This window comes from Mariprofundus erugo (assembly GCF_005818865.1).
Lineage (GTDB): Bacteria > Pseudomonadota > Zetaproteobacteria > Mariprofundales > Mariprofundaceae > Mariprofundus > Mariprofundus erugo.
Window position 1 is genome coordinate 1 of sequence record NZ_VBRY01000014.1, and the last position, 50,419, is coordinate 50,419.

The window sequence follows — 50,419 nt, forward strand, 5'->3', positions numbered from 1 at the left end:
GACTCAGCGGACTCAGCGGACTCAGCGGACTCAGCGGACTCAGCGGACTCAGCGGACTCAGCGGACTCAGCGGACTCAGCGGACTCAGCGGACTCAGCGGACTCAGCGGACTCAGCGGACTCAGCGGGCTCGGCGGGCTCGGCGGGCTCGGCGGGGGGGAGCTCTGCGGCAGCCGGCTGTGCCGGTATCTCCAGCTCGTGGTGACAGCGATAGCAGGTGAATGCAGCCGTTACACAGTCATCCGGAAAGGTGTAGTCAGCCTGACAATGGGGGCAAACAAGGCGCATGTCGCTATATTGAGCGCTCGGGCGTGAGTTGCAAGTCTGCCGGTTGTAACGCTTTGCTGTTCTGCCATCGAATTGCCCTGGGCGGCATTGCCGGCGGTACATGTACCTCCTCTCCCGGGGTGACATTGGCCGGTGTCATGGCTACCGTTGCCGTCATGTCACATGAACAGCCCCTGATCCAGATGCAACACCTGATGCTCCGCTATCCGACGGGTAAAATAGCGCTTTCCGGTATTACGCTCGAGATCCCGCAGGGGCAGTTTGTCTATATGATCGGTGAAAGTGGTGCCGGCAAATCATCGCTGATGCGCATGTTTTATGGGGGCATACGCCCGACCTCCGGCACGCTGATTGTGCAGGGGCTGGATATGCGTGATGCCAATGACGCAAAAGTGCGCGATATCCGGCGCCGCACGGGCATTATTTTTCAGGATCACCGGCTTCTCTTTTCACGTACAGTCTTTGAGAACGTGGCGCTGCCGTTGCGCGTACAGGGGTGGCAGACTGAGCGGCTGATTCCGCGTGTACGCAAAGTGCTCACCTATGTGGGGCTGGCAGATCGTTTATGGTCCTATCCTGAGGCGCTCTCCGGCGGTGAGCAGCAGCGTGTTGCCATTGCCCGTGCGATGACGGCCAATCCGCCCCTGATTCTGGCTGATGAGCCGACCGGTAACCTTGATGCCGATACAGCCAGGCGGGTTCTGGATTATCTGATGGATCTGAATCGCCATGGTGCTACGGTGATTATGGCTACACATGACCTGCATCTGCTGGAGTCCCATCCCGGGCGGGTGATACAACTGCACGGTGGCATGCTGGCGGGAGATAACTGGTGAGTATGGATCCGATGAACCGACAGGTGATTGATACCCATGGTGTGAGTGCGCAGCCGCATGTGCCTGATCAGGTGCACCCGCGTTTGCCGGGAGGCTTCAATCTGCCGCCATTTGGTATTCACCAGGTTCTGGCGGTGGTCATTGTCTGCATCGCCTTGTGGGCGGTCGGTGCAATATGGCTGGGATTACAGGCGGCCAATCAATGGGTGGGCAGCTGGCAACAGGATATCCATATTCATGTTTATCTGTCAGATGATCACGGCAGTGCTGCAGGTTCGGCCGACAAGTTGCAGGAAGCGTTACAGACGATTAGTCAGGTTGCATCGGTGCGCCGTATTTCAGCCGAGGAGGCGGCAGCCTGGATGCAGGGGTGGTTGCATGATGCCGATCTTGAAACAGGAGAGCTGGTGAAACGTCTGCCTCTGACCTTTGAGTTGTCCCTGACCGATGAAAATGCTCCCTTTTTATTCGATGATATACGGGATGCGGCCAGTCGTTTCGGGGCCCGGGTGAATGAGGACGAGGTGAATCTGGCGCGTGCCCACTACTGGTTGTCCAAGGCATCATGGCTGGTCTGGTTTGCCTCTCTGGTGCTGGCACTGGCGATGGCGCTGATTATCTCCAACACATTGCGGATGACGTTGCTGGCGCGGGCTGATGAGATTCATCTGATGCGACTGCTGGGGGCAAAGGAGTGGTTTGTCCGTATGCCGTTTATTCTTGAGGGTATGGTGCTTGGTGTAGCTGCCGGTGTGGCTGCATGGATCCTGCTGTGGCCGATTGATCTGTTCAGCCGAGAGTGGCTGCTGACCATGCAGGTGGAGCTGAGTCTGTGGCTGTTGCTGCCGGCGTTGTTGATCGGCGGCGGAGTGGTCGGCACGGTTGGTGCACTGATTGCCACCGCCCGGGTGGTTTCTGCCGAAACCGCAGCATAATCGTGCTTGCCGGAGGCAACATCCGCGCCTAATATGCCGCCCGCTCACAGCCTAGTCGGGGTGTGGCGCAGCCTGGTAGCGCGTACCGTTCGGGACGGTAAGGCCGGAGGTTCGAATCCTCTCACCCCGACCATTTTTTATCTCAAATGTAACTTCTGAACATCCTCAACATTTCACATTCAAATTGATTCGCTTTGCTATAGCGGCGTTGACTGCTCAGGCGCCGTTTGCCATGTCGCTCATGGACTGCAACCGAGGCACATCAGAGCACCCTTGAACATGATTGCCCCTGTGCGACCTGCGTCACAGATAACCATGGTATCACTGTCAGAGTTCTTCGCCTGAAGGGGAGCGGTGTTCGCACCGTTTCCGGGCGCCATCAAGATTGGCGCGATCCAGATCACACCGGGGAGGGAGAATGAGTGCAGTACGTAAACAGGAAAACAGTGATGAGGCATTGCGGGTTGTACCGATCAAAAAGCAGGCAGCCAAAGTGACAGCGGAGTCAGCAGCGACCAAAAAGCAATCGACCTCTGTCGCGGTTGTGGTCGACGAGGCGGTTGTACTGCCGCAACTGGCGGCATCGGCAGCGGCCAGTCGTGTCGAGGCACAGGTGATTGACCTGGATCGTATCATCGGCGAGGTGACGAATGTCATTGCCACCACGAAAGATCACTATAAATGCATTATGTTTACGGATCTCGAGAGTTCAACCGAATACAAGCGTTCGATGGGGCATACCAAGGGGTATATGCGCAACCGCCTGTTCTGCGATATCTGTGAAGATGCTGTGCGTCAGCAGAATGGCCAGGTGGTCAAGCGCCTGGGTGATGGTGTGATGGTGGTGTTCGAGCATGCGATTGATGCGGTCATGGCATCGCTGTTGATCAAGCGGGGGATTGCCAGTCACAGAAAAAAGCTGAAGAAAGTGGTGGGTTCGATGAATTACCGGATCGGTATCACCTGTGGCTATGTCAAGGAGATCCCGGGCAAGCCGAAGGATTATATCGGTCATGCGATGGATAAAGGGGCACGTATCCAGACCCATGCCCGTCGTAACCAGATTCTGATTGATGAGATTGTTTACGGCCTGATTCATACAAAAATTCGTGACTATTCCGATGACATTCTTATTGGCGCTCCGAAAAATGTCAGTCTGAAAGGGGTGGGGGTGAGTACGCTGTATGAGGTGTCGCCCAAGCAGCTGGGGCTTGAGTCAAGTTTGTCGGCGCGTATGCGCAATATGTTTCGCTCATAGAGTGAGGTGACTTTGGCCTTTCGCCAACAACAGGATGTTTCACACACGGTTGATGCATGCAGACCGGAAGGAGAGAGTATGATGAAGTGGCTTGTTTCGATGGGAGTGCTGGTGATGATGTCAGCATGTGTCAGTGATTATCAGCAGCGTACAACCGCACAGGGAGCCGTGGTGGGTGCTGCGGCAGGTGCTGCGGCAGGTGCTGCGGCAGGTGCTGCTGTCGGCGCTGCCAATCACAGGCCGGTGGAGGGGGCGCTGATTGGCGGTGCACTCGGTTCGCTGGCAGGGGCCATGATCGGAGCCGATCGTGCGCCACAGACGGCTCATGCTTCCGGTGATCAGTCCGGGCGCGGTTCTGATGAGGGGCATGCCGAAGAGTCCCGCTATCGCGAGGAGCAGCGCTCTTCCTATCGCTCAGAGCATGATCGTGGTCGCGATGGCGGCTATGACCACCACCGCGAGCGCGACTGACGATCTGCTTTATTCCGGCTGAATGAGTTCCATCAGTGCATCCGCAGTGGTGACCTTGAATTCGCCCGCTTGCAGCGCCGTTGCCAGCAGTGACAATTGACCTATGTGGCTGCGCTCAAGTGTGACCACATGATTGCCGGTGGCGGCGAACATCCGGCGAACCTGATGGTAGCGCCCCTCATGCAGGGTTAGTGATACCTCGGTTGCTGAATGAACGACCAGTTCTGCCGGCATGCAGGGGCGATCATCGTTGTCGAGCAGCAGGGTACCGGCGGCAAACAGCGCCACTTCACCGCCATTCAGTGGTTCGGCAAGAGTCACGGCATAGGTTTTGGATATGTGTTGTTTCGGGCTTGTCAGGCGGTGATTGAGCATGCCGTCATCGGTGACGATCAATAGTCCTGTGGTTTCCTTGTCGAGCCTGCCAACCGGGGATAACGGAGGCTTGCGGTCAATCCAGCGGGCGGGAAAATCTTCATAGATCAGGCGGCCATTTTCCTTGCGTGAGCAGACTGTTCCCAGCGGTTTATGATAGATGATGGTCAGTCCGTCCGGATGATCGAGCGGTTCATCCTCGAGGCGCACCTCGGATGCGTACACTTTTTGCGCCGGTGATGTGGCCGGCTCTCCGGCCACAGAAATCCAGCCGGCCTTGATCCAGTGGCGGACATCGTTGCGTGCACCATATCCGAGGTTGGACAGCAGCTTGTCAAGGCGTTCTTGTTTTTCCTGGCGGCTCATCTGTGATCTCCTGCCGCTAAAGTCGGCCCGGTAATTGCTAACGGCAGTGATCTTCGGCGTCCAGTGGGTGATGATCATCACGTGAGATTTTCACAGTCTCGAATGTGTCTGGCCGGATGCTGTACGGGTTAAAGGTTGGCGGCTGGAGATATCGGCAGTCATCTGATATTTTTTCCCGGGATGAGGCTTGCTGACGGACAGGAGTGGTGGATGCAGGATGCACAGGCGTTAAATGGTGATTGCCGAATCGCCGAAAATGAACATGCACTGATCGAGCTGTTCGGTATCGTATCCGGTCATCAGCCGCTTGAGCAGATGCTCGCAAGCTGTCTGGATCGTCTGTTGTCATTAAGCTGGTTGTCGCTGCTGCCGAAGGCGGGAATTTTCCTGACCGGGAAAGGCGTGAATGGCGCTTCTGTATTGCAGCTGGTGGCTGAGCGCAATCTGGGCGAAGAGGTCCGTCAGCGCTGCGGCACGGTTCGCTTCGGCGAGTGCCTGTGTGGTCGGGCGGCGCAGACAGGGGAGCCGATTCACGCGGCCTGTATCGATACCGCCCATGAGATTATTTACCCCGGCATGCAGCCCCATGGTCACTATAATATTCCGATTCTTGCCGAAGGGCAGGTGCTTGGTGTGCTGGTGTTTTATCTGCCGCATGGTACGGCGCGTGATGAGGCGCAGTTTGCGTTTCTTTGTCGTTGTGCCGGGGTGTTGTCGATGGCGATTGAACTGCGCTCGAAAGAGCAGCAGTTAAAGGCGATGAACAGGGAATTGATGTTTCAGAAGGAGACACTCGATCACCACGCCATTGTCAGTGTGGCCGATGTGAACGGGAATATCACCTATGCCAACCGCAAATTTTGCGATATCAGCGGTTATTCGCAGGCGGAGTTGCTGGGGCAGAATCACAGGATATTAAAATCTGACGAGCACGCGAATGCATTTTATGATGATATGTGGCAAACCATTACATCGGGTCAGGTATGGCATGGTGAAATCAAAAACAAAAAAAGAAATGGTGACCATTACTGGGTCAGTGCAACGATTGTTCCCTGCCTGAATGAGCAGGGGGAGCCATTCCAGTATATTGCGATTCGAACGGATATTACCGAGCGCAAGAGTATTGAAAGCGCGCTGCAGCAGGCCCAGAAGATTGCCGGTATCGGTAGCTGGAGTCTGGATTTATTGACGGACAAGCTGCTCTGGTCGGATGAGATTTATAATATTTTTGGTATGCCGGTCGATCAGTTCAGGGCCAGCTTTTCCGCCTTTCTCGATGCGGTGCATCCGGATGACCTGGAATATGTCAAAGAGCAGTACCAGGGATCGCTGGAGGGCCGTTTTCCGTACAATATCGAGCACAGGATTGTGCGCCGGGATACCGGCGAGGTTCGCTGGGTGCATGAAATGTGTGCGCATCAGTATAGTGCCGATGGCCAGGTGATTCGTTCCGATGGTACGGTGCAGGATATCACCGGGCGAAAAGAGGCCCAGGATGCGATACACCGCCTGGCCATGACCGACCAGCTGACCGGCCTTGCCAATCGTAACCAGTTTCACCAGCGTTTTGAGGAGGCGCTCAAGCTGGCAAAACGCGAGCATAAGGAGCTGGCACTGATACTGCTGGATCTCGATATGTTCAAGCCGGTGAATGATCTCTACGGCCATCAGGTCGGGGACAAGGTGTTAAAAGCCGTGGCCGGGCTGTTTACCCGTTACAGTCGCGAGACGGATGTGGTGGCCCGTTTCGGTGGAGATGAGTTTGCTGTATTGCTGGTGCATCCGGATAGTCGCAGCAGTGCGCAGCAGTATGCGCAGCGCATTATCGAAAAGATCATCGAGCCGATCATCATTGATGCACACGAGATCCGTATTGGTACCAGTATTGGTATTGCGACCTACCCGGCGGATGCTGCGGGTGCTGATGAGCTGATTCTTTATGCCGATAAGGCACTTTATGAAGCAAAACGGCAGGGGCGTAATACCTATTGTATGTTCAGGCCGTCGTTGCTCAATCCATAACGATTCACTCCGGCCGCGTTACGCTTGCCATCAGGCATGTTTGGACCCGCTCTTGCTTGTCATTGGCAGCGGGCTTGTTGTGCGAGGTGAAGCAATGCGGATGCTGTCTGATCGTGGTGGTGTAGAGGGGCCCTGCGGCCATGAGTACCGGGCCGTTAAGCAGCCAGCATTTCGCTGCGATGACAGCTGCCATGGCCGCTGATCGGGTGCGCTTGCTATATGCAGGATTGCCACTGGCCATTCTCAGCCATTTCCTGATTGCGGCTGCATTGATTCCCGTTCTGGCCGGTCACACGACCGATCATCGCGCCTGGTTGTGGGGTGGTTTGCTGATGGCTGCCCTATGCTATCGCGCACTGATTTCACTGCAGGAGAGGCGTACTCCGCTTGATGAGGCGAACAGCCACATCTGGCTATACCGGTTTCGCTTCGGTGCCATGGCCACAGGGTGTGTGTGGGGGCTGGCAAGTCTGCTGCTTTTTCCGGATGGTGATATTGAAAAGCAGCTGCTGCTTTGTTTCGCCCTGACAGGATTGATGGCCGGAGCCATGGCATCGCTATCGGTGGATGACCTGTCGCTCTACGGCTTTACCGTACCGATGCTGGTGCCGTTGTTTTATCAGTTGGGCACGGCCGATAATGGCGTGGCACTTTCGACGCTGGCGGCAGTGCTGGCATTTCTGGCTTTTATGGCAGTCAGTGCCCGGCGGTTTTCTGTGTCCGAACACAACAATATTCGTTTGCGTCATGAGATGCAGTGGCGGGAGAGCGAACTCCGGCGTTACGAGTTTATAGCCAACACCGTATCCGACCTGATGGGGGTGATCAGCCATGATCGTCGTTATGAGGCGGTGAATGACAGCTGGTGCCGGATGATGGGGAAGGCACGTGAATCGGTGGTCGGTGAGCGGGTGGAGTCGGTCTGGCAGGCTCCTCTGGAGGTGACTGAGGCGCTGACGCGCTGTTTTTCTGCCGGCACGCAGGAGTCATTGCAGACGACGATTGATTTTCCCTCTATCGGGGGGCGCGAATGTTTTATCGCCTGCTATCCATACCGCCAACAATCCGGTGAGGTGACCCATGTGGTGATTGTCACACGTGATATCACCGATCTTGCCCGCTCGCGCCGTGAACTCGAAGAGGCGCGCGATGTGGCGGAAAGAGCCAGTCGGGCCAAGAGCGAGTTTCTGGCCAGCATGAGCCATGAATTGCGCACGCCTTTGAATGCCATTCTCGGCTTTTCACAGCTGTTTGTGATGGATGAAACACTGTCCGAAGATACGCGTAACTGTGCCGGTGAAATCGAGCGGGCCGGCCATCACCTGCTTGCCCTGGTCAATGATCTGATCGACCTGGCTCGCATTGAGTCCGGTAACATGGATTTGACTCTGGAGCCGGTGGAGGTGAAGTCGGTCATTGATCATAGCCTTGCCCTGATTGCGCCGATTGCAAAAAAACAGCAGATCCGGCTCCTCAGTGCATTCGCGGGGGTGGAGGCTGTAAGGATTCATGTCGATGCAGTGCGCTTGAATCAGACACTGATCAATCTGCTCTCCAATGCGGTGAAATATAATATGCCATCGGGTACGGTGACCCTTGCCGCCCGGGTTGAGCATGGACGCATTCGAATCAGCGTCACCGATACGGGCAAAGGCATTGATGCTGCTGCTCAAAGCCGTATTTTTAACGCATTTGACCGTCTGGGGGCCGAGCGAGGGACGGTGGAGGGAACCGGCATCGGTCTTGTGATTACCCGCCGCATCGTTGAGGCGATGGGAGGCAGTATCGGTTTCTCCAGTACGGTTGGCAGAGGCAGTACCTTCTGGGTCGAGTTTCCTGTCTGTGCCGATCGTGATGTCGCTATGATCGATGCGTTGGCTACGACGGAGCTGCCGGCAACTGAGGCAACACTGCTGTATATTGAGGATAATGAGGTGAACCGTTGGGTGATGCGACGCCTGGTGGCCAGTCGTACCTCGCTTCATCTGCTTGAGGCCGCCAGTGCGGAAGAGGGTATTGCTCTGGCCCGCAATGCATTGCCGGATCTGATTCTGATGGATATTAATCTGCCGGGGATGGATGGTTACCAGGCCCTGTCGGTATTGAAAAATATGCCTGAAACCCGTGATATTCCGGTGGTTGCGGCCTCGGCCAATGCGATGAAGGGTGATGGCGATAAAGGGCTTGCCGCCGGTTTCGATGCCTATATCACCAAGCCAGTCGATGCCCGTAAATTGCTGGCTGTCGTCGCTCAGACCATTTGCCGGTAGCTTTCAGTGCATCTGTAATCCCGTGATGGAATGTGCACTGCCCGGATGGCGCGTTTGTCGCGGGTCATCTCTTTGCAGGCAGGTTCAGGAGGCGCATGGTGAAAAAAGTCTATATCTGTTTTGCCGCTGGTTGTCTGGGGGCGCTGGCCAACAGTCTTGTGATCTGGAGTGCCGGTGACTTTGGCCTGACCCACAGGCTCGGGGTGTCGATTGCCCCGGCACTGACTCCGGCCTGGCTCTATCCGCGTCTGGTATGGGGCGGTTTGTGGGGGCTGTTGTTTATGTTGCCGTTTATGGATACAAGAACCCTGCTTAAGGGCAGCCTGCTGAGTTTGCTGCCAACGGCAGCCCAGCTGTTTTATTTTTTTCCGGTCAAATTGCACAAGGGTATGGGCGGGATCGATCTGGGCTTGCTGACGCCTGCGGTGGTGCTGTTTGCCAACTGGATATGGGGTGTGGTGACCGCTTATGCCATCCGCTATGCACGCTAATGTATAGAAGTCATCGACTGTGTCAGATGGTTTTTTGTAAGGAGTGGTAATGAGTGAGTCTGTTATCCGTGTCGAGGGGGCACGGGTCCATAATCTGAAAAATATTTCGCTGCAGATTCCGCGCAACAGCCTGGTGGTGATCACAGGTGTATCCGGTTCGGGTAAATCGAGTCTGGCTTTTGATACCCTGTATGCTGAAGGGCAGCGCCGGTATGTGGAGTCGCTCTCTGCCTATGCGCGCCAGTTCCTTGGTATGATGGAGCGCCCGGATGTGGATGCTATCGAGGGGTTGTCGCCTGCGATTTCGATTGAGCAGAAAACGACCAGCCGAAATCCCCGTTCAACAGTCGGAACGATTACCGAGGTGTATGATTATCTCAGGCTGCTGTTTGCCCGTGTCGGCCAGCCGTTCTGCTATGGCTGTGGCAAGCCGATTGCGGCCCAGTCAGCCAGTATCATTATCGATCAGCTTGAGGCTTTGCCTGAGGGCACAAAGTTGCAGCTGCTGGCGCCGATTGCGCGTGCCCGTAAGGGTGAGTTTCGCAAGGAGCTGGAGAAGGCGGGCAAGGATGGCTTTGTGCGGGTGCGTATCGATGGCGAGGTGATGGCTGTTGAGGATGTGCCGCCACTGGCGAAAAATATCAAACATAACATTGAGCTGGTTGTCGATCGTCTGGTGGTCAGGGAGGGGATACGTACCCGCCTTGCCGATTCGGTTGAAACAGCGCTGCGTTATGGCGAAGGCATGATGCTGGCGCTGATCGATGCGGATGAGCTGGTCTTCTCCGAGCGGTTTGCCTGCGCTGATTGCGGTATTTCATACCCGGAAATTGAACCGCGCCTGTTTTCGTTCAACTCACCTGTCGGTGCCTGCCCCTCCTGTGACGGATTGGGCAGCAGTACGGTATTTGACCCCGAGCTGGTGGTACCTGATGGCCGCCTGACCCTGGCCGAGGGGGCAATTGAACCATGGGGCGGGCGTGAAACAATCATGTATCGTCAAACCCTTGAGGCGGTTGCTGAATCTGTGGGCGTGGATATGGATACGCCTTTCTCTGCACTGCCGGAGGCCGCGCGAAAGGTTTTTCTCTATGGTACGGGTAAAAAGAGTATCCGTTTTGTCTATCAGACGCCGGGACAGGATCGTGTGGTGGAGCGTCCGTTCGAGGGGGTGATTCCGAATCTTGAACGCCGCTACCGGGAAACGACCTCGGATGATGTGCGCGAAGCCCTGGAAAAATACATCAATGCGATCGATTGCCCGGTGTGTGCCGGTTCACGGCTGGGGCGGGCTGCCCGCCATGTGCGGGTGGGTGAGCTGACGTTGCCTGAGGTGGTAGCCATGCCGCTGCGCGAGCTGCATGGCTGGATTGGCTCCCTGCAGCTCTCCGAGCAGCAGCGCGCGATTGCCGACAAGGTGCTGGAGGAGATTGGATCACGCATCGGGTTTATGATTGAGGTCGGGCTCGATTACCTGAGTCTTGCCCGCACCTCCGGTACCCTCTCCGGTGGGGAGGCCCAGCGTATCCGGCTGGCCACCCAGATCGGCTCGGCGCTGGTCGGTGTTCTTTATATCCTTGATGAGCCTTCCATCGGCCTGCATCAGCGCGACAATGATCGTCTGCTGGCCACACTGAAACGCCTGCGTGATCTGGGTAATTCGGTGGTGGTGGTTGAACATGATGAGGATGCGATCCGTCATGCCGACTGGATTATCGATATGGGGCCCGCTGCCGGCAGTCACGGTGGTCATGTGGTGGCGGCAGGGCGGCTGCAAGATATTCTGAAAGCGGAAACCCTGACAGCCGACTATCTGACCGGCCGTCGCCGGATTGGTGTGGCAACGAGGCGGGATGTGCCGAAAAATCATCCGATAATCGGTGTGGACGGGGCTTGCGAACACAACCTGAAAGGAGTGAGGGCGGAGTTTCCGCTGGCAAGACTCTCCTGTGTCACCGGTGTATCCGGCTCGGGCAAATCGACGCTGACCAATGATACGCTGTTTCGGGCCTTCGCCCGTGCACGCGGTCTGAAAACCGAACGGGTCGGAGCCCATGCCGGTTTGATCGGTACCTCCCACATCGACAAGGTGATTGATATTGATCAGAGCCCGATCGGTCGTACCCCCCGTTCCAATCCTGCTACCTATACCGGTATTTTTACCACCATTCGCGAGCTGTTTGCCCAGGTGCCGGAGGCGAGGGCCCGTGGCTACAAGGCCGGCCGTTTTTCGTTTAATGTCAAGGGCGGTCGCTGTGAGGCCTGCCAGGGCGACGGCATTATCAGGGTGGAGATGCACTTTTTGCCTGATGTCTATGTCCATTGCGAGGCCTGTCAGGGGCGGCGCTATAATCGTGAGACGCTGGATATTCGTTATAAGGGTAAAACCATCGATGATGTATTGCAGATGACCGTGGATGATGCGCTGGATTTCTTTGCGGCTATTTCACCGTTGAAGCATAGGCTGGCGACGTTGCAGCAGGTGGGGTTGGGCTATATTCAGCTTGGCCAGTCGGCGACAACCCTTTCCGGTGGTGAGGCGCAGCGCATCAAGCTGTCTCGGGAGCTGGCACGTCGATCCACCGGCGATACCCTTTATATCCTGGATGAGCCGACAACTGGACTGCATTTTCATGATGTGGCCAAGTTGCTGGATGTATTACATGCGCTGGTCGATCGGGGTAACACGATGATTATCATTGAGCATAACCTTGATGTGATTAAAACCGCTGACTGGATTGTCGATATGGGCCCCGAGGGCGGGGACCGGGGCGGCGAAATCGTGGTGGCCGGTACACCGGCCGAGGTGGCAGCCTGCCAGGCGTCGTTCACCGGGCGATATCTTGGACGGATGCTGGAGGCATAAGGAAGCGCTGATTCATTCGGCGCTTCCTTAGCGAGCCATGGACGGGCGCCACAATCCGGCAGGATAGCCGGATTGGACGGCTTTGCCGCCGCCAGGTAAGCTGCAGGATGCAGCGAGTCAAATCAGACGCGTAAGTGCCTGATTTGTAAGCAAAGACAAAATGACTCGGGCATCATGCCCTCGCCCTGCGGGCGGCCCTTGGCCGTCCAAGCGGCTTCCTGCCTCTTTGTCACGCTTTTGTCTTTGCGAACTGGTTTTTGCCAGGATGGCAATAAATCAGCATCTCCATAAGGAATCTCTGTACTCATGCCGCACTTCCGGGCGGAGCTGGAGAGCCGGCCGGATTGTGGTCCGGATGATGTTGCCGTGGTCAGGTGAACGGACTGATGTTTTTAATTGCTTCGATGAAAAAGATTTAACTGCTGCTTCATTCGTTCATCAGGGGGGAATGGCTATCGTTCGTCCTGTCTGACGCCGTTCCTCCCTCCCCTCCCTGGTATTTCGTCAGACATCAGGCCCCGGCATTCGCCGGGGCCTTTTTTATTGCCCGTCGAACTGTCTTCGTTCTGCTGCTACACTCCGGCGGTGATGTTGTGGCGTGTGCATTTTCGATGGTGGTTGGCCCTGCTCCTGGTGGCTGGCCTTGCTCTTTTGCCACGTCCTGTACAGGCAGCAGGGGCAGACAGCATGGAAGTGCATGTCGATCCTCAGGTGATTCACTGTACCGCCCGCATTCAGGTTGAGCGCCAGGCGATCACCATGGCGCTCAAGGATGGGATAGTAGCAACGACAATATGGCATTTTCAGGTGGCGATGCTGCGCGAGTACTGGCCGAACAAGGGGATTGCCGATATCACTGTCAGCCGCCGGGTGGAGCCTGATCTGCTGTCGCGCAGCTGGCTGTTGTTCGATGATGCCAGTGGTATTTCACGTCGTGTCTATATGCTTGATGAGGCCATCTCTTTTCTCACTGATATTGAACAGTTCCCCGTCCTCGACAGCTCACTTCTGGCTGCCGGTGTTCCCTATCGCATGACGATCCGGGTTGAAGTGTATCATGGTGAAATCAAGGAAGCCTGGTGGTCGGGGATATGGCACCCGGCCCAGGCAGTGTTGCAGCAGGATTTTAAGCTGCAGTGAGGCGTTTTGAGGTGATGCGGTTGATGCCACTGATCATGGCCTCGGTACTTATATCTGTCACCGTTCTGGTCTGGCCAACTGCCGGCGATGATGTGGGACTTCTGGGCTGGATTAACGTATCCGTCATGCTGGTGCTGACGCTGCTGTTGCTGCGTTATGGTATTCGCCTGCTTCGCCAGCGGAGTGAGCCTCGCCCCGGCTCACGCTTGCGGGCGAAACTGGTTGTGGGGCTGGTGGGCATGCTGCTGGTACCTGCCATGGTGATTCAGCTGGCAGCCAGTCAGATGGTAGAGCGGGGAATGGATGTCTGGTTTGATGTCCGTGTTGATACCTTGCTGGACCGGGCCCTGAATCTGGCTCAGGGTTTTTATGAGCGCCTGGAAAAGGATATGAAGCGCAGCCTGGTCGGTTATGTCAGCGATGGTGTGCTGGTGGCTGCAGCCAGTGGTAATATGGAGTATCTGGCAACCAGTGCATATCTGGCCGAAGTGCGTGAGAAAGAGGGTTGGCGCAAGGCCGAGCTGTTTGATATCAATGAGCGGCAGATCAGTGGTGTGCAGGTGGGAGAGCTCAGCTCACTGGAGCCCGAGCCTTTGAGTGATGCCGCCCGCCTCTCCATGCGTCTTGGACGGGTGGCGACAGAGATGAAAACCGGAGAGGATGGTGAAGTGGTGGTGGGCTATGCCCCGTTGCTTGCGGCCTCTACCGTGGTTGGTTTATTGCGGGTGGAGATGAAGATGCCTTCGGGCGTGATTCAGGATGCCCGCTCGGTTGAGGCCGATTATCGAAATTATCGCCAGCTGGAGCACAACAGACAGGCGATTGCCCAGACATTTACCCATGCGATGCTGTTTGTGACACTGATTGTGCTGGTGCTGGCCGGCCTTGTCGGGCTGATGTTTGCCCGCCGTCTGACCGCGCCGATTGGTGATCTGGCCCATGCCCTTCGCCGGGTGACCGAAGGCGATCTGGATGTGGCGATTATCGAAGCGCCGCAGGATGAGCTGGGTTCGCTGGTGCGCTCCTTTAACAAAATGACCACGCGTCTGAAGCGTCATGCCGATGAGATTGATCAGGCTCAGCATGAACTGACCAAGGCGCTTGATACGACCCGTCAGCGTCAGTATGTGCTGGAGGCTCTGCTGGCCAACCTGCATACCGGAGTGCTGCTGGTGGACAGTGAAGGGCGGGTGCGTCTGTTGAATCAGGCGGTGCGCGATATTCTTCATCTGCCCGCAAGCTGGACACCCGGTGTCGATCTGTTGCAGGCCAGCCATGGAAATCTGCAGGATATTGGTGATTTTTATGATGAACTCAGGCACCAGCATGAAGAGCATCTACAGCGTGAGTTTGATATCAGTCTGCCCGATAACCGGGAGGTCCATGTGCTGGCACGCGGAGCTCGTCTCAATGCCAGTGGCTCGGGATTTACCGGCTTTCTGCTGGTGATTGACGATATTTCCGAACTTGCCGAGGCGCAGCGCAATCGCGCCTGGGCGGAAGTTGCCCGCCGTCTGGCCCATGAGATCAAGAACCCGTTGACGCCGATCAAGTTGTCGGCGGAGCGATTGCAGCGGCGTTTTCGTGTGCAGGTGGATAATGAGCAGGTGTTTGATGCCTGTACGCAATCCATTATCGGACAGGTGGAGCGCTTGCAGCGGCTGATCGCCGACTTTTCGACGCTGGCGCGGATGCCGCAGCCGAAGTTGCGCATGGTATCGGTGAATCTGCTGTTGAGGGAAATGAATGACCTCTTTCACGGTTATCACCGGGTTTCAGTCCGATTATGTGATGAGCAGTGGCAGAGCATGTGCGACCCGGATCAGGTGCGACAGGTGCTGATCAATCTGATGGATAATGCCGTTTCAGCGACAGAAGAGGGACAGATGATCTGTTTGTATGCCGGGTTGACGGACGAATGGGTGGAGTGGCATGTGACGGATGACGGGGCCGGCATTGATGAGCAGGCCGCAGCTCGTTTGTTTGAAGCTTACTATTCTACCAAGAGTAACGGTTCCGGATTGGGACTGGCGATAGCCAAGCGTATTGCTGAAGACCATAATGGCGATCTGTTACTTGTTTCACTAGCGAAACCGACACATTTCTGTTTGCGATTGCCGAGAGTAGCGGCCGGGGAGGGGGCATGACATCACGGATTATGATTGTTGATGACGAACAACCGATACGTGAGTCATTGCAGGGGTTATTTGAAGACGAAGAGTATCTGGTCGTCTGTGCAGCTTCCGGAGAGGAGGCGATTGCCCGTTTGCGCAAGCAGCCGGTTGATTGTGTGCTGCTGGATATCTGGATGCCGGGCATTGACGGGCTGGAGACACTCAGCCGTATCCGTCAGGTGGATGAAGGCTTGCCGGTGATTATGATGAGCGGCCATGCCACGATCGATACCGCGGTGCGGGCAACGCGCCAGGGTGCATTTGATTTTGTCGAAAAGCCGCTCTCCTTTGATCGACTCTCCATTCTTGTGCGCAATGCCGTGCAGAAGCGAAGGCTTGAGCAGGAGAACAGCGACCTGAAACGGCAGGAGCACCTGCATCAGAGCCGACAGGAGCTGATTGGTAGCAGCAAGGCCATTGCCGAGGTGAAGTCACTGATCGGGCGTGTGGCCCAGAGTGAGTCGCCGGTATTGATTCTAGGTGAGCATGGTACAGGCAAGGCGGTGGCTGCGCGCCTTCTGCATGCCGCATCCAGGCGCAAGGATAAACCGTTTGTCGAGGTCAATACGGCGAGTGTACCCGCCAATCGCATGGACTCCGAGCTTTTCGGACATGAAAAGGGCGCCTTTACCGGTGCATTGCACAGTCAGCGTGGCCGTTTTGAGGCGGCGCATACCGGTACGCTTTTTTTTGATGAGGTGACGGAGCTGAGTTTGAGCGCGCAGGCAAAAGTGCTGCGGGTGATGCAGGAGCGTTCCGTTCAGCGACTTGGTAACCCTGCCCAGCTACCGTGTAATGTACGCCTGATTGCGGCCAGTGCCAGTGATCTGGAGCGGGTTTTGCGTGACGGGCAGTTGCGTGAAGATTTCTATTATCGCCTGAATGTGGTCTCCATTCATATGCCCGCTCTGCGCGAAAGAAAAGAGGATATTCCTTTGCTGGTGGAAACTCTGGCCAGAGAGCAGGCAAGAGAGCTGGGGGGCGAGCCGGTTCGCTTTACACCGGCAGTGCTGGCTGAGCTGGCCGGATATCGCTGGCCGGGTAACGTCAGGGAGTTGCGCAATTATATTGAGCGTTGCCACATCCTGATGCCGGGAGAAGAGATGAATACAGCCAATATGTTGCCGCCTGATCAGGCCGTGACGCAGCCCAGGGGGCATGTGGCTGCAGTGGCCGGAAGTTCGATTGACGCGGAGACCTTTCATGAGGCCCGTGAGGCATTTGAACGTAGTTTTTTGCTGCAAAAGCTTGAGCAGCATGAGTGGAATATCAGTCGTACTGCAGCGGATATCGGCATGGAACGCAGCCAGTTGCATCGCAAGATCAAATCGTTTGCCCTGATGCCGGTACAGAAGGATATGTTATGAATGTGGTAATTCTGGGCGCAGGTGAGGTGGGCTACCACATTGCCAGCCGTCTGGCGACCGAGGGAAACAATGTTTCGGTGGTGGATCAGGATGAAGCACGCCTGCAGGTGATTGCCGAGTCGATGGATGTGCGTACGGTATGCGGCAAGGCTTCCTACCCGGCTGTACTCGAGCAGGCAGGGGCGGCCCATGCCGATCTGTTGATCGCGGTCACGACGAACGATGAGGTCAATATGCTGGCCTGTCAGGTGGCGCACTCCCTGTTCAAGGTGCCGACCAAGCTTGCCCGTGTTCGTGAGCAGGATTACGTCAAACACCCTGAACTGTTCGGACGCGATGATCTGCCGATCGACAAGATGATCTCCCCGGAAGGTGAAGCGGCCAAGGTGGTGATGGGGCGCCTGAATGTGTCGAGTGCACTCGATGCGCGTGAGTTTTTTGATGGTGCCATTGAGCTGGTCGAGTTCACCGTGCGTCCGAAAGGCAAGCTGGCGGGGCTGGCACTGAATGAGTTGCCCGAGGTGATGGGCGATCTTCGTATCTATGTGGTGGCCCATGAGCATAACGGGCGCTGGCGTGTGCCGAAAGGCGATACCGTATTGCTTGCCGGTGACAGTATCTATGTGGCAGTGGCGAAAAAGCATCTGGATATATTGATGCATACCATCGACCTCTCTTACCAGACGCCACAGGGTCGTAACGTGATGATTATCGGCGGCGGGCGCATCGGCTATCTGGTTGCCCGTGAGCTTGAGCTGGCTGGCGCCAAGGTTAAAATCATTGAATACAATGAGGCGAGGGCCGAGTGGCTGTCGGAGCATCTGAATAATGTCGTTGTGATTCATGGTGATGCACTGGATCGTAAACTTCTCGAAGAAGAAAATGTCGACCGCATGGACGACTTCCTCGCGCTGACCAATGATGATGAAAACAACATTCTGGGCAGTCTGATCGCCAAACGTTACGGTGTTGGCCATGTGGTGACACTGGTGAATCGGGCTATTTATACCCAGCTGGTGCGTCAGATCGGTCTTGATGTCACCGTTTCTCCGCGTCTTTCAACGGTGGCGACGATTCTCAGCCACATTCGTAAAGGGCGTATTCATGGTATGGCCTCACTGGCGGACGGGCAGCTTGAGGTGCTTGAAGCCGAGGCTCTTGAAACCAGCAGCATTCTTGATACGCCGTTGCGATCGCTGAAATTGCCTGCCGATACCGTGATCGGTGCGATACTGCGCGGGGGCGAGATTATTATTCCCGATGGTTCGGTATCGGTGCGCGCGCGTGATCATGTCCTGATCGTGACCACGAGTGAGTCTGTGCCGCAGGTGGAAAAGCTGTTCGAAGTACATCTCGAGTTTTTCTGATCAGGGTGATCTGATCTGTATGTTCAATGGCTGGTTAATATACTGATGTGGTTGCAGGCGGGTGCAATGAGGTCAAATCGATGCCGTCGAAATATTTGTGAACAGGCCATAGGATAAGCCGCAGTTTTCAACATGGATAAGGAAGTGCTGACGGGTTCGGCACTCTCTTGCCCGGTTTGGCGGGCCATCCATGGTCCGCACGGAGGCACTGCATGAATCAGTGCTTTCTCAGATGTCAGGCGAGGTTATAAGTTATGCACCCCAAAGGGGTAATCTGGACGGTAGGAATTCTGGTCGTGCTCTACGGATGCAGCATGATGCTGCCCGCGATGGTGGCGCTGTACTATAATGCCGGCCATATTTTTCAGTTTCTTGAGGCCGGATCGATTGTGGTCGTCATCGGCCTTGTCATGATGCGCTATGGCGGGGCTGCGCCGACACAGTTGAGTCATCGCGATGGCTTTTTGATCGTGGCGCTGGCGTGGCTGATGTTATCATTGATCGGGGCTGTTCCTTTCTGGACAACCGGGACATTACCCTCGGTGATCGATGCGATGTTTGAATCCGCCTCCGGCTTGACCACCACCGGAGCAACGGTGCTGACAGGGCTGGATAATCTTCCGCATTCGATACTGTTCTGGCGCTCGATGCAGGAGTGGCTGGGGGGCATGGGGATCATCGTTCTGGCCGTTGCGGTGATGCCGCTGCTGGGTGTGGGGGGCATGCAGCTGTTCAAGGCCGAGACGCCGGGGCCGGTGAAGGACAAACTGACTGCCCGTGTCACCGAAACAGCCAAGCTGTTATGGTATCTCTACCTGAGCATGACGGCGGTATGTGCGCTCGCCTACTGGCTCGGTGGTATGTCTCCGTTTGATGCGGTGAATCATGCCATGTGTACCGTTGCTATCGGCGGATTTTCCACCCACGACGCCAGCTTCGGCTATTTTGACAGCAACTACCTGCGTTTGATGGCTGTTTTTTTCATGCTGTTGGCCGGTATTAACTTTACCCTTCACTTTGCTGCCGCATTGCGCGGATTTTCGGTGCGCACCTATGTCCAGGATGAGGAGTTCAGAGCCTATATTCTGTGGGTGACGCTGCTGGTGCTTGCCGTGTTTATGCTGTTGTCGGTTGATCAGGGGCTGGGCGGCGAAAACGGCTTTGTCGATATTCTCTTTAATGTCGTGTCGGTCGCGACGACAACAGGGTTTGCTGTCAGTGATTACGGGCAATGGCCGCCCGGTGCCACCATGCTGCTGCTGATGACCATGTTTATTGGTGCCTGTGCCGGTTCAACGGGCGGAGGGATGAAGGTGATGCGCATTCTGCTGCTTTTCCGGCAGGGTATGCGTGAAATCCGGCGCCTTGTGCATCCGCATGGCATTATTCATATCAAGGTTGGACGCCATCGTGTTTCATCGGATGTCACGGAAGCCCTTTGGGGTTTTGCGGTTCTCTTTCTCGTTTGCTATATCATCATCGCCATGATGCTGGCCTTTACCGGCGTGGATATGGTGACCGCATTTTCGGCGGCCGCCGCCTGTATCACCAACACAGGCCCCGGTTTCGGTGCGGTGGGGCCGGCTGGTAACTATGCGGCGATGCCTGATATGTCCAAAGGCGTACTGATTTTCGGTATGCTGTTGGGGCGTCTGGAAATATATACATTTTTCGTTATGCTCGTCCCCGAATTCTGGCGCGATTGAAGGCAGGCTGCCGGGCTCAGGTTCGACTGCCGATTGTCTCTTCTGTTGTTCCTTTCATACGAGGTTTCCGATGATCGATATCCATGTAAAAGCCGGGCAGGCCCACAAACAGCGTGACGATGCCGTGGTGCTGCCGTTGCTGGATGGCCGCCGTTTGAGTGAGTCAGGCCGCCTTTTACAGCAGGAGAGCGGTCGGGAGCTGGCCTCTTTTCTGCGTAAATTTGATCTCAGTGGCAAATTCGGCGAATCGCAGGTGCTCTATGATGTGGAGGGTACGCTTTCCGCGCGCATCGTGCTGCTTGGTGTCGGTGATGAAAAACAGCTGACACTGCAAAAATTACGACTGCTCGCTGCCGGTATTGCCAAAAAGATGGATGGCGGCGGTGCCCGTGATATATCGCTTTATCTGTCCGAGCTTGCTGTGCGCGGTGCCACCATTGAGGAGAAGGTACAGGCTGTTGCCGAGGGCGTATGGCTTGGGCTCTATCGTTTTGACAAGTATCAGAGCAAAAAGGAAAACAACAAACGACAGCTGCGCAGCGTGACGATCATGATTGGCTCGCGTAAGGATCTGGCCGGAGCTGAAGCTGCTGTTGTACGGGCCCGTGCTGCTGCTGCCGGTACCATTTTTGCCCGTGACCTCGGCAATGAGCCGGGCAATGTATGTACGCCGCAATTTCTCGGTGAGCAGGCAGCTGCCCTGCAGCATGACAGGCTGAATGTCACCGTCATGGACAAGCAGGCGATTGAGCAGGCCGGATTTAGCGGGCTGTTGGCGGTGAATCAGGGGTCGGCCAAAGAGCCCCGCTTTATTGTGCTGGAGTATCGTGGCGGTCGTGAAGATGAGGCACCGGTGGCTCTGGTTGGCAAGGGATTGACGTTTGACGCCGGTGGCATCTCGATCAAACCGGCTGCCCAGATGGATGAAATGAAGTTTGATATGTGCGGTGCAGCAGCGGTGCTGGGTATTTTCAGGTCGGTAACCGCGCTCGATCTGCCGGTGAATCTGCTGGGGGTGATTCCGGCGACGGAAAACCTGCTTGGCGCTGCCGCCTATAAACCGGGCGATATTATTACCAGCTATAAAGGTATCACCATCGAAGTGCTCAATACCGATGCCGAAGGTCGCATTATTCTTGCCGATGCACTGGCATATGCAGCAGAGCGCAAGCCTGCGCAGATTATCGATTTTGCCACCCTGACCGGTGCCTGTGTGATTGCGCTGGGGGCGCATACAACCGGCTTGATGGGAACCGACAAGGGTATGAAGAGTGCGCTGAGTGCTTCCGGCGAACATACGGCTGACAGGGTCTGGGAGCTGCCACTGTATGAGGAGTATCAGGAGCAGATCAAGTCTGACATCGCCGATATTAAAAACACCGGTGGCCGTGAGGGCGGGGCGATTACCGCTGCCTGCTTCCTCTCCCGTTTTGTCGATGAGTTGCCGTGGGTGCATCTGGATATTGCCGGCACAGCATGGAATATGAAGGGCAGTGACCTGTGTGCGCGTGGTGCAACCGGTGCCGGTGTGCGGCTGGTGCTTGATTACTTGCTCAAACGCAGCTGCGAATGATTGGCATTCAACTTGCGTATATGTTGTCACGGCCATGATCATGATTGGCTGATGCCGGGGAGAACGGATCGGATGGGGGCGTCATGATGACGACAACGTGTAGCGCAACAGGCAGGCAGGGCATATACAGCCTGTTTCGCCTGTTTGATGAAAGATAAAATGGGGCGATACCGCCAGGCTGGATTTCTGGTCACCCTGCTGACGGTTTTTTGTCTTCTGCCGTTGACGGCAGCGGCACTGGGATTCGGTGCTATTTCGCTTAAAAGTCATCTCAATGAGCCCCTTGAGGCCGAGCTTTCGCTGATGCTCGGCAGTGCAGAGGCGATCGATCAGGTTCGCGTGGAGCTGGCGAACGAGATGGAGTATCGTCAGATGGGGTTGTACCGTAACCCGGAACTGGCAAAGGTGCAGGTGGCTCGCCTTGAGCACAGCAGTCACGGCGCTGTGGTACGTCTGTTTACAACCGCACCGGTGCACTCCCCGATTCTTTCGATTGTGCTGAAGGTCAGCAAGGCCGGACGTGGCACCTATTTCCGTCACTACCGTCTGCTTTTTGATGCGGTAGAAACACCGGTGGCGAGATCTCCCCTGGTCGTGCCATTGCAGGACTCCGCTGCGTCGGTTGCAGCAGTCGATCGTAATGAGGGGGATGAATGGGCCAGAGTAAGCCGTTATGGTCCGGTTCAACCCGGTGAAAGTCTTGGTCGTATCGCAACCCGCCTGCGCAAGGATGATCGATTCAATAACAGGCAGGTGATGCTGGCTCTGTATGATAAAAATCTGCAGGAATTTGTCAGCGGCGATATTAATAATCTCAAGCAGGGCAGTTGGCTGAATGTGCCGGATGGTGAAGTGGTGCGCAGCTATGGCGATGAGGCTTCGATGCTGCGCCTGTCATTACTGCTGCAGCATACAACGATTGCAGCAGACAAGCCGGCTGAGGCAGCCGCACAGCCATCGACTGAGTCTGTACCGGAGGATCAGGCACCATTGCACTATAGCGGCCGGATTGCACTCAACGGTGAGCAGCCGGGTGCGAAGCGTGAGGTGGTGGTGGATCAAGCGCTCTCTGCTATTCATGATGAGTTGATGGCCGGTAAACTTCAGATGACGGATCTTGGAAAATCGGTCGCTGTTCTGAACGCTTCGGTGGCAGAGATTCAGGGGGATATCAGGTCTCTCAAGCATGATGTGGCTGCCATCCATGCCCGCCCGCAGGTTGTTGTGAATCAAACGGAGATGAGTTGGCAGGTTGCATTTTATCTGCTGCTGGCCGCGATAGCGGGTGGATTGCTGGGATTTTTAGTGCGGCGGCACACTCACTCCGGGCAGGCGGAAACGGTAGCAGTGACCAGCCCGAAGAACATGGCGGCAGCTGAGCCGGTGAAGAAAACGGCGCCGGTCATGCCGGTGGTACATCATCCTGTGACTGACAAGCCTGCCGATGCAGTGATTCAGCTGATGAACAAGGTTGAGGAGCGGCTGGGTCGTTGTGACTATGAAGAGGCCAGTCGTTTGCTGGATGAGGTGGATGCAAGAGCGACAGGCTCGCTCAAGGCCGCTGCCCTGCGTGCACAGATCTATCATGAAACCGGTCGCAGTGAAGCGTGTCTGGCACTGATCAATCACATCAGCGAGTCATCCGACAAGGATAGCTGGCAGCGTTTTTGCCAGTTATTGCCGGCCCATGTCTGGAGCGCCTGTTTCGGTGAAGAGGATAGCGGAGACACTGAAAAGGCGGATGATGAGGGCAGGCTGAGCTTATGAGTATCAGGGGCGCTGTTCAATGAATAGTTCGCGCTTTCAGAACGTAACGATGAACCTGATGAGTGGCGAAATGCTGGTGGGACAGCTGCTGGGATTCTCGCCGATTATGACCAAGCTCCATTTCATGACGGCCGCCGGTGATGCCCGTAAAATCGACATGCATGATATCGTTTATATCGGCATACATGGTACAGCGGCAACGCATCCATCCCGTATGTCCGATCTGGATGATCTGAAAATCATTACGGTCAACCTTGATACCTTTGATATTTATGCGGCACCGGCCATGTCGAATGCGCCGGGCTTTTATGCATATCTCAAGGATCAGTCATTGCCGTTTGAGCGGATTTTTTTCTATCAGCATGGTATTCGTTATCAGGAAAAGCCGGAGCGCCTGGGTGATTTGCTGATCGATCAGGAAATACTCGGTTATGACGATCTGCAGCGGGCGCTCGATATCCAGATTAAATCCATGCCGCACCTTGGTGATGTGCTCAAGGGGCAGGGGAAGGTTAGCGATGAGGATCTGGATGAGGCGCTGAAAACCCAGCAGTTGCAGCGAATGCGACTGGGCGATTTACTGGTCCATCATGAGCTGGTGACAGAGGATGATGTGCATGAGGCGCTGCAGGAGCAGCGTGCCTCAGTCGATATACCTCTCGGTCAGATTCTGGTCGATAAGGGGAAGGTTGAGCACGGACATATCGACAATGCGCTGAAGATGCAGAGTCGTCGCAAGATGCGCCTTGGTGAGATTCTGCTTGAGGCGAAGCTGATTAACCCGCATGACCTGCAGGTGGCACTCGATGAACAGAAGGCGCATGGTCATCGTCTGGGCGAAATCCTGCTCAGTACCGATGTGATTACCGAGGATCAGTTGCTCGAGGTGCTGGCCAAGAAATTTCGATTGCCGACCGTCGATCTCGACAGTTATCCGGTCAACCCGGAAGCAGCTACGATGATTGATCGGCCTATTATTGAAAAGTACGGCATTCTGCCTATCGATGTGGATAAACACTCGCTGACGATTGCGCTGTCGGATCCGATGGGCCTTGAAGCTTACGATACTATCAGCTTTAAAACCGGCAAGAAGGTGCATGAGGTGATGGTCAAGGCATCACAACTGCAGGAGAAGCTGGCCCGGTTTCTGAAAGAGGATTTTGCTGATGATCAGCTCTCCTGTGAGTTTCTTCACCAGGATGATGATGAGGATGATGAGCCGCTCAATGAGTTGCAGATTACGCAGTCGGCCGAGGATGCGCCGATTGTTCGCCTGGTCAATCGCATTATTCGTGGCGGTTTGCGCAAGCATGCATCGGATATTCATATTCTGCCGCAGGCGAAAAAGCTGGTGCTGGCCTATCGCCTGAACGGACAGCTGCTCAGTGAAAGCTCACTGGAAAAGAATCTCAGTAAACAGATTTCCGCCCGCATCAAAATTTTGTGCGGGATGGATATTGCCGAGCAGCGGCTGCCTCAGGACGGGCGCCTGATTCTTCGGGATGGCAAAAAGAAGCACGAGTTCCGCGTCTCCTGTATTCCTAATACCTTCGGTGAGTCGCTGGTGCTGCGTGTGTTGAACAAGGATGCGGCAGTCGATCTCAAACAACTGGGGTTGCGGGAGTCGGATCTCGGGCAGCTCTCCACGATTGTGCGCAAGCCCTATGGTCTGTTGCTGGTCACCGGCCCGACCGGTTCAGGAAAATCCACCACGCTCTTTTCCCTGCTCAAGTCGATTGCTGATCTGCCAGCCCATATTCTGACGATTGAGGATCCGGTTGAATCCGAGATTGCCGGTGCCAACCAGATTCAGGTGAATCAGAAGATCGGTATGACCTTTGCCCGTATTCTGCGCAATGTGCTTCGTCATGATCCGGATGTGATTATGATCGGTGAAATCCGTGACGGAGAGACGGCTGAAATCGCTATTGAAGCGGCACTGACCGGTCATCTGATGTTTTCTACCCTGCATACCAACTCGGCCGTCGATACCATTATCCGGCTGAATGATCTCGATATCCCCAATTATCTGCTGGCGCCATCCCTGCTGGGGGTGGTGAGTCAGAATTTGCTCAAACAGCTGTGTCCTGACTGTCGTCAGCCGGTTGCTGAGGATGATGAGGTGTTTAGCATCATCCGCGATGCCGGTTATCAGAGGCCGGAAACGCTGTATGCCGCCTGTGGTTGTGAACACTGTAATCGCACCGGCTATATCGGGCGGGTGATGCTTTACGAATTTCTGGCGGTTAATGATGAGGTGCGTCAGGCCATTCATGATGGCAAAACAGGGCATGAGCTGCAGCGGATTGCCATACAGAACGGTATGGTGCCAAAGGCGGAGTATGCCCTGAAAATGGCGGCGGATGGTATCATTGACCATAAGGAATTTATCTACGCATTGATGTAGAAAACAGTGATCGGGCATGGGTGGCCGGAATAACGCCCGCTGTCATGACCAGGTTTGTGTGAAAAGGAAAAAAAGTCGCGCTCATGTTGGGCGGACTGATTGATGGGCGGCTCGCCAAATCAGGCATGACTCTGTTTGGTTGGCGAGCAAACAAAGCGTTTTCTCTGTTGTTGCCTTCCGCTTTTATCCCGTTCTTGCAGCGCATCCGATCATGGCTGTCGTCAGCAGCAGCTTGCGGATGTGTGATGCGCAGTCATATATCAGCGATCGCACTGTACGCCCTGACTAAGGTGCAGATCAGGGCTGAGATGATGGCTCCGCTCGCCCCAGCTCTGCGGCAATGGTCTGGCTTAACTGGGCAATGCTGAAAGGCTTGGCGATCAGTGTAATGCCCTCCATGGCCAGATGTTTCATGGATTGTTTCTGATCATAGCCGCTCATGAATATGACCCTGATGGCCGGATTGATGTCGCAAAGCCGGCGATACGCCTCATCGCCGCTGAGTCTTGGCATGACAATATCCATCAGGACCAGGTCAATACAGGACTGGAACTCACGATACTTTTCGATGGCCTCGATGCCATCTTCAGCGCAGTACATGCGGTAACCCAGCTGGTTCAACACCGTGCAAATAGCGTTGCGAATCGGTGCATCATCATCGACCAGTAAAATCCCCTGATGCAGGGTGCTTGCTACTGTTTCGTGGATTTCCTGCACCGCTTCCTGCTCTCTGGCGGTAAGTGGCAGATAGATATCGAAGCGGCTTCCAAGGCCGGGTTCGCTCTCGACATCAATGATGCCATCCATGGACTCGATGACTTTATAGACCATGGAGAGCCCAAGGCCGGTTCCCTTGCCGATCCCCTTGCTGGTGAAAAACGGATCAAAGATCTGTGGCAGATGTTCACGTGTGATGCCGCAGCCGTTATCGCTGACCTGTAAGTGGGCCCACTCTCCGTGTGCGTGGGTGTGATGGAAATCGCGAAATTCGCTGTCCGGTATGAAGTAATAGAGGCCCACCGAGATGGCGGGGCTTTCGCTTTCTTCAACAGCATCGCGAGCATTATTAAGCAGGTTGATCAGGACCTGCTGAGCCTGTACCAGTGATCCGTATACCAGCATGTCCCGCTCTTCGATATCGAGGTTCAGCGAGATATTTTCCGGCAACAATACACGGTGGTTTTTAATCGCCTCCTTGAGAAAGCTGTTGATGGAAAATACCCTTTTTTCGACATCATCGTTGCGGGAAAATGCCAGCAGTGATTTGATCAATTCGGCAGCCTCAAAACAGAGGGCCTGTGCCATTTGTAGATGTTTTTGTGATTGCTTCTCTTTCTGGGCGAGAAACAGGTGGCCGGTAATGGCGGCGAGTTTATTGTTAAAATCGTGCGCGATACCGCCAACGAGTGTACCGATGGCCTCCATCTTCTGTGCCTGACGCAGCTGGGCTTCCAGTTTTTCAAAATCAGAGATGTCCTGGATGGTGCCATAGATATGTGAGGTATGATGATCATGGTGCTGATCGCAAAAGGTGATCAGCTGTACCGCATTGACCGGGTGTCCCGGACGCATCTCCAGTCGCATTTTGAACGGCTGTGCCGCAGTAATGCCTGATTGCATCTCATCCAGCAGGCGGGCACCGTCCTGTTCGGAAAACTGTGTGATAAAGTCGGCCAGCGGCATTTTGAGCTGTGGCTGGCGCGAGAGCCCCAGTATCAACGCCGCCTCTTTTGACAACGATATCATATGGGTCTCGAGATTCAGCTCCCATCCGCCCAGATGTGAAATATGCTGGGAAAGCTCCAGGTCGGCACGGATATGGTTGAGCTCGTCAATCAGACGGGCGCGTTCCATAGCGTGCCGTAACGCGCGCAGGAAACCGCTGCCATTGACCTGTCCTTTGACAATAAAATCCTGTGCCCCTTTGCTGATAAGCGAGAGTCCGTACTCCTCATCACTGATGCCCGTCATGACGACAACAGGGATGCCATTCGCGATCTGAAGGATGCTATCGAGTGTTTTATCGCCTTCACCGGAGTCCGGCAGGTTCAGGTCCAGTACCACGATCCGGTAGCGTCTCTCAGCCAGAAGACGTTTTCCCTCGGCCAGAGTGGCAGCAAAATCGGCCGTAATCTCAGTGCGACCGGCATCATACAGATACTCGCGAATCAGACGCTGGTCGCCCGGGTTATCCTCGATGACAAGCATTTGAAGCATTTCCACAAGGCCTCCTTTTTGTTGGCAAACAATTCTGATGGATCAGTGTGTTCGTGCGGATTTCCGGCCTCCAGCTACAACTGATGCTCACATCGGGTCGAAAGGTCTGTCATCCTCCCTGCAGGTGGTCACGTGGTGGCAGCTTGACGATGGAGAGCCAGAAATCATTGACGGTGGTAATGACCCGGGTGAACTCCTCGAAGCTGATCGGTTTGGTGATAAAGCAGTTGGCGTGCAGCTTGTACGTATGCGCAATGTCTTCATCGGCAGAGGAGGAGGTGAGAATGATCACCGGTATATGTTTTAATCGCTCATCGGCCTTTATTTCTGCCAGTACCTGACGTCCGTCAAGCCTTGGCAGATTGAGATCGAGAATAATAATGTCCGGTCGGCTTGCATCGGCATACGCGCCCTCCCTGCGCAGAAACTGCAGCGCCTCCACTCCGTCAGACGCGACGGAAAGCTTGTTGTGCAGCTTCATGTCCTTGAACGCTTCCACCGTCAGGCGGACATCGCCGGGGCTGTCCTCCACCAGCAGTATTTCGATCGCTTGTTCACCCGTGCTCATTCAAAGCCTCCTTGTGATCCGGAATGAAAAATATAAATGTGGAACCTTTACCCACTTCAGACTCAACCCGGATATGGCCGCCATGGCGTGTGACGATTCTTTGGCACAGAGCAAGGCCGATGCCGGTTCCGGGGTATTTATCCCTGGTATGCAGGCGCTGGAAGATGACGAAAATTTTATCGAAATAGTCTTTCTCGATACCGATGCCATGGTCGCGGACAGAAAATTGCCAGCCACCCTCAACCCGTTCGGCGGCGACATGAATCTGATGGCTGCCATCGGGGCGGGAAAATTTGATGGCATTTTGCAGCAGGTTGGTCATCAGCTGGCGCATTTGCGTCGGATCCGCCTCGATTTCCGGCAGTGTTTCACAATGAATGGAGGCTTCTGACTCCCGTATCATCAGCTCAAGCGGAAACAGGGACTGTTGAAAAATCTGATTCATATCGACGGGCTGGAACTCGGCACCATGACTTTTGACCCTTGAGTAGAGCAGCAGGTCCTGAATCAGTTGCTGCATGCGTTCGGCACCATCGACGGCATAATGGATAAAATCCTGACCATCCTGATCCAGCTTGTCGCTGTAGCGGCGGGCAATCAGTTGCACATAGCTGGAAACCATGCGCAGGGGTTCCTGAAGATCATGGGAGGCAACATAGGCAAACTGCTGCAGCTCCTGATTTGACTGATCCAGCGATACAATCAGTTTTTCCCGTTCGCTGTCATAGGCGACGTGATCGGTAATATCGCGAACGAAAACGATGATGCCCTGTCGCCCCGGCCAGTAGGAGGCGCTGATCTCCATGTTCAGGATGCGTCCGTCACTGGCTTGGTGGCGTGTTTCAAAACGATCGAAGCCGTTGGTCATGATCCTGTCGATTCTTGCGGCAGTTTCCTCCGGCGACTCGATAATTTCAAACTTCTGGACCGGAGCGCCGATAATCTCATCCATGCTGTAGCCGCTGATACGGGCATAGGCTTCGTTGGCATCGATAATGATGCCCTCCATGTTGACCAGCCAGTATCCATCGCGCGTAGTCGCCTTGATGGTTTCATACTGTTCGGCTTCCAGCCTTAAATCGTCCTGTACCGCTTTTAATTCCCGAATATCGCGTATGATGGTGGAGATAAACATCGGTGCCCCGTTTTCATCCCTGTGCAGCATCATCACCTTGGAAACCGGAATATCATCGCCATGGCGGGGGTGCAACAGGGTTTCTCCACTCCAGATGCCCTGGGCCATCAGGCAGGTCATACCCTCATCAAGAATCAGTGCGGATTGCGCCGGCGGATGCATATCGGCCATGTTCAGGGTGGAGATATCACGTTGCTCATCCAGCCCGATCAGTTTGCGTCCACCGGCATTGAGATACAGAAGGTTGCCGGAGAGGTCGGTCATGGAAACATAATCGGTGGTGGTATTGAGTACCATCTCCAGTCGCATGGCCTCGGCAATACGGGATTGAAGGTTGTGTTCAAGTGTCTGATTGCTGAGATCAAGCTGCAAGCTGAGTTGTTGCTGCAGTCGCAACCGCCGGTTGGCCAGCTGGCTGGCCCGAACCGCCACGACAACGGCAATGCTCATCAGGGTACCGAACAGCAGGATCACGGTGGCAGGATTGAAGCTGCTGTCTGTTTCATGCGCCTGCAGGGTATGGGCCGCCATAGCCCGATATAATTCCAGTGTGATCGACATGGCAATCACAGCAAGTGAGGCAGGCAGCCAGCGCTCGCTGTTGCCATCATGATCCTGTTCAGGCTGTCGGATGCACAGCAGCAGGGTCGCCCCCAGCACAAAAAAGCAGAAGGCCGTGTGAACAGCCATATGGCTCATGCCGTGCCAGCCGTGAGCCGCTTCGAGATCAATGGCATAGCCGATCAGTGAGGACGTGGAAAGACCTGCAATCAGTGCGGCAGCGATGGCCGAGATGGCCAGCCGGTATGGAAATGGCGGTGCGGTGAGCAGGAGCAGGCTTGTCACAGCCAGTATAAATGAAGCAGCCGTATTGGCCGCCATTCTGCCGGGATATGGCGTTTGCGTGGTGATATAGTGCTGCATCAGGAGCTGGTCGATATGGAAATCAGCACCCGTGCCATATTCCAGCAGGGTCAGCAATGCAATCACGCCTGCCAGTACGGCCACTGCTCTGGCTGCGATGAACTGTTGCCTTATCAGCGCAATGCCTGCGATCCCCACAAGCAGAAAACTGAGCGCTGTATTGAACTGCATCGGGACAAAAGAGGGGTTGATCTGAATCAGTGCCGGATCATGTATCGACCAGCCGGTCATCACCAGCAAACCCGCCACCACGATAAAGATGAAGGCAGACAGCTGCAGCGGCTGACTGATCCGGCTATTCAAGGGATACCTTGCTCTCATGCATCGGATGGGCTCCTGTATGTACGTCTGCAACTTACCGGTTGGACCACTGCATCCAGCATGTCGCATGCCATTTTTGCAGGCGGTGCGACCCTGTTGTCTATTCCCTTGCTGATCATCTGCTGTCTGCACGGTCTCTTCAACCATAAAAAAATAAGCGGGTTAGGGGGGGCTCTGAATAAGTCAGCCTATCACTGCAGCGAGTCAAACCAGATGCGTACGTGTCTGGTTTGTAAGCAAGGGTAAATTGTGTTTGCTGTTGCGGGCTGAGGTTGGCCGGGATGGCAGGGGGGCAGTGCTGCCGGATAGAAATAGACGCGGGCTGGCTGCTTTTGCCCGGCGCTTCAAGGTGGAGCTCCGGATATTGAAGCAAACCATTTTGTCATTTAGGATCAATGGCGATGACCGAGCATGCCGATCAACAAACTATCCTTATTGTCGATGATATCGACACTAATATCACTGTGTTGGCCGGTGTGCTGCAGCCGCATTACCAGGTTCTGGCGGCCCGTAATGGTGCTCTGGCGCTGAAGCTTGCCCGCAAGAAGGACCCCAAACCGGATTTGATATTACTGGATATCATGATGCCGGAGATGGATGGGTACGAGGTATGCCGCCAACTCAAAGCCGATCCTGTGACCTCCGATATTCCCTTGATCTTCGTGACTTCGAAGGATTCTGTCGAGGAGGAGCGCGTTGGCCTTGAGCTGGGAGCTGTGGACTACATTACCAAGCCGATCAGTCCGGCCATCGTCCTGGCGCGAGTCCATACCCACCTGGCGTTGTACGATCAGAGACGCGAGCTGGAACGTAAAGTCAGGATACGTACGGAAGAGCTTAACGCGACGCGTTTGAAGATCATCCAGCGACTGGGTCTGGCTGCAGAATACAAGGATAACGAGACCGGTCTGCATGTGATTCGTGTCGGGCACTTTTCCAGGCTGATTGCTCAGGCCTATGGAGGAAATGAGGACTGGGTTGACCTTATTTTCAATGCGGCTCCCATGCATGATATCGGCAAGATCGGGATCCCGGATAAGATACTGAGAAAAGAAGACAAGCTGGATGAGGGGGAGTGGGAGACCATGCGATCTCATACCGAGATCGGAGCCCGTATTATTGGCGATGATGATTCATCACCGTTGCTGCAGATGTCCAGGGATATTGCCCTGACGCACCACGAAAAATGGGATGGCAGTGGTTACCCATACGGGCTGAAGCAGGAGATGATCCCTCTGTCCGGCAGAATTGTTGCGATTGCCGATGTGTTTGATGCGTTAACGTCGGTCCGCCCCTATAAAAAGGCATGGAGTGTTGGCGATGCGATTGATCTGATCAATCGCAGCAGTGGCAGTCAGTTTGATCCGAAACTGGTTGACTGCTTCAATAAGGTCATAGACGAGATGGTTGAGTTCAAGGATCGGCACAAAGATTAATGGGGTATGATGATAGCGCCGGTTGCGTACGTATGGTTGCAATGCAGTACGGGCCATGATGCTTGATCATGCTATCGCGATGTTGATTGATTGCCATCCTGGCAGAAATCAGTTCGCAAAGACAAAAGCGTGACAAAGAGGCAGGAAGCCGATTGGACGGCCAAAGGCCGCTCGCAGGGCGAGGGCATGATGCCCGAGTCATTTTGTCTTTGCTTACAAATCAGGCACTGATGCGTCTGATTTGGCGAGCCGTCCATGGCTCGCCCGGAAGCGCCGAATGAATCAGCGCTTCCTTAAAAAGGACAGGCATGATGAAGCAGGAACTCGTTTGATGAAAGCAGATCATGAGCCGCAGCTGAATATTTCATGGAAGGCCGGTCTGCTGGTGGCGGTGAGCTATGCCATAGTCGGGAAACTGGGCTTGATGCTGGCGTTGCCTCCTGGTTATGCCAGCCCGATATTTCCTCCTGCCGGCCTCGCCGTTGCCCTGACCTATCTGGCCGGCGTGTCCACCTTACCCTGGATTTTTCTTGGATCACTACTGCTCAACCTGATGGTTGGAGATGCACAGTTCACTCAGGTGATCGGACTCAATTCGATGTGGATTGCGCTGGCCTCATCGCTGCAGGCTCTTTGGGGGGGCTGGCTGTTGCGCCGCTATCTGGGTCGTTGTTCCCTGCTGGATAATGGCAGTGATATTTTACGCTTTCTTGTCTCTGCACCGGTGATCTGCCTGGTTAGCAGCACCCTTTCGGTGACCGGATTGTGGATGCTCGGAACCCTTGCAGGCGAGGCATGGTTGGGCAGCTGGTTTCACTGGTGGATTGGCGATACGCTGGGCATGATCGTTATTTTCCCGCTGGTGATGTTGTTCTACGGACAACCGGTCAACAAGTGGCGTCAACGGCGTTTACTGGTGGCTTTGCCGACATTGCTGGCTTTTACGCTTGTTGTGGTTGGCTATGTCATGACCTCTCGTGCTGAGCAGGAGAAAAGCCTTCACGCTTTCCACTTACAGGCACAACAGTTTGCGGACCTTGTGCAGGCCCGTTTTGAGGAGCAGGAGGGCTTTCTCGGTCAGCTGGATGCTCACTTCTCGCTTCATGATGGCAGCGTTGAGTCGCGGGCGAATTTCGGTGATCTGGTCCGGGAGTCATTAAAGCGCTTCCCGATGATTCAGGCGGTTGAGTGGGTTCCTCAGGTCCCGGACAAACAACGCGATGCGTTTGTACGTGGTCAGGCTTTGGAGATTCCAGGGTTTGAGATCCGGCAGCGGGACAGTAGCGGCCGGATGGTGCACGCAGATCGGAGAGCTGACTACTTTCCGGTGACCTATATAGCCCCCTTAAAGGGCAATGAGGAGGCGCTCGGCTTTGACCTGGCCTCGAACCCGCTTCGCAGGCAGGCGGTGATGCGAGCGATGGAGAGCGATGGCGTTGTGGCGACACCGCCATTGCATCTGGTGCAGGAGAAAAGTCAGCAATACGGTATTTTGCTGCTGAAGAAAATATCTGCCGGCGGCAATGCACCGGGACTGGTCCTGACGGTACTGAGAGTCGGTGACTTCCTTGAACAATCGCTTGCCGGCAATAGCGATATGTCGGTTCGCGTGAGCGATGATCTTGAAAAGGTCGTTATTTTTGGGGCTGCAGAAAAAGAAACAGCTGCGGCCTCCTATGGCCGGGTGCTTGAATATGGCGGGCGCCACTATCGTATTGAGATATCACCGACACAATCGTATCTGGCCAGGCACAAGGGGATAGAGAGCTGGTCTTTTTTAACGGCTGGCCTTTTCAGTACCGGAATACTTGCCGGGATGATGTTGCTGATCACCGGTTATGCCGCGCGTGTGGAGGAGATGGTGAAGGAAAGAACCCGGGCCTTATCTGAAAGCAATGAAACCCTGTTAGAGGCACAGAGTGAGCTCAAAGTGAGAGAGGCGCGTTACCGTAACCTGTTTGAGGGAACAGGTGATGCTGTGTTGCTGCTCGAAGAGAACGGATTCACCGATTGCAATGAGGCGACTCTGAGGTTGTTCGGACTTACGGATAAGTCCGAAATCATCGGTCGTCATCCGACCGACTTCTCACCGCCGGAACAGCCTGATGGCAGGAGCTCATCCGAGGCCGCCCGGGCCTGTCTTGAAGAGGCATTTCAGCATGGCCGGGCATTTTTTGAGTGGACCCACCGCCGCGCCGACAATCATCGCATTTTTCCGGCTGAGGTACTGATTAATGTACTCAAGAGTGAGAATAATCTGGTGCAGGCAGTGGTGCGTGATATCTCCGAGCGCAAGGCGCAGGAGCAGGCCCTGCTTGATAGTCATGCAAAATACCACCGCCTGGTGAGTGATATCGGTGATGAGTTTGTCATCTTTCGTTATCGCGCTGACAACGGCGTACTGGACTTTGTCAGTGACGGGGTGAAATCGATCTTCGGGCTGGAGAAAGAGGCGGTCATTGGTCAGTCGTGGGTGGATGTGATCAACTGGTTACCGGAGGACCTTCCGGAGGCACTTGCCAGCATTGCCACCCTGGTGAATCGCGAGCTCAGCGAGACCGAAGTTGAGATACGTTTTTTCCATCCCGGTGGTGAATTGCGTACGATCCATACCGTTCAGCATGCAAGCTGGAGCAGCAGTGACGGAGTCCCTTTTATTGAGGGCATTGCACAAAATGTGACACTGCAGAGAAAAGATGCGGCAGAGCTCAGGAGTGCACGTGAGCAGGCCGAGGTGGCCAATCGCGCCAAAAGCGAGTTTCTGGCCAATATGAGCCATGAAATTCGTACGCCGATGAATGCCATCATCGGAATGTCGCACCTGCTTGAACGGACATCGCTGGATGTACGCCAGCAAGAATACCTGGGCAAATTGCAGCATGCTGCGAAAAGTCTGCTCGGTATCATCAACGATATTCTGGATTTCTCAAAAATTGAGGCGGATCAACTGGAGCTGGAGAACGTCTCCTTTCACCTTGATGACGTGATGGAGAACCTCGCCAATATGATCGGTATACAGGCAAGGGAGAAGGGCATCGAGTTGATCTTCGATATCGATGAAAATATTCCGTCACTGCTGATCGGGGATCCATTGCGCTTTGGGCAGGTATTGACCAACCTGGGCAGTAACGCTGTCAAGTTTACCGATGCCGGGGGCGAAATTGTTGTTGCCATTCGCCAGGAGTCCGGTAGTGGCAATCATATCTGTCTGCATTGCAGTGTGCAGGATACCGGTATCGGCATGAGCGAGGAGGAGCTTTCCAGGCTGTTCCATGCATTCAGTCAGGGCGACAGCTCCACATCGCGAAAATTCGGTGGTAGCGGTCTGGGGCTGGCCATTTGCAAGCGGCTGGTGAGTGCGATGAATGGCGATATCCGCGTTGAAAGTGAGGCAGGTGTCGGCAGTACATTCCATTTTAACGTTTGTATGGAGGTCCAGCCCAACAATCAACGCCGCTGGATGGCCGATGATATCCATGGCTTGCGGGTGTTGGTGGTCGATGATAACGACGCGTCCCGAAGGGCGCTGTCTCACGCTTTTGCCGGATTCGGAACTCATGTCTCCGAGGCTGCATCGGGTTTGCAGGCCATCGAGCTGATTGAGCGTGCCGATCAGGAAACCCCGTTCGACCTGGTGTTGATGGACTGGAAGATGCCCCGTATGGACGGGGTCAAAACGACCCGCATTATCCAGAATAACTCCGATATCCGCCATCAGCCGAAGATCATGATGCTTACCTCCTTCGGAGAGGAACAGCTTCAGTCGTATATGCATCATTCCAATATCAAGCTGGATGGTATGGTAGCCAAACCCGTTTCGCCCGGTACTCTGCTTGATGCAACCCTGTCGGCTCTGGGGCATGAGGTGGTAGCCCCCGTTCGCTCTGGCCCTGGTCAGGGCGATTACCAGAAGTCGGTCAAGCATCTGCAAGGTGCACACTTGTTACTGGCAGAAGACAACATCATTAATCAGGAGCTGGCGCTGGATTTGTTGATTCAGCACGGGATCAGTGTCGAGGCTGTGAATAACGGGGCAGAAGTGCTCGATCGTCTTGAACACGATACATACGATGGCATACTGATGGATTGTCAGATGCCGGTGATGGATGGATATGAGGCTACGCGCAGGATTCGTCAGCAGGCGCGTTTCAGGGATTTGCCCATTATCGCCATGACGGCCAATGCACTCAGTGAAGATCGGGAAAAGGTACTGGCTGCAGGTATGAATGATCATATTGCCAAACCCGTTCACCTGACCCGTATGTTCAACACCATGGCTCAATGGATTTCACCATCCAGGTCAGTCTCTGACAGAGGCTCGCATGCACTGCCGCCATCAAGCCGTGACGAGGCCATACATCTGCCGACTCTGGCAGGGGTTGATACTGCGCGCGGGCTTTCGATCACCATGAATAATGTTGCCATGTATCGCCGGCTGCTGATTCGTTTTCGAGATTCAGAACAACATTTCGCACAGCAGTTCCGCGATGCAGCCTTTGATGCTGATCCGGGCACGCAGAGGCGTTTGGCCCATTCTCTGAAAGGTGCGGCGGGTAACCTGGGCATCAAGGGGGTTCAGCAGGCAGCCAGTGCACTGGAACAGGCCTGTGTAGATAAACCGGATGAAGTCGATCAATGTCTCAATCAGGTGATGGCCGAATTACTGCCGGTGCTCGAATCATTGAACGGGCTAAAGATTGAACCTGTTGCCGGGCAGGCAGACCATCTGCCCGATATGGATCCGGCCGCTGTTGAGCCTCTGTTGCAGGAACTGCAGCGGCAGATATCGAATTGAGCACTTGATTCAGAAGCCACCATTGAGCGGCTGGCTCCCTTGTTGAGAGCTTCGAGGTATCGGGAGGCTTTTGCGGCCGTGTCCAAAGCGGTTGCAGAGTACGATTTCGAGTCGGCTGATCAGAAGCTGCAGCTTCTGGTCGGCCGGTTGGGGCTGCACGGGCCTGAGTAATCGTATAAGCCCTGCTTGGCTCAGCGCTTATACAAGGGCCGGGCATCATCTTCCGAGCAGACTGATGTGAAAAAAAACGGATGTCGCGTGCAGATTAAATGTACACGTTGATCTTTACGGTTAGCTGGATATCACTGTATCGGCCGGATCCACCTGGACATGGTGATCCACATCTGTGAAACATCAATCGGCTTGGTGATATGGTCATTCATGCCAGATTGAGCGGGCAGCGACGAGTCTGAATCCATCTCTTCGGCACTCATGGCCAGAATCGGCAGAGACTGAAAGCGTGGCTGTTTTCTTATTTCACGTGTGGCTTCATATCCATCCATGACCGGCATCTGACAGTCCATCAGTACACCATCGAAGTCGTGAATTTCCAGAAGCTCCAAGGCCTCTTTGCCGTTTGTGGCGATCTCGACGTGGATGCCATTGCAGGTGAGCAGCTCAACGGCAATCTCCCTGTTGATCTCGTTATCCTCGACCAACAGAACCCTGGCTCCCTTGAGTTGCTGCAGAGCCTGATCGACCGCATCCTCCTCCGTCACGGTACTCACCGTGATACAGTTGGCGAGTGTGACCGTGAAATGGAAGGTGCTGCCATGCTCCTTCTCACTTTCAACCCAGATCTTTCCTCCCATCACCTCCACGATCATTTTGGAGATCAACAGCCCGAGTCCGCTGCCGCCATATTCACGCGCGGTCGATGCATCGGCCTGAGAAAAGGACCGAAACAGCTTTTGCTGCTGCGCGAGTGTCATGCCGATGCCGGAATCCTTAATGGAGAATTTTAATGCAATGGTATCTTCCGTTGTATCCAGCAAGCACGCTGAAACGGTCACGGTACTGTTTTCCGGGCTGAATTTGACCGCGTTACTGACCAGGTTGATAAGAACCTGCCCAAGCCTGAGCGGGTCGCCCCGCATGACGGGCGGAATCTGCGGGTCGATATCCACCATCATGCGAATCCGTTTGCCACGCGCATTGGTTTCGGTGATGAACAGCAGGTTCTCAATGACGCTTTGCAGTTCAAAGTTGACCAGCTCCAGCACCAGTTTCCCCGATTCAACCCTGGAGAAATCCAGTACCTCATTGACAATGCGCAGCAGGTTTTCCGCCGAGCGATGAATTTTATCGATGCTGTCACGTTGCTTTTCGTCCAGCTGCGTTTGCATGACCATGTTGGTCATACCGATAATCGCATGCATGGGGGTGCGGATCTCGTGGCTCATGTGAGCCAGAAACATCGACTTGCTTCGGGTGGCCCGTTCTGCCTCCTCCTTGGCCTCGCGTAATTTTGTTTCCATCTCTTTGCGCAGCGACTTTTCCCGCATGATATCCATGGTGCGCGTGGTTAAACGTTCGTACATGGTCAGAACCGTTTGAATAAACAGCCGGGTGGAGCCGCTCATCTCCTCATTCGAACGGGCCTTGGCTTCAGCCAGTGTGCAACCGGATTCCAGTGCCAGCACAACCTTGGCCATGCGCTTGTCGTTATCGAGTATGTGATAGGCCAGCCACTTTGACAGGTAGGTAATGATATCCTGAAGCACATCATCGAGTGGTTTTTCCCCCTCTTCCTGTCGCAGCGCGACGACATGCTCAATGAATGACCCGTGTGACTCCTGATGCTCGGTCAGCCATATATCGTTCGGCAGATATTTCTCCCATACCTGTTCTTCCGACTGAAAGTGGTAGTCCGCATAGTCAGCCAGTTCATCGAAGTAGCTGTTAAGCGTGGACGGGTGGGAGCGGTTGGCGAGGTGTGCAGCAAGCCGGTTGAGGATATCGACCAGCCGTTTATGCTGTTTGTCGATATGTTCGATACCGGTTTCGAAATTTGTATCCCATGGAAATATTTCGAAATACTCGATTGGATCATCATGTTGCATGGAGTTCGTCTCCCACTTTTGATGAATACGGCATCTGCCCTGCTCCTCACACTCGATTTCAGCTCTTTATCAGTCAAGAAAGAATGGTGCCGAAATGACAGTGACGGGAGCGGATGCATCGAGCTGCTGCAGCGTGCCTTAAAGATATCTGTGCAGGTGGTTGAAAAGTCATCAGCTGATGTTGTCTCGCAATCAGTGCTGAATGGGGTGCGTGCGGTGAAAATCAGGGCTGATCGACCCCCCGGGTGCTTTTGGTTCCCGCGTTTTTACTGGCAGAGGCACGTCTTTTGCTTGGAATCGTGCACATCGATATTGCGCAAGTCTGAGCAGGCTTGTATTGCGGTGCAGGAGATGCCAGTGGATATGGAACATTATCGCAAAGGTGTGCAGCCGGTACTCATTGCCACCCTGATTATGACGGTCCTTGTGTCCGCCATTATTGTTTTCTCCTGGCATCAGATGGTGGATGCCCGTCAGCAGCACCTTAATGATGAGTTCCGCTCTGATATCGCTGAAATCCGTGTCAAAATTGCCGAGCGTATGACGGCCTATAGTCAAATTTTGAAGGGGGGACGCAGCCTGTTTCTTGCCTCTTCTGAAGTGACCCGTCAGGAGTGGCACACCTATGTCTCCAGTCTTCAGCTGGATAAGGATTATCGCGGTATTCAGGGCGTCGGTTATGCCATGGCGGTGACGCCGGATCAGTTGTCATCGCATGAGGCGGAGATTCGCAGAGAAGGTTTTCGCGACTACCGTATCTGGCCTGAGGGTGAGCGGGATCTTTATACCGCGATTGTATATCTGGAACCATTCGACTGGCGTAATCAGCGAGCATTCGGCTATGACATGTTTGCCCAGTCGACCCGCCATGAGGCGATGGCGCGTGCACGCGACAGCGGCGAACCGTCATTAAGCGGCAAGGTGCTGCTGGTTCAGGAAACCAACGAGGAACCACAGGCCGGTACCTTGTTGTATGTCCCTTTATATCGCAAGGATGTGCCGCTGGAAACCGTGGCGCAGCGGAGAGATGCCCTGCTGGGCTGGGTCTACAGTCCCTATCGGATGGATGATCTCATCGAAGGGATGCTGGGTAGCCGTGCCAGCGATTTGCGCCTGCAAATTTATGATGATAACGCCGATCATGCCGACAACCTTCTGTATGACAGTCAGCCGAATGCGGCGGGCGGATCGCTGATCTCTTTTAACCTGCCGCTGGAGACCGCCGGGCGTGTATGGCAGCTGCGGTTTCAGGCATTGCCTGCCTATGCGGAGGCGATCGGCATCCGTTCGCTGGTGCCGGAGATGGCCGGTATGGTATTGATCGGACTGTTATTGATTGCACTGACCTGGAATCTGTTCAATACACAACGTCGGGCCAGCAGGCTGGCCCATCAGCTGACCGCATCGCTGCGTCAGAGCGAGGAGCGCTGGAGTTTTGCGCTGGAGGGGAGTGGTGATGGCGTATGGGACTGGAATATCAGCACGGGCAAGGTCTTTTTCTCGCCCCGTTTCAGACAGATTCTGGGGCTGGAAGAGGGCGATCTTGAGGGGAGTATGGAAGGGTGGAAGCAGCGACTGCATGCCGGTGATGTCGACATGGTCGAGCATGAGCTGGCGCGCCACCTGCGCGGAGAGAGCAGTGAATATGTGTGCGAGTACCGTATCCGCCATCGTAACGGTCGCTATATATGGGTTCTTGGCCGTGGCAGGGTGATCAGTTACAGCGAGGATGGCACGCCACTGCGACTGGTCGGGACGACCAGCGACATCAGCCGGCGTCGTCAGGCCGAGGAGAAAATACGGCTGTTATCGCAATCGGTGCACCAGTCCGGTGAGGCGATCATGATGACGGATGCCACCGGCATGATTGAATACGTCAATCCGGCTTTTACCACGATCACAGGTTACAGCGAGGCGGAAGCCGTGGGACAGACTCCACGCCTGCTCAATAGCGGTGCCCAGAGCAATCAGTTGTATGCAGCATTGTGGGCGACGATCAGCAGCGGTCGTACATGGCATGGCCGCATTGTCGATCGCAAGAAGGATGGCAGTTTCTATCCGGCCATGCTGACCATTTCGCCGATCTCCAGCACGGGGGGGGAGATCACCCATTATGTCGGTATTCAGCAGAGTCTGCAGGAGTATGAGGATATGGAGGCGCGTTTCCATCAGTCACAGAAGATGGAGGCGATCGGTACGCTGGTGGGAGGAATTGCCCACGATTTCAATAATACGCTGGCCGGTATTACCGGAAACCTATATCTGGCGCGCAAACGTGTGCAGGAGCAGCCCGAGCTCTACGATCGACTGGGCATCATCGAGCAGCTGGCATTCCGGGCGGCAGCCATGATCAAGCAGCTGCTTACCTTTTCACGCAAGAGTAAACCGGAAATGACGCCCGTCGCTATTCACTCGTTTATCAAGGAGACGATCAAGCTGCACCGGATTTCATTGCCGGAGAATATCGAGCTTAAAGCCGTGGTGGGTGAGGGGGACTTCGTCATCATGGGGGATGTGAATCTGCTGCAGCAGGTGATGATCAACCTGTTGAACAATGCCCGTGATGCGCTCGACGGCATCGAGCATCCTGCCATTGAGGTCGGGCTGGAACGCTATAACGCAGATGAGCAGTTTCATGCTGATCACCCGGAGCTGGCGGGTGATCAGCTGGTCCATATCCGGGTATGTGATAATGGCCATGGTATCAGCCAGACGGATCTGGCTCATGTATTCGAACCGTTTTTTACCACCAAAGGGGTGGGTAAGGGGACAGGCCTTGGACTGTCGATGGTGTATGGGGCCATTCAGAGCCACCGGGGTGTGATTTCCATTGAATCACAAATGGAGCAGGGCACCTGTGTGCATATCTATCTGCCGTTGATGCGGGTGCGGGTGCCACAGGAAAACGAGGATGTGTTGCGGGTCATGCACGGGCAGGGCGAATGTATCCTGCTGGTGGATGATCATGAGGAGACACTGGCCACCCACAGAGAGGTGCTGGAAAGTCTCAATTACCGCGTGATCACTGCAACGAACGGAGCCGATGCGGTTGATATCTATCGCAAGCAGCAGGGGCATATTGATCTGGTGGTGCTGGATGTGGTGATGCCGAGGATGGGCGGCAAGGAGGCCTTCTGGGAGATCCGTGCCATCGATCCGATGGCGCGCATGATGTTTGCGACCGGTTATGATCGCGGCAATGTGCAAAAAGATCCTGATCTGGCGGATATTCCGGTGATTAACAAGCCGTTTGTCGTGGCCGAACTCAGCCAGGTGATCGGCAGGTTGTTGAAGCGCAGTTAGGGAGATGCTGCCCGGCGTTTTTTTTCGGATACCGTAAAGGTCGCTCTGGAGGTCATTGCGTCCTGATCTGGCCGGATGATACGGCCGGTATTAGTGTCGCCCCCTATGAATACCGGCATCGATAATACCCTGTTCCATTTGATCAATGATGCGCATACGCCATGGCTTGATGGCTGCTTTGGTGTGATCAGCGGCTTGGGTGACGGGCTGGTCGTGGCCCTGCTCTGTGCGTTGCTGATGTTGTTTCACTTGCGGCTTGGCCTGGCTTCGCTGCTCGCTTTTGCCATCTCCGGCTTGTTGGCTCAGTTGTTGAAGCGTCTGTTTGATACGCCGCGACCAGCCGCTCTGCTTGAGCATGTGCATGTGCTCGGTTCCACCCTGACCACTCACAGCTTCCCTTCCGGCCACGCCACCTCCGACGGGGTGATGGTGCTGGCGGCGCTGTTGTTGTGGCGCCTGCACGACTGGCGAAGCTGGACTGTCGCCGGCTTGTTTGTGGTGGCCGCTATTGGCCGTATTTATGGTGGTGCTCATTTTCCAGTCGATGTGATGGCCGGGCTGCTGCTCGGTATTACGACGATGTGGGCGATGTGGCACTGGTCGGCCCGCTGGCCTGTCGAGCGCTGGCAGGTATCGGAGTGGAGCTGGAAAATTCCCGGTTTGATCGTGGCGGTTTTGGCGGCTGTGCTGGGCCTTGGTTATCATATGCAGCCATCGACGGCTCAGTCGCTGGCTCTGATATTGCCGGTGGCCTCCCTGATGATATTGTTGCAGCAGTGGAAAAAGAGGGTGCCGCATGAGCAGTGATATGCAGGTTCATTTTGAACTGCTGGAAACAGCCGATCGTGTTGAAGGGATTGCCCGTCTGCTGCTCAGGCGCGGCCGCCTGACCCCATCCGTACTGGTACTGTGTCCGGATGACGGTTTTGCCGCCCAGCTGGATGAGCGGTTGTGGACGATTCACCCGGAGTCCTTTCTTGCTCATGCCATTGCCGGCTCCGATCCTGTCCACAATGCCCGGCAACCGATTCTGTTGTCGACCTCGATTGTGCGCGATAATCAGGCCACGGTTCTGATCAATGGCGGGCTTGAGCTTCCTCCCGATATTTCCGGCTTTTCGCATCTGGTTGATTTCGTTGATGGCTGGGATGAAGGATTGAAGCAGGCGGCGCGTGAGCGTTTTCGTACCTATCGCCAGATGGGGCTGGAGCCGAAATATCTGGGGAGCAAATCATGATGACTTCGCAAGAAGTCATCAGCGCGCCCATGGACGGGCGCGCAAATCAGATGCTTGCATCCAAGTATCTGATTTGTAAGGAAAGTGAAAATCACACTTTTCGCTTTCCGTGGAGAAAAAAGGCCAGGATGGACTTTTTGCGAGACCATCAATCATGACTCAACCGGATGAACGCCGTTCCTTTATCCGCCACCCGGTGGATGTGCCGATTCAGATTTACCCGCAGCTGGGGCCGCTGCTGTCGGAGGTGCAGATGCGCGATGTCGGCAAGGGGGGGCTGGCCTTTCGTACCAATGTGGCACTCGATAGCGGCATGCTGCTGACGCTGGTGATTCCGCATGTGCATCCTCCGTTTGAGGAGACAGGGGTGGTCTGCTGGTGTCAGCCCGATGGTGACAGCTTTGAGGTCGGGGTGCGTTTCGTCGATCAGGAGGTCATGTTCAAGGCCCGTATGGTGGAGCAGATCTGTTATATTGAAGAGTATCGCCGGCGCGAGAACGGGCGCGGCAGGCGTTTGTCGCTTGAGGAGTCGGCCCGCGAATGGGTGAACAAATATGCAGCTGATTTCGGTCTGAACTGAAATGTCATTACACTTTACCTCTGCCACGATGGCCTATCTCGAAGAGCTGGCCGCAAACAACAATCGCAACTGGTTTCAGGAGCATAAGCAGCGTTATGAGGATGATGTCCGTCAACCGGCTCTGGCACTGATTGAATCAGTCGGTGAGCGCCTTCCCGATATGGCACCGCACTTTACCGCCGATGCCCGCAAGATGGGCGGTTCATTGATGCGAATTTATCGCGACAGCCGTTTCTCCAAAGATAAAACGCCCTACAAAACCAACATCGGTATCCAGTTCAGGCATGAAGCGGGCAAGGATGTGCATGCCCCAGGTTTCTATCTGCATATCAGTCCCTCGGCCTGTTTTATTGGTGCCGGTATCTGGCATCCGGAAGCCGATGCGCTGCAAAAGATTCGCCGCTTTATTGCCGATGAGCCACAGCTCTGGCTTGCAGCACGCGATGACCCTGCCTTCAGCCGCTGGTTTTATCTCGATGGTGACAGTCTGAAAAATGCACCGCGCGGTTTTGATAAAGCGCACCCGCTGCTTGAGGATATCCGGCGCAAGGACTTTATCGCCATCAGTGATATTGCCCCGGTATTGATTGAGCAGGCCGATCTGGCCGATATCGCCTGTGATTATTTCAGGGCGGCAACGCCATTGATGCAGTTTCTCTGCCGGGCACTGCGTTTACCGTTTTAGCGATGATCTGAATCGCTAAAACGGCAGTAGTGAGGCAGTGCGTCCGGGGCGAACCCGGCAGCTAACCACCCTGCACATCAGCATTTTTTTACCGGCGTCGATGACAGATGGCTGTTGCGTACAATGGCTTTGGCTACTCGTCGGGTGAGGTTCTGGCTGGCCATATACCTACTCCAGCAAGGGTTCAATGGGGGGCGTTTGCGTCGATAAACCGTGTGAGTGGCCCGGATTATGCTGATAAAGCCCCGGGCCATTTTCCCGGGGGGTGATGTGTGCGCTTGAGTTTGCCACTTAAAACAGCTGTGGTTTTGACGCTGTTGATTTCCATTGCCATGACCGTGATCGCCTATTTCTCCATTGAGCGGGGGGTGCAGGTTCAGCGCGATCATGTTGTGTCGCAAATGCGTAACGAGGTGGAGTCGGAGCTGGTCTCTATCCGCTACAGCCTGCAGCAGGTTCGCGCCGAGCTGCGGGTGCTGGCAGAGCTTCCGCCTGTGTCCGGGCTGGTACGGGCATCGGCGTATCAGGGCCATGATCCGGAAGGCGGTGTCAGCGATGCCTTCTGGCATAAACGTCTGGAGCAGATCTTTGTCGCCCATATGCGCCAGCATCCGATGTATCATCAAATGCGCCTGCTCGATGCACAGGGCATGGAGCTTGTGCGCGTCAATCAGACAGCCACGGATGTTGAGGTGGTGGCGCGCGATGCCTTGCAGAGCAAACGAGGGGAATTTTATTTTAGCCAGGCGCTGGCGACCCCGCCGGGGCAACTCTATTACTCACCGGTCAGCCTGAATCGCGAACACGGCAAGCTGGAGCGCCCGTATCTGCCGATGTTGCGTATCTGCATTGCCATTCATGATAGCGACGGAAAGCCATGGGGCGTGATCATGATCAATGTGCGGGCACGCTGGCTGTTTGATCTTAAGCGGGGCAATATCGACGGGCATAAATCGGCTTCTGCACGGCAGTTTACCCTGACCGATCAGGATAACCGGTTGTTGCCGATTGTGGATGCTGCCATGCAGGCGGTTGCACAGGGCGAGTTGGCGCCACTGTATGAACGACATGCCCACTTTGCCGGTGCCGATGCAGAGGTGTCGGATGAGCTGGGGCTTGAGTGGATTAAAGCTGAAGATGCGCTCGAGGGCATGCAGCGTATCTATTTCAACCCCGATGATCGCCAGCACTACTGGCTGCTGCACTTCTCCATACCGGCCTATGATATATTCGATCAGATCACCGAAATCCGGCGGCAGATGCTCATTAACAGCGGGCTGGGGCTCGGGCTGATTCTGCTGCTGGTGTTGTGGTATGTGAACCGGACGATGGTCCAGCCGGTATTAACGATGGTACGGGCCACCTCCAGCATGCGGGATGGAGACCTGGGGGTACGGCTGGATGCAGCAGGGCAGTCACCTGAACTGGCACAACTGTTTACCAACATCAATGCCTTTGCTGAAACGCAGGAGCAGTTGACGACGCATCTGGAGGAGCAGGTGGCCGAGCGAACCCAGCGTCTGAGCAGTACGCTGAACAGTCTCAGTGATGCCGTGCTTACCGTCGATGCGGATGGTGTGATTGTATCGGTCAATGATGCTACCGCTCATTTGTTCGGCTATGCCGATCGTGAAGTGGTGGGGGGCATGATCGGCATGGTGTTGCCGCATGCATGGGACAAGCTTGCGGCCGAGCTGCAAGCGGAGGGCGGGATGATGCGCTCCGAGCAGGTGGCCCGGCACCTTAACGGCACTGATTTTCCCGTCGAGGTGACGCTGCGCAATATTATTGTCGATGGCTCGCGGCATGTGCTTGCCTGCATTCGCGATATTACCGAGCGCAAGCAGAGAATGGCCGAGATCCGGCGGCAGAACAGTGAGCTGACGCTCAGACAGGTTTATGACACCTCCTATGCAAAGATTCTGACACTGTTCAGCTCCACCATGGATCGTGAGTTTGTCATGCAGCAGATGCTCGATGTACTGGCTGAGCATCACCCGATTCCGCTCTCGGCTCTTTATCTGTTTGATGAGCGCCATGAAGAGATGCAACTGGTGGCCAGTCGTGGCTGTAGCAGCCGGCTGGCCGGCTCCCTTTCACCTGCCGATGGTCTGGTACGTGAAGCGGTGCGTGCCGGGGATTTGCAGATACTGAACAGCGAATCACTGCTGCCGGATGAGCTCTCCATCCAGTGTGGTATTGTCGCATTCAGGCCTGCTGCGATTGCGGTGTTGCCGGTGATCTATCAGAAGCAGACGCGAGGGGTGCTGATCATGGCTGCCTCGGCTCTGTTATCGGAGCTCGATCAACAGTATTTACGCCGGCTTGGTCACCAGCTGGGGGTGATGTTTCACAATCTTCAGCAGTATGAAGCGATGCGTCTGCTGAGCGAACAGTTACAGCGGCAGAGCATTCAGATTGGTGAAAAGAATGCCGAGCTTGAGCGGGCGAGCAATATGAAATCGGAGTTTCTGGCCAATATGAGCCATGAACTGCGTACGCCGCTGAATGCCATTATCGGCTTTTCCGAAATCATGCGTGACGGGCTGGTGGGCGATATCAATGAAGAGCAGCACGAATATTGCGACGATATCTACCGCAGTGGCCAGCATCTGCTTGAGTTGATCAACGATATTCTCGACCTCTCCAAGATCGAGGCCGGCAAGATGGAGCTCGATCTCACCGAGGTGGCGGTATGTGATCTGGTACAGGCCAGCCTGTCGATTGTCAGGGAGAAGGCGAATCACCATGCCATCCGGCTGGAGAGCATCTGTGATCAGAGCATTCCTGCTGTTCGTCTGGATGCGCGCAGGGTCAAGCAGGTGCTGTTTAATCTGCTCTCCAATGCGGTCAAGTTTACGCCCGACGGTGGCCGGGTGACGGTGACGACCACTCTGCGCCGCCGTGATGAGCTGCCTCAGGCACCCGCTTCACAGTGGCAGCAGTGGGTTGAAATCTCCGTGCGCGATAATGGTATCGGCATCAGTGCGGATGATTTGCCCCGATTGTTCCAGTCATTCCAGCAGCTGGAGCATCCGATGACCAAACAGCATCAGGGCACCGGACTGGGGCTGGTGATGGTCAAACGACTGGTGGAGATGCATGGCGGCAGCATGACGGTTGAGAGCCGGGAGGGGGAGGGTAGCTGTTTTACCCTGTGGTTGCCGGTGCGTGAAGATGAATCGGCAGCGGCTTGTGAGGTGCAGGTGGTGGCGAACCCTGTCATAGTGGATGAGCGGCGACAGTGGAAGGGGATTTTACCCGGCTCGCTGGTGTTGATTGTCGAGGATGATGATGGTGCGGCCAAATTGATCGGCCACCATCTTGAGAACGCCGGCTACCGCACATGGCGGGTTGAATCGGCTGAGCGGGCGCTTGAGTTTATGCGCAAGGTGCGTCCCGATGTGATCACGCTGGATATCATGCTGCCCGGCATGGACGGCTGGCAGCTGATGGAGAGTCTCAAACATGCGCCCGGATTAAGTACCATTCCGGTGATTATCATTTCTATCGTTGCCGATGCCGCCCGCAGTTATGTGCTGGGAGCTTCGCGTATGTTGTGTAAGCCGGTCAGAAAACACGATCTGCTCGATGCCATGACCGGACTTGGCTTGCATGTACCTGTCGCCGGGGCTCAGCTCAACGTGCTGGTGGTGGATGATGATCCGGTCAGCCTGAAGCTGATCCGGCAATACCTGGATGGTGACCGTTATCATATCAGTGCTGCCGGCAATGGCAGGCAGGCACTGGAGATGATCGCAGCTTCGTTACCCGATCTGATTATCCTTGATCTGATGATGCCGCAGATGGATGGCTTTGAGCTGGCCGAATTGCTGAGCCGTAACGAGGCGAGCCACCAGATTCCGATTCTTGTCATTACCGCCAAAGAGTTGAGTCGTATGGATCGCGAACGCCTTGCCGGCAAGGTCGATGGCATCATCAGCAAGAGTGAGATGAGTGCGGATAGCCTGATGAATGAATTCAGGCGCGTGACCCGGCTCGCTGCCACTGGCGGGGAGCAGGTATGAAACGCATTGTGATTATCGAGGATAATGCTCTGAACCGGAAGCTTGCCTGCAGGATATTAAGCGGCTCGGGCTATGACGTGATAGAGGCGGTTTCTGCTGAAGATGGGCTGGCACTGGTTCGCTTACACCGGCCCTCGCTGGTCCTGATGGATATGCAGCTACCCGGCATGGATGGCATCGAGGCAACCCGTCAGATCAGGGGGGATGCCACAACAGCGCATATACCCGTGCTGGCCGTGACCGCACTGGCAATGGCCGAGGACAGGGCGCACGTCCTGGCCAATGGCTGTGATGGTTATCTGGCCAAGCCTTATGCCTATCAGGCGTTATTGCAGGCGGTCGAGTCATTGCTGACCGGATATGGGGCGGAGAGCTGATGTATGCAGGTTCAGGGTGACAGATGAAGCAGAGGCAGGTGATGGTGCATAAATAAGGGCCGGTGTGGTGCACTGGCAGGGGTAACAGATGGCATTTTCATTATTGAATATTAAAGGGGCGGATATCCTTGTCGTCGATGACGATGAGCGTAACCGGCGACTGCTCTGTAAACGACTTGAAGCGGACGGCTATTGTTGCCGGCAGGCAGCCAACGGCAGGGATGCATTGCAGGCGGTGGCTGCAACGCCACCGGATTTGATTCTGCTGGATATCATGATGCCGGAAATGGATGGTTTTGAGGTGGTTACGCGGCTGAAGCAGGAGGATGGCAGTCGGACGATTCCGGTGATCATGATTACCGCGCTGGAGGACAAGGCCTCCGTGATACGGGCGCTCTCATCCGGTGCCGAAGAGTATTTAACCAAACCGATCGATGCGACTGAACTGCATGTGCGGGTGCGCAATATGTTGCGCCTGAAGCGTTCTGCCGACCATTTGAAAAATCATAATGAACAGCTGGAAGCGGAGGTGTGCAAACGGACGGCAGATCTGCAGCAGTCGTTTATGGCAACGCTGGATTCGCTCGGTCGTGCTGCTGACTTTCGTGATGATGAAACGGGAGCCCATGTTCGCCGTATCAGCTATTACAGTCGCGAGCTTGCCCGTGAGCTGGGGATGGATGATGATTATTGTGAGCAGATTTTTCACGCCAGTCCGCTGCATGATATCGGAAAAATTGGCACCCCCGATGCCGTATTGTTCAAGGAGGGGCCGCTGAATGAGGATGAGTGGCGGGTGATGAAGCAGCATACTACGGCAGGCTGGGGCATTCTGACCGGTTTGAACTCGCCATATACTGATATGGGCTGTGAAATCGCGCTTGGTCACCACGAACGCTGGGATGGCGGTGGTTATCCATCGGGGCTTGCCGGTGCTGCCATCCCGCTAGGAGTCTGCGCGGCAGAAGCTAGTGCTGATCGTATGATTCATGTTTAGGATGAAGCATGAGTACGAGTTATCGCCCCTACCACCCTGATCAGTCGCTGTTGTTGCCGCCATCGTTATCGGATT

At 55.1% G+C, this 50,419-nt stretch carries 33 protein-coding genes and 1 tRNA gene; 28 read left to right on the top strand and 6 right to left on the bottom strand.

The features are described from left to right. The 6 genes from FEF65_RS13685 to FEF65_RS12420 all read left to right on the top strand — a co-directional run. Positions 1-314, top strand: a 314-nt coding sequence (locus tag FEF65_RS13685) for a hypothetical protein (RefSeq protein ID WP_238701393.1), incomplete at its 5' end; no start/stop codon positions are given. Continuing rightward, the gene (locus tag FEF65_RS12400; protein WP_238701394.1) at positions 311-1,123 is read left to right on the top strand and encodes a cell division ATP-binding protein FtsE; all 813 of its coding nucleotides are present in this window, start codon (positions 311-313) and stop codon (positions 1,121-1,123) included. The genes FEF65_RS13685 and FEF65_RS12400, both read left to right, overlap by 4 nt. A 2-nt stretch (positions 1,124-1,125) precedes the next feature. Continuing rightward, a complete protein-coding gene (locus tag FEF65_RS12405) occupies positions 1,126-2,058 on the top strand; it encodes a cell division protein FtsX (protein WP_138240168.1) in 933 nt (310 codons plus the stop codon). Positions 2,059-2,114: 56 nt separating this feature from the next. Beyond that, positions 2,115-2,191, top strand: a tRNA-Pro gene (locus FEF65_RS12410). A 285-nt stretch (positions 2,192-2,476) separates the two neighbouring features. After that, complete coding sequence (locus FEF65_RS12415) at positions 2,477-3,316, top strand: adenylate/guanylate cyclase domain-containing protein (RefSeq protein WP_138240139.1); 840 nt, start codon at positions 2,477-2,479, stop codon at positions 3,314-3,316. 78 nt (positions 3,317-3,394) lie between these two features. After that, positions 3,395-3,787, top strand: a complete 393-nt coding sequence (locus tag FEF65_RS12420; protein ID WP_138240140.1) for a glycine zipper domain-containing protein — start codon at positions 3,395-3,397, stop codon at positions 3,785-3,787. 9 nt (positions 3,788-3,796) lie between these two features. On the opposite strand, the gene FEF65_RS12425 is transcribed toward FEF65_RS12420, so the two are convergent. Next, entirely contained in the window at positions 3,797-4,528 is a 732-nt protein-coding gene (locus FEF65_RS12425; protein ID WP_138240141.1) for a pseudouridine synthase, read from the bottom strand. A 180-nt stretch (positions 4,529-4,708) separates the two neighbouring features. On the opposite strand from FEF65_RS12425, the gene FEF65_RS12430 reads away from it, so the two are divergent. The 4 genes from FEF65_RS12430 to uvrA all read left to right on the top strand — a co-directional run bounded on the left by FEF65_RS12430 (position 4,709) and on the right by uvrA (position 12,177). Further along, positions 4,709-6,550, top strand: a complete 1,842-nt coding sequence (locus FEF65_RS12430) for a diguanylate cyclase domain-containing protein (RefSeq protein ID WP_138240142.1) — start codon at positions 4,709-4,711, stop codon at positions 6,548-6,550. A gap of 140 nt (positions 6,551-6,690) precedes the next feature. Continuing rightward, positions 6,691-8,820, top strand: a complete 2,130-nt coding sequence (locus tag FEF65_RS12435) for a hybrid sensor histidine kinase/response regulator (protein ID WP_138240143.1) — start codon at positions 6,691-6,693, stop codon at positions 8,818-8,820. A gap of 98 nt (positions 8,821-8,918) precedes the next feature. Further along, positions 8,919-9,311 carry a hypothetical protein gene (locus FEF65_RS12440; RefSeq protein ID WP_138240144.1) on the top strand — a complete coding sequence of 131 codons (393 nt, stop codon included), beginning with the start codon at positions 8,919-8,921 and terminating at the stop codon, positions 9,309-9,311. Between the two features lie 49 nt (positions 9,312-9,360). Then, positions 9,361-12,177 carry an excinuclease ABC subunit UvrA gene (uvrA, locus tag FEF65_RS12445; protein WP_138240145.1) on the top strand — a complete coding sequence of 939 codons (2,817 nt, stop codon included), beginning with the start codon at positions 9,361-9,363 and terminating at the stop codon, positions 12,175-12,177. 122 nt (positions 12,178-12,299) lie between these two features. On the opposite strand, the gene FEF65_RS12450 is transcribed toward uvrA, so the two are convergent. Further along, positions 12,300-12,485 carry a hypothetical protein gene (locus tag FEF65_RS12450; RefSeq protein WP_138240146.1) on the bottom strand — a complete coding sequence of 62 codons (186 nt, stop codon included), beginning with the start codon at positions 12,483-12,485 and terminating at the stop codon, positions 12,300-12,302. Between the two features lie 280 nt (positions 12,486-12,765). On the opposite strand from FEF65_RS12450, the gene FEF65_RS12455 reads away from it, so the two are divergent. From FEF65_RS12455 to FEF65_RS12490, 8 genes are all read left to right on the top strand, one after another. Then, positions 12,766-13,317 (top strand): DUF4390 domain-containing protein, encoded by a 552-nt coding sequence (locus FEF65_RS12455; protein WP_238701398.1) that lies wholly within the window; start codon positions 12,766-12,768, stop codon positions 13,315-13,317. Between the two features lie 23 nt (positions 13,318-13,340). After that, positions 13,341-15,464, top strand: a complete 2,124-nt coding sequence (locus FEF65_RS12460) for a sensor histidine kinase (RefSeq protein WP_238701396.1) — start codon at positions 13,341-13,343, stop codon at positions 15,462-15,464. Continuing rightward, positions 15,461-16,858 (top strand): sigma-54-dependent transcriptional regulator, encoded by a 1,398-nt coding sequence (locus tag FEF65_RS12465; protein ID WP_138240147.1) that lies wholly within the window; start codon positions 15,461-15,463, stop codon positions 16,856-16,858. The genes FEF65_RS12460 and FEF65_RS12465 overlap by 4 nt, the downstream gene beginning before the upstream one ends. Next, positions 16,855-18,225 (top strand): Trk system potassium transporter TrkA, encoded by a 1,371-nt coding sequence (trkA, locus tag FEF65_RS12470; protein ID WP_138240148.1) that lies wholly within the window; start codon positions 16,855-16,857, stop codon positions 18,223-18,225. The genes FEF65_RS12465 and trkA overlap by 4 nt, the downstream gene beginning before the upstream one ends. A 254-nt stretch (positions 18,226-18,479) precedes the next feature. Further along, positions 18,480-19,931, top strand: coding sequence for a TrkH family potassium uptake protein (locus tag FEF65_RS12475; RefSeq protein ID WP_170304453.1), 1,452 nt, complete (start codon positions 18,480-18,482; stop codon positions 19,929-19,931). Positions 19,932-20,001: 70 nt separating this feature from the next. Beyond that, the gene (locus FEF65_RS12480; RefSeq protein WP_138240150.1) at positions 20,002-21,504 is read left to right on the top strand and encodes a leucyl aminopeptidase; all 1,503 of its coding nucleotides are present in this window, start codon (positions 20,002-20,004) and stop codon (positions 21,502-21,504) included. Between the two features lie 147 nt (positions 21,505-21,651). Then, positions 21,652-23,271 carry a type IV pilus assembly protein FimV gene (locus FEF65_RS12485; protein ID WP_138240151.1) on the top strand — a complete coding sequence of 540 codons (1,620 nt, stop codon included), beginning with the start codon at positions 21,652-21,654 and terminating at the stop codon, positions 23,269-23,271. Positions 23,272-23,290: 19 nt separating this feature from the next. Next, positions 23,291-25,678 (top strand): type II/IV secretion system protein, encoded by a 2,388-nt coding sequence (locus FEF65_RS12490; protein ID WP_138240152.1) that lies wholly within the window; start codon positions 23,291-23,293, stop codon positions 25,676-25,678. Positions 25,679-25,975: 297 nt separating this feature from the next. Here FEF65_RS12490 and FEF65_RS12495 read toward each other — a convergent pair whose 3' ends face one another. From FEF65_RS12495 to FEF65_RS12505, 3 genes are all read right to left on the bottom strand, one after another. Then, on the bottom strand, positions 25,976-27,895 hold the full coding sequence (locus FEF65_RS12495; protein WP_138240153.1) for a response regulator: 1,920 nt from the start codon (positions 27,893-27,895) through the stop codon (positions 25,976-25,978). A gap of 109 nt (positions 27,896-28,004) precedes the next feature. Continuing rightward, positions 28,005-28,463, bottom strand: coding sequence for a response regulator (locus FEF65_RS12500; RefSeq protein ID WP_138240154.1), 459 nt, complete (start codon positions 28,461-28,463; stop codon positions 28,005-28,007). Beyond that, positions 28,450-30,843, bottom strand: a complete 2,394-nt coding sequence (locus FEF65_RS12505) for a sensor histidine kinase (RefSeq protein ID WP_161595246.1) — start codon at positions 30,841-30,843, stop codon at positions 28,450-28,452. Before FEF65_RS12505 ends, FEF65_RS12500 begins: the two co-directional genes overlap by 14 nt. Positions 30,844-31,244: 401 nt before the next feature. Here FEF65_RS12505 and FEF65_RS12510 point away from each other — a divergent pair, with 401 nt between their 5' ends. Both FEF65_RS12510 and FEF65_RS12515 read left to right on the top strand, forming a co-directional pair. After that, entirely contained in the window at positions 31,245-32,279 is a 1,035-nt protein-coding gene (locus FEF65_RS12510) for an HD-GYP domain-containing protein (RefSeq protein WP_170304454.1), read from the top strand. Positions 32,280-32,610: 331 nt separating this feature from the next. Further along, positions 32,611-37,074, top strand: a complete 4,464-nt coding sequence (locus FEF65_RS12515) for a response regulator (RefSeq protein ID WP_161595247.1) — start codon at positions 32,611-32,613, stop codon at positions 37,072-37,074. Between the two features lie 302 nt (positions 37,075-37,376). Here FEF65_RS12515 and FEF65_RS12520 read toward each other — a convergent pair whose 3' ends face one another. Then, a complete protein-coding gene (locus FEF65_RS12520) occupies positions 37,377-39,137 on the bottom strand; it encodes a bacteriohemerythrin (RefSeq protein ID WP_138240158.1) in 1,761 nt (586 codons plus the stop codon). A 363-nt stretch (positions 39,138-39,500) separates the two neighbouring features. On the opposite strand from FEF65_RS12520, the gene FEF65_RS12525 reads away from it, so the two are divergent. From FEF65_RS12525 to FEF65_RS12560, 8 genes are all read left to right on the top strand, one after another. Next, positions 39,501-42,440, top strand: a complete 2,940-nt coding sequence (locus FEF65_RS12525) for a CHASE domain-containing protein (protein ID WP_238701399.1) — start codon at positions 39,501-39,503, stop codon at positions 42,438-42,440. Positions 42,441-42,545: 105 nt separating this feature from the next. Further along, positions 42,546-43,247 carry a phosphatase PAP2 family protein gene (locus FEF65_RS12530; RefSeq protein WP_138240160.1) on the top strand — a complete coding sequence of 234 codons (702 nt, stop codon included), beginning with the start codon at positions 42,546-42,548 and terminating at the stop codon, positions 43,245-43,247. Beyond that, positions 43,237-43,677: a DNA polymerase III subunit chi gene (locus FEF65_RS12535; protein ID WP_138240161.1), complete on the top strand. Its 441-nt coding sequence runs from the start codon at positions 43,237-43,239 to the stop codon at positions 43,675-43,677. The genes FEF65_RS12530 and FEF65_RS12535 overlap by 11 nt, the downstream gene beginning before the upstream one ends. A gap of 154 nt (positions 43,678-43,831) precedes the next feature. Next, positions 43,832-44,257, top strand: a complete 426-nt coding sequence (locus FEF65_RS12540; protein ID WP_138240162.1) for a PilZ domain-containing protein — start codon at positions 43,832-43,834, stop codon at positions 44,255-44,257. A 1-nt stretch (position 44,258) separates the two neighbouring features. Then, positions 44,259-44,942, top strand: coding sequence for a DUF2461 domain-containing protein (locus FEF65_RS12545; RefSeq protein ID WP_138240163.1), 684 nt, complete (start codon positions 44,259-44,261; stop codon positions 44,940-44,942). Positions 44,943-45,214: 272 nt separating this feature from the next. Further along, complete coding sequence (locus FEF65_RS12550) at positions 45,215-48,970, top strand: response regulator (protein ID WP_138240164.1); 3,756 nt, start codon at positions 45,215-45,217, stop codon at positions 48,968-48,970. Then, positions 48,967-49,347 carry a response regulator gene (locus FEF65_RS12555; RefSeq protein WP_138240165.1) on the top strand — a complete coding sequence of 127 codons (381 nt, stop codon included), beginning with the start codon at positions 48,967-48,969 and terminating at the stop codon, positions 49,345-49,347. The genes FEF65_RS12550 and FEF65_RS12555 overlap by 4 nt, the downstream gene beginning before the upstream one ends. Before the next feature lie 88 nt (positions 49,348-49,435). Continuing rightward, positions 49,436-50,344 carry a response regulator gene (locus FEF65_RS12560; RefSeq protein WP_138240166.1) on the top strand — a complete coding sequence of 303 codons (909 nt, stop codon included), beginning with the start codon at positions 49,436-49,438 and terminating at the stop codon, positions 50,342-50,344. Positions 50,345-50,419: the final 75 nt, after the last annotated feature.

Bases quoted from the DNA above. Each gene is read 5' to 3' on its own strand.
- FEF65_RS12405 (WP_138240168.1), top strand. From the start codon at position 1,126: ATGGATCCGATGAACCGACAGGTGATTGATACCCATGGTGTGAGTGCG.
- FEF65_RS12415 (WP_138240139.1), top strand. From the start codon at position 2,477: ATGAGTGCAGTACGTAAACAGGAAAACAGTGATGAGGCATTGCGGGTT.
- FEF65_RS12420 (WP_138240140.1), top strand. From the start codon at position 3,395: ATGATGAAGTGGCTTGTTTCGATGGGAGTGCTGGTGATGATGTCAGCA.
- FEF65_RS12425 (WP_138240141.1), bottom strand. From the start codon at position 4,528: ATGAGCCGCCAGGAAAAACAAGAACGCCTTGACAAGCTGCTGTCCAAC.
- FEF65_RS12430 (WP_138240142.1), top strand. From the start codon at position 4,709: ATGAGGCTTGCTGACGGACAGGAGTGGTGGATGCAGGATGCACAGGCG.
- FEF65_RS12435 (WP_138240143.1), top strand. From the start codon at position 6,691: ATGAGTACCGGGCCGTTAAGCAGCCAGCATTTCGCTGCGATGACAGCT.
- uvrA (WP_138240145.1), top strand. From the start codon at position 9,361: ATGAGTGAGTCTGTTATCCGTGTCGAGGGGGCACGGGTCCATAATCTG.
- FEF65_RS12450 (WP_138240146.1), bottom strand. From the start codon at position 12,485: ATGAGTACAGAGATTCCTTATGGAGATGCTGATTTATTGCCATCCTGG.
- FEF65_RS12455 (WP_238701398.1), top strand. From the start codon at position 12,766: ATGTTGTGGCGTGTGCATTTTCGATGGTGGTTGGCCCTGCTCCTGGTG.
- FEF65_RS12460 (WP_238701396.1), top strand. From the start codon at position 13,341: ATGCCACTGATCATGGCCTCGGTACTTATATCTGTCACCGTTCTGGTC.
- FEF65_RS12465 (WP_138240147.1), top strand. From the start codon at position 15,461: ATGACATCACGGATTATGATTGTTGATGACGAACAACCGATACGTGAG.
- trkA (WP_138240148.1), top strand. From the start codon at position 16,855: ATGAATGTGGTAATTCTGGGCGCAGGTGAGGTGGGCTACCACATTGCC.
- FEF65_RS12475 (WP_170304453.1), top strand. From the start codon at position 18,480: ATGCACCCCAAAGGGGTAATCTGGACGGTAGGAATTCTGGTCGTGCTC.
- FEF65_RS12480 (WP_138240150.1), top strand. From the start codon at position 20,002: ATGATCGATATCCATGTAAAAGCCGGGCAGGCCCACAAACAGCGTGAC.
- FEF65_RS12485 (WP_138240151.1), top strand. From the start codon at position 21,652: ATGAAAGATAAAATGGGGCGATACCGCCAGGCTGGATTTCTGGTCACC.
- FEF65_RS12490 (WP_138240152.1), top strand. From the start codon at position 23,291: ATGAATAGTTCGCGCTTTCAGAACGTAACGATGAACCTGATGAGTGGC.
- FEF65_RS12495 (WP_138240153.1), bottom strand. From the start codon at position 27,895: ATGCTTCAAATGCTTGTCATCGAGGATAACCCGGGCGACCAGCGTCTG.
- FEF65_RS12500 (WP_138240154.1), bottom strand. From the start codon at position 28,463: ATGAGCACGGGTGAACAAGCGATCGAAATACTGCTGGTGGAGGACAGC.
- FEF65_RS12505 (WP_161595246.1), bottom strand. From the start codon at position 30,843: ATGAGAGCAAGGTATCCCTTGAATAGCCGGATCAGTCAGCCGCTGCAG.
- FEF65_RS12510 (WP_170304454.1), top strand. From the start codon at position 31,245: ATGACCGAGCATGCCGATCAACAAACTATCCTTATTGTCGATGATATC.
- FEF65_RS12515 (WP_161595247.1), top strand. From the start codon at position 32,611: ATGAAAGCAGATCATGAGCCGCAGCTGAATATTTCATGGAAGGCCGGT.
- FEF65_RS12520 (WP_138240158.1), bottom strand. From the start codon at position 39,137: ATGCAACATGATGATCCAATCGAGTATTTCGAAATATTTCCATGGGAT.
- FEF65_RS12525 (WP_238701399.1), top strand. From the start codon at position 39,501: ATGGAACATTATCGCAAAGGTGTGCAGCCGGTACTCATTGCCACCCTG.
- FEF65_RS12530 (WP_138240160.1), top strand. From the start codon at position 42,546: ATGAATACCGGCATCGATAATACCCTGTTCCATTTGATCAATGATGCG.
- FEF65_RS12535 (WP_138240161.1), top strand. From the start codon at position 43,237: ATGAGCAGTGATATGCAGGTTCATTTTGAACTGCTGGAAACAGCCGAT.
- FEF65_RS12540 (WP_138240162.1), top strand. From the start codon at position 43,832: ATGACTCAACCGGATGAACGCCGTTCCTTTATCCGCCACCCGGTGGAT.
- FEF65_RS12545 (WP_138240163.1), top strand. From the start codon at position 44,259: ATGTCATTACACTTTACCTCTGCCACGATGGCCTATCTCGAAGAGCTG.
- FEF65_RS12555 (WP_138240165.1), top strand. From the start codon at position 48,967: ATGAAACGCATTGTGATTATCGAGGATAATGCTCTGAACCGGAAGCTT.
- FEF65_RS12560 (WP_138240166.1), top strand. From the start codon at position 49,436: ATGGCATTTTCATTATTGAATATTAAAGGGGCGGATATCCTTGTCGTC.